Raw genomic sequence first — 54,636 nt, 5'->3', positions numbered from 1 at the left:
CCTGGCCGCCGGCGCGGCCGCGCCGGCGGGTGAACTGGTCGCGGCGGAGAAGCACCTGGGGGTCGGCCGGGACGAGGTGGAGAAGCTCTGCCTGGCCATCGAGCGCGTCGTGTCCCCGGACGAGCCGCTGGACCCGACCACGATCCGGGAGTCGGTCGGCGACGCGGTCCGCCCGCTCGGCGACGCGGGCCGGAAGCGCGGCGTCGCCACCACCCTGCCGCTCGCCCTCGGGCTGATGCAGTCGCGCGGCCGGCTCCGCCGGGTGCCCGTCAACGGCCGTCTGGACCAGCAGCGTTACGGCTACGTCGGCTGGGACCAGCCGGTCGCGGGGGACGCCGTCGACCTCGCCCGCCGCTACTTCGCCTGGGCCGGCCCGGCCACCCTCAAGCACTTCCGCTGGTTCTCCGGCTTCACCGCCGCCACCGCCCGCCGGGCCGTCGCCGAGGCGGGCGTGGTGCCGCTCGCACCCGGCTCGGAGCTCCTGTTGCCACCCGAACTCGCCGAGGAGTTCGCCGAGTTCAGGGCACCCCGCACACCGCACTACACCCTGCTGGCCGGCATCGACGGCATCCACCTGCTGCACCGCGAGCTGTCCCGGCTGCTCGACCCCGCCGACGCCGCCCGCCCGCTGCCCGCCGGCCGGGCCGGCCGCGCCTTCGGCACCGAGGCCGACCCGCAGACCCACGTCGTGCTCGACCGCGGCCGGATCGTCGGGCTCTGGGAGTACGACACCGAGCGGGCCGAGATCGTCCTGCTGCCCTTCGTCCCGCTCGACGACGCCCTGCGCGAGGCGGTGGCGCGCACCGAGGCGTTCGTCCGCGAGGAGCTCGGCGACGCCCGGGGTTTCAGCCTCGACTCGCCGAAGAGCCGGGCGCCGAAGATCGCGGCGCTGCGGGCGGCGGCGGGCGCGGCGGGCGTGGCCCGCCCAACGGCCGGGTAGCGTACGGATCATGTCGACCACCACCACCGACGGCGTCCTGCTCGTCACCGGCGCCGGCCGCGGCATCGGCGCCGCCACCGCCCTGCTGGCCGCCCGCCGCGGCTACCGGGTCTGCGTCAACTACCGTACGGACGAGGCCTCGGCGGCCGCCGTGGTGGACGCCGTCCGGGCCGAGGGCGGCACCGCCCTCGCCGTCCGCGCCGACGTCAGCCGGACCGCCGAGGTGGAGCGGCTGTTCGCCACCGTGGACGCCGAACTCGGGCCGCTCACCGGCCTGGTGAACAACGCGGGCACACTGGAGAAGCAGTGCCGGCTGGAGGAGATCGACGAGGACCGGCTGAACCGGATCTGGGCCTCCAACATCACCGGCCCGTTCCTGTGCGCGGCCCAGGCCGTCCGTCGGATGTCCACCCGGTACGGCGGGCGCGGTGGCGCCATCGTCAACGTCTCCTCGGCCGCCTCCCGGATCGGCTCGCCGAACGAGTACGTCGACTACGCGGCCGCCAAGGGCGCGGTGGACTCGATGACCCGCGGCCTCGCGCTGGAGGTCGCCGCCGAGGGGATCCGGGTCAACGCGGTGCGGCCCGGGCTGATCCACACCGACATCCACGCGCTCGGCGGCGAGCCCGGGCGGGTCGACCGGGTCGCCCCGAACCTGCCGATGCGGCGCGGCGGGCAGCCGGAGGAGGTCGCCGAGGCGATCCTCTTCCTGCTCTCCCCGGCCGCCTCGTACACCACGGGGGCCTTCCTGGAGGTCTCGGGCGGCCGCTGACCGCCGTTCCCGGGCGGCTGACGATCCCCGAGGGCCGTTCCCGGGCGGGTCGGGGACCGATTTCGGACAGCGTCGACCCGCTACCGAACGGCCCCCTCCGGTTTCCTTCCGCACGTCTGCCCCCGCCCGTACGGTGGGGGCCATGACCGACGCCTTCATCGACATCCCCGGTGTGCGCAACTTCCGTGACGCGGGCGGCATCGGCGCCCTCCGCCGGGGCGTGCTCTACCGCTCCGGCTCCTTCCACGCGCTCACCGAGGAGGGCGCCCGGCGGCTCAAGGCCCTCGGTCTGCGGACGGTGATCGACCTGCGCAGCGCGTTCGAGCTGGAGATCTGGCCGGACCAGCGGCACGGCCTCGACCACGAGGCGTTCAACCTGCCGGCCCTGCCCGCCGACCGCGGCGGCGTCGACCGGCCCTGGCCGGAGGACCAGGCCGCCCTCTACCCCTTCATGGCCGAGACGGCCGGGCCCTCACTCGCCGCCGTCATGCGCCGCCTCGCCGCACCGGATTCGCTGGCCGTCGTGGTCCACTGCGCCGTCGGCAAGGACCGCACCGGCCTCACCATCGCCGTCCTGCAGTCCCTGCTGGGCGCCTCCGAGGCCGACATCACCGCCGACTTCCTGCTCTCCAACCTCGGCCTCGGCCTGGACAAGGGCCCCGTCCCGTACGTCGACGAGACCGGCGCCGAACGCCTCTCCCGGCCGGTCGGCGCCGAGCTCCTCGCCTCCTCCCTCGCCTGGATCCGCACCCACCACGGCACGATCCCCGCCTACCTGCGCCACCACGGCGCCACCGAGGCCGAACTGGACGCCGTCCGCGCCCACCTCTCGGCCTGAGCGGCGGCCGGGCCCACCGCTACCCCCGTCGCTCGAAGCGCCACCACTGGGTCGGCTCGTCGAGGTCCTCCCACTGGTGGACGACACCGTCCGGGCTCTCCGGCGCGGTCAGCGGCTTGCCGCTGATGAAGCTGGTGACGGTGTACGTCCCGGGGGCGTCCACGTGGGCTTCCAGCAGCCATTCCTGGGCGCCGAAGGCGTTGGCGCCCCACTGCTGGACGGGGACGCCGTTGTCCGGGGAGGCGCCGGTGACGTCGAGGCGCTTGCCGCTGGCGGCGTTCTCGACGTGGAAGAGCGCGCCGCCCGGGTGGACGGCGGTGAGGTGCCAGAGCTGGGCGTCGGTGCCGTCGTCCGCGCCCAGGACGATCCGGGCGCCGCTGCGCCGGGAGGCGTCGGCGACCTGCAGCAGCAGGCCGCTGCCGACGTTGCGGAGGAGGTAGCTGCCGTCGGTGATCGCGGAGTCGGTCGCGCTGTCTGTCACGGTCGAAGTCTGCCACCGGGCACCGACAGGCCTCGTGGCCGAAGTGGCCGCGCGGCGGGCGTTTCGACCGGACCGGCTCCGCCGCCTATGCTGCGGCGAATGTCCACCGAGCAGATACCGTCGCACCGTCAGCAGCCCGCGTTCCTCGACGCCGTGGCCGAACTGGAGGCGGTGGTCGCCGCCGGGGACGACGAGCGTTTCGGCTCCACCCTCGGCCTGGTCGGCGGCCTGTTCGGCTCGGCCGACCCGGAGGAGCGGGCGGCGGCCGGCCCCCGGCTGGCCGCGCTCCTGCCGGACGCCCCGCCGTTCCCCCGTTCCCACCTGGCGATGGTGGTGGGTGCCTGCGTCGAGTACGGCGCCGACCCGGTCGCCTGTGCCGGCCCGGTGCTGGCCGGCCTGCGCGGGGCGCTGACCGGGGTGGAGCTGCTGGTGCGGCGCTGGGCCGAGACCGGCGGCGGCCCGCTGCCGGACCCGGAGGAGGACGATCCGGCCGCGGCCCACGAGCGGATCGCCGACCCGGCGCTGCTGGACGAGTGGCACGCGCACCTGGCCGTGGTCGGCTGGTGGACGCTGCACCTGTGGCAGCAGGCGTCCTGGGCGGTCTACTCGCACGCCCCGGTCCGGGCCGAGGCCCACGCCTCGGGGGTGACCGAGGCGCTCGTGGAACTGTTCGGCCGGTACGGGGGCGAGCAGCACGACCTCAGGGGCCTGGGCCACCTGGCGCTGATGCTGGACGACGAGCCGCTGCTGGTGCTCGACCGTCCGACCGGCACCGGCTACCTGCTGCGGATGAGCGGCCTGAGCGACACCTTCCAGCTGCACACCCTGCTCGCCGACGTGCTGATCGGCGGCGGCCACCTGCCCGGCGCCCCGCAGGACCCGGAGGTGGCGGCGCTGGCCCGGACGGCCTTCCTGGACGGCCGCCGGGTGACCGCGACCGGCGCCTTCAACCTGGTCGCCCCGGACGGCTCCTGGCTCTGGAACGAGGGCACCCCGAGCGACATCCCGGTGCTGGACGGCCTGCGCACCCTGGTGCTGGAGCCGCTGCCGTACGAGCGCAGCTGGTCGGCCGGGCGGTTCATCCAGGAGGTCCCGGGCGACCTGCGGCTGGAGCGGGTGCTCGACCCGGCGGAGGCGGCGCACAAGCTGGCCCGTACGGTCCCGGGGCAGTCCCCCGCGGAGGCCTTCCGGTAGCGGGCGTACCGACGAGCCGCAGGCCCCGGAGGTTCGCCGGCCCGGTCGGGTTAGGGTCGGAATCCGACACAGCCCCGAGGAGTGGAGTCGACGATGGCGAAGGTCCCGAACGTGCTCGCGGCCGCCGCGCCCGCCGCGCTGACCGCGGCGAGCGGTCTGGTCGGTGGTTACGGCGTCGCCCGCTGGACCGGCCGGCGCGAACTGGGCGGCGCGGTGCTGGCGGTGGCCGGCGCCGGGGCGGCCGCGCAGTGGCGCCGGAGCTCGGGCCCGGGCGCCGCGGCGGCGCTGACCGGCCTGTACGTGGCGGCCTTCGGCGGCTCGCACCCGCTGGCGAAGAAGATCGGCGCCTGGCCGTCCGTCTTCGCCGTCACCGGTGTGGTCGTGGCGGCCTCCACGGCCGCGACGGCGCTGTCCGCCCGCAAGCGGTAGCCGGCCCGCGGTAGCCGGCGGCCCGCCGAACGGGACGGCCCGCCCCTCCCGCTACTGCTCCCCCTTGCCGAACCGGGCCTCGAAGGCGGCCCGGTTCGCCGAGACCGGCGAGCGGTCCCAGACCGCGAACACCACCCGCTCGAAGGCCGCCCCGTACCGGGCCAGCGCGGCCTCGAAGGCCTCGGCGACCTGGGCCGGGTCGTTGCCGAACACCCCGCAGCCCCAGGCGCCGAGCACCAGCGCGCGCACCTCGTGCCGGGCCGCCGCCGCGAGCACCCGGACGGCCCGCTCGGCGAGCACGCCCCGCACGTCCGTACCGGGCGAACGCCGTTCCAGCTGCCCGGCGTTGGGCGCGGGCGAGGTCAGGAAGGTGACCGGGTACGGCTGCGCCAGCAGGTCTCCGCGCCGGTCCCGGATGACCGGCACGTCGGGCGAGACGATCACCCGGTGGCTGTACCGGAGGTCGGTGGAGGCCCGGTGCGCCTCGTAGTAGTCCGGCGCCTCCAGCAGGCAGCTGTACAGCAGCGCGCTGCGGCACACGTCCTCCTCCTGGGCGCGGGCCCCGCGCAGGTACCCGCCGCCGGGGTTGCGCGCGGAGGCGAAGTTCAGCACCCCGACCGGGCCGCCCCCGGCCTCGACCAGCCGCCGGGCGGCCTCGATGCTCCCCTCGGCCGTCACCTCGACGCTGCCGCGCGGCCCCGGGCCCGGCTCGCCCGCCGCCACCAGCGCGTCCAGCGCCTGCGGTGTGTACGACACCGTGCCGGCCTGCGCCGCCGTCAACTGCTTCCCCACCCGCACGGGTTCGCCGCCGGCCGTCCGGTAGTCCCCCCGCTCGGCGATCTCCTCGTTCACCCGTGCCACGTCCTGCAGTCTGCTGCTCATGCTCCGGACGCTACGGGACTACCGCGTCCGCGCGCCACAGGTTATTCTCACTTCCAGAACAACACCTCGGGGGGAGCATGACGAGGTGTCGGGGGGTATCGGGGGAACGCGAAGGGCCCGCTCCGGGGGACGGAGCGGGCCCTTCGTACGTTCAGCCGGGCGGGCGGTCGACTACCGCCCGTACGACGTCAGTTCTTCCAGCGCGGCTTGCGGTCGTCGCGGTTGAAACCGCCGCGGTCGGCGCCACGGTCGCGGTCGCCGAAGCCACCACGGTCACGGTTGAAGCCACCGCGGTCGGCCTGCGGACGGCCGCCGGAGCGGTGGTCGTCGCGGCGGGCGAACGGACGGCTGCTGCTGCTGCCGCCACGCTCGTCACGGCCGAAGGCCGGACGGTCACCGAAGGAACGGGCCGGACGGTCACCGAAGGAACGGCCGCCGCGGTCGTCGCCACGGTCGCGGTTGAAGCCGCCGCGGTCGCCACCGCGGTCACGGTCGCCGAAGCCACCGGAGCGACGGTCGTCGCGGTCGCGGCCGCCGAAGCCGCCACGCTCGCCACCACGGTCACGGTTGAAGCCACCGCGGTCGCCACCACGGTCACGGTCGCCGAAGCCACCGGAGCGACGGTCGTCACGGCCACCGAAGCCACCGGAGCGACGGTCGTCGCCACGGTCGCGGTTGAAGCCGCCGCGGTCGCCGCCACGGTCACGGTCGCCGAAGCCACCGGAGCGACGGTCGTCACGGTCGCGGCCGCCGAAGCCGCCACGCTCGCCACCACGGTCACGGTTGAAGCCACCGGAGCGACGGTCGTCGCCACGGTCACGGTCACGGTCGCGGTCACGACCGAAGGCCGGACGCTCGCTGCGCGCCTCGCGGTACGCCGGGGCGCGGTCCTCGGTCTTCGGCGCGGAGGCGCGGTCCTCGGCCTTCGGCGCGGAAGCGGGGGCCTCGGCGGCGGCCGGAGCGGCAGCGGCCTCGGTCGGCTCGCCGGTCTCGTCGGCGGCCGGCTCCTCGTCCTCGATGCCCAGGTCGGCCCGCTCGCGCGCCGCACGGGCGGCCAGGCGGTCGGCCTCCTCGCGCAGCTCGGTGGCGCGACGCTGCGCGCGCTCCAGCTGGCGGGTCATGTCGGCGATCTCGCGCTCGGCGGCACCGGCGATGTTGGCGGCGCTCTCCGCCTGGACCTCGGTCAGCGAACGGGCGCCGGTGATCCGGGCGACCTCCGCGTCGAAGGCGTGGTCCAGGATGTGGCGGCTGGCGTCGACGCCCGCGTCCTCCATCAGGCGGAAGATGCCGCGACGCTGGTGCGGCAGCACCAGGGTGACGACGGCGCCGGAGCGGCCGGCCCGCGCGGTGCGGCCGGAGCGGTGCAGGTAGTCCTTGTGGTCGCCGGCCGGGTCCACGTTCAGGACCAGGTCGATGCCGTCGACGTGGATGCCGCGGGCGGCGACGTCGGTGGCGACGACGACGTTGACGTAGCCGTCCTTGAAGTCGCCGAGGACACGGGTACGGGCGCCCTGGGTCATGCCGCCGTGCAGCGCGTCGGCCTTCACCCCGGCCTCGATCAGCTGCTCGGCGACCCGGTCGGCGCCCATCTGGGTGCGGACGAAGATGATCGTGCGGCCCTTGCGGGCGGCGATCGCGTTGGTGATCGGCGCCTTGTCCTTGGGCTTCACCACGAGGATGTGGTGGGTCATGGTCGTGACGGCGCCGGCCGAGGGGTCGACCTCGTGGGTGACCGGGTTCTTCAGGTAGCGCTTGACCAGGGTGTCGATCTCGTTCTCCAGGGTGGCGGAGAACAGCAGGCGCTGGCCGCCGGCCGGCACCTGGTCGAGGATCTCGGTGACCTCGGGCAGGAAGCCCATGTCCGCCATCTGGTCGGCCTCGTCGAGCACGACGGTCTGGACGTCGGCGAGCTTGGCACTGCCGCGGTTCAGCAGGTCCCGCAGGCGGCCCGGGGTGGCGACCAGGACGTCGACGCCGCGCTCCAGCGCGTAGATCTGGTTCGACATCGAGGTACCGCCGCAGACGACCTTGAGCTTGAGGCCGAGCACCGAGCCGAACGGCTCCAGGGCGTCGGCCACCTGCATGGCGAGCTCGCGGGTCGGGACCAGGATCAGGCCGCGCGGGTGCTTGGGCTTGGTGCGCTCGCCGTCGGCGAGGCGGGTCAGCAGCGGCAGGCCGAAGCTGAGGGTCTTGCCGGAGCCGGTACGACCACGGCCCAGCACGTCCTTGCCGGCCAGGGCGTCCGGGATGGTCGCGGCCTGGATCGGGAACGGGGTGGTGACGCCGCGCTTGGCGAGGGCGCGCACGACGTCGTCGTGCAGGCCCAGGTCGCCGAAGGTGAGGGTCGGCTCGGCGGCCGCCTCCTCGGTGGCCTCCACGGCCTCGGCGATCACCTCGTCCGCGGCGGTGTCGATGGTGTCGATGGTGTCGGTGACATCGGCGGCGGCCTCGTTCGCGGGCATGGCGAAGCGGGCGTCGTCAACGAGAGACATGCAAAACCTTCCGGAAGTGGCACGCGCCAAAGTCCGGGGTTCTGTTTCACAACCGCCTCTATGCGGTCAGCCACGGATCGCCGGAACGCGCCAAGGGCGCCAGATGAATTAGGGCGCCAGTCAAATGAATCAAACGAACGATCTACCACCATAGAGGACCCGGGGGGGCAGAGGCAAATGCCCTGGTTGATCCCCCAGTGCCCACCCCCAGTGCCCACCCCCGGCGCCCACCGCTAGTGCCCGGCGGCGCGCGGGCTCGGCGCCGGGGAACCGGAGCTGCCCGACGAGGGTTCCGGGCCCGGCGGGACGGTCGCGGCGGGCGAGGTGTGCTCGGGCTCGGGGGTGCTCGACGGGCGGCTGCTCGGGGTGGCCGAGGGGGAGCCCGCCGAACCGCCGGAGCGGGGCTCGCCGGTGCCGCCCGTCCCGCCGGAGCCCGTCGTGCCGCCGGAGCCGGTCGACGCGCCGCCGCCGGGGTGCGGCGCCGGGCTGGTGTCCACCGCGCCCGCCGAACCACCACCGGGCGCACCCGCCGGAGCCCCCGGCACCGGGACCACTCCGGTCACCGTGCCACTCGCCCCGGGCGCCACCTCGCCCGGCGTCGAAGCCGTGGCCCCGCCCGGCGCGTTCTCGGCCTGCGGGCCCCCCGGCCGCTCCGGGCGCCCCGACACACCGCCCGGGTGCCCGGCCCCCGGCGAGGCCGACGGCCCGCCCGTCGCCCCCGGCCGGGCCGCAGCACCGGCCTGCCCGACCGGCGCCACCCCGCCGTGCTTCTCCTCCGCCGCCGGGCCCACCGACATGCACCCGGTCAGCCCCATTCCGGCCACCGTCAGCACCGCCGCCGCCCGCACCGCCCGTGAGCGCAGCACCGCCGTGTTCCGTACCCGCACCGCCCGCACCGCCCGCGCCGCTCGCACTGCCCGAACCGCTCGTCCTGCCCGAACCGCCCGCACCGAAGCCACCGAGGTCCCTCTCTACCGCCCCACCCGGGCCGCCCACTCACGCGCGGCCGCTTTCGGTGCCCAACGCGCGCCCGGCCCGGCGGGACACGGGCAGGGCGGCAGTTCGCCCCCGGTCTCCCGCCGAGGGCGCCGCCTCAGCCCCGGAGTTTCAGCCCCGGAGCATCCGCCCCGAAGCCTCAGCCCCGAAACCTCAGCCCCAGAGCGCCGAGGCCAGCTCCGCCCCGGCGTACACCGCGGCCAGCCCGGCCACCACGCTGCCGGCCACGTTCGCCAGCGCGAACCGCCCGGCACCGGTCTCGGCCAGCCGCAGCGTCTCGTACGAGAAGGTCGAATACGTGGTCAGCGCACCGCACAGGCCCGTCCCCAGCAGCAGCTGGACCTGCGAGGACGCCGCACCCGCCGCCACCGCGCCGGTCACCGTCCCGAGGATCAGGCAGCCGACCACGTTCACCGTGAAGGTCCCCCACGGAAACACCGAGTCGTGCCGGGACTGCACCGCCCGGTCGGTCAGATACCGCATCGGCGCGCCGACCACCGCGCCCGCCACCACCAGCAGCCAGTTCACCCCGCCGACTCCCCCCGACCCGACCCCTCGCCCGACCCCCGGTCCGAACCCTCGCCCGAGCCGCCACCCGCGCCGTCACCCGAACGCCCGTCCGGGCCGCGCCCGGTGTAGGTCACGACCTCGCACCGGTCCAGCAGCACCAGGCCCTCCGCCACCAGTCCGTCCAGCTGCGGCAGGAACGCCCGCACCCGCTCCTCCTCGTCCACGATCACCACCGCCACCGGCAGGTCCTCGCTCAGCGACAGCAGCCGCGTGGTGTGCACCAGCGACGACGCCCCGAACCCCTCGATCCCCCGGAACACGCTCGCCCCGGCCAGCCCGGCCGCCCGCGCCCGGTGCACGATCTCGCTGTACAGCGGGCGGTGGTGCCACCGGTCGCTCTCGCCGACCAGCACCGTCAGCCGCAGCGCCGGCCCGCCCAGCCGGGTCACCGCGCGCCCCCGCCGGTCGCGGCGCCGCCCCGCACGGCTCCGCGGCGCACCGCGCGGTGGATCAGACGCCGGGTCAGCCCGGCCGCCGCCCACACCGCGACCAGCGCGCCCAGCAGCGTCAGCCCCAGGTACGCCAACCCCGGCCCGAGCCGGCCCGCCTCCAGCAGCCGCCGGACGTCCACCGCGTACGTCGAGAAGGTGGTGAACCCGCCCAGCACGCCGGTGCCGAAGAACGGCCGCACCAGCGGATGCGCCTGGCGCCCCTCGGTGATCACCACCAGGAACACCCCGATCACCGCGCAGCCGACCACGTTGACCAGCAGCGTCGTCCACGGGAAGGCCGTCGGCCCGGTCTGCCAGCCGAGCCCCGCCGCGTACCGGGCCACCGCCCCGATCGCCCCGCCGGCCGCGACCGCCGCCACGGCGGGCCCCTGCCCGCGCAACACCGGCGGCCGGTTCGGCACCCGGGCCGCGACCGGCGGCGGCGTCCGGGGCGGACCGTCCACCGTGCCGTCCAACGCGCCCTCCGAGGTCGTCATAGCCCCATCAAACACCGGCCTCCGCCACCTGGCACACCGTCACCCCAGACCCGACAATGATCCGGTGGAGATGACCCGGGAAGAGTTCGAGACGCTGGTCAGCGATGCGCTCGACCAGATCCCCCCGCAGCTCGCGGCCATGATGGACAACGTCGCGATCTTCGTCGAGGACGAACCCGACCCGAGCGACCCCGAACTCCTCGGCCTCTACGAAGGCACCCCGCTCACCGAACGCGGCGAGTGGTACGCCGGCGTCCTGCCCGACCGCATCCTGATCTACCGCGGCCCCACCCTCCGCCACTGCGAGACCCGCGAGCAGGTGGTCGAGGAGGTCCGCACCACCGTGATCCACGAGGTCGCCCACCACTTCGGTTTCGACGACCACGAACTCGACGAGCTCGGCTGGTCCTGACCCCCTCCGCAGCCCCGCCCCGCCCCCGCTCCACCGGCCGGCCGAAACCCGTTTTGGCGTTCCGCCCGACATCCCATATGCTTCTCGACGTCCCCGAACGCTGGAAACAGCGGGACAGGCCGCAAGCCCTCATCGTCTAGTGGCCCAGGACGCCGCCCTTTCAAGGCGGTAGCACGGGTTCGAATCCCGTTGGGGGCACGCAGTACCGTAGTAAAGTGCAGTGCCGCAAGACCTTAGTGGTTCGCCACTACCAGGTCCCGTGGAGCAGTTGGTTAGCTCGCCACCCTGTCAAGGTGGAGGTCGCGGGTTCAAGTCCCGTCGGGATCGCTCGTCTCGCAAGAGACGGTGCAGTACGGCCAGGTAGCTCAGTTGGTACGAGCGTCCGCCTGAAAAGCGGAAGGTCGCCGGTTCGACCCCGGCCCTGGCCACATAGCCTGACCAGGCACGATGCCCTCGAAGCAGATCGCTTCGGGGGCATTTTCGTGTTGTTTGACGCCAACGGCGCAGCGGACGGTCACTCCCCTCACCAGCCCAGTGAGTACGTGACGTACTTGACGTACTTCCACCGGAGGGCGACCCTGGCCCTCGGACGAGGAGGCTTCCCATGACAGCGGTCCACTATGAGAGCTATACCGAAGCCCGAGCACATCTGAAGGACCTGCTGGACGCGGCGGGGCAAGGCCGGGTCGCGACCGTTCGCCGAGACACCGGGTACGCGGCCGTGGTCGACGCGGGGCGGCTGCGCCACGCTCTCACTCTGCTGTGCCCTTCCAAGGCCGAGGTGGTCGCCGAGGGCGGCGGCTGGTCGGTGTTCTTCCCCGGCCTGCCGGTCGCCGCGGACGGCGGCACATTCGATGAGGCCATCGACGAGATGGTCGACGCGCTGCGCGAGTATGCGGAGGACTGGCAGGACCGTCTCCTGAACGCGCCGAATCACCGCGGCAATTGGGGCCTGGTCCAGCTCATCGGCCTCAGCGACGACACCCAGCTCCGCGACTGGCTACTCGGAGCCGCGAAGTGACCTGGCCTCAGCCGACACGCGAACGACACGAGCAGTTCTGCAAGATCGAAGGCTGGGGCCGCGTACGGGACGCCCGTGGCCGCGCCGGCACCCATCACGTGACCTACGAACTCGGGCTTGCCGCCGGGCGCGTCCTGCGCACCCGAGTGTCTCATCCGGTGGACCGCACCGCGTACGGCGCCGGTATGTGGGCACACATCCTCCGCGACCAGTTGGATGTGACGGAGGACGTGTTCTGGCCCTGTGTCCTGGAAGGCACGCCTCCCGGTCGAGGCGCGCCTGAGCCACCACGCGAGACACTTCCCGCAGATCTGGTCCACCTGCTGATCAGCCGCGCCGGACTCACCGAGGACCAGGTCGCCGAGCTGGACAAGGCCCAGGCGATCGCGCGACTCCAGCAGTTCTGGACCGAGGGCCACTGACACACTGCCCTCGCTGCCGGTTCAACGCGCCCGGCGTGCCGAGCTCCCACCTCGGGTCTGGGAGCTCCGAAGCGACTTCACCGCCACGGCACGACGCACATCGCCCTGCCCGAGGGCTTCGGGCGATCCCCTGGTCAGCGGTCGGCCAGCAGCGCGCTCGCCAGCGCCGATGCGGTGCTCGGCCCCTTGCCGTGGCGCGGTCGTGCTCCGGACAGTGACGGCATGCGCTTGGGACCGCGTTCCTGGCGGGCCCTCTCGATGACCGTAGTCCCGGTCTCCGCCTCCAGCACGGGGGCGTAGCCGGCGGCACGAAGCGCAGTAAGGGTCGCTTCCGGCTCGGCCGTGCTGATCAGCACGGTCGGTGCGATCCGGCGCAAACCGAGCTTGGAGAGCGCACGGGCCGCGGCGAGCTCCGACACCAGTGCCTCGTCGTCGGAGCGGATGCAGCAGGCGGAGCGCACCACTCGCATCCGGCCGTGGGTCCGCGCGGTGTCCTTGATCAGGTACTCCAGGGGCTGCGGAAGCGGCCGCCCGCCCGCGGAGACGTCGGCCAGCCGAGCCAGCAGGTCGGCGGCGTCCAGTCCGGAGTCCAGCGCCCGGCGGACCGCCGCCGGGGTGATCCGCCACACCACGGCATGGCCCTCCGACTCCCGGTCCGCACAGGCGGCCAGCAGGTCGGTCAGCTCTGGTGCGGCAGCTCCGGCGACCACGGCCGTAAGGTCCGCCTGGAACCGGGCAGTGGTCTGCGGCGCGGGCAGCAGCGCGTCCAGGGCAGTGGACAACTGCCGGACCGCCTCGTCCAGAGCAGGACGGTCGTGCAGCGCCGGCCCCGCGCCAGGAACGGCGGGGAAGTGGCGGTGCGCCCCCGCCCTCAGGAGCCCGAGCACGGCGTGCCCGAGCGGGGTCAGCGCTCCGTGGGCGACGACCCCGAGCAGCTCCGCCTCGGCCAGGGTCGCCTCGACCCGCTCAGCCTCCCACGGCCCTTGGGCGAGGGCGGTCGGGCGGAACCAGGCCGCCGTGGCGCTGAGGCCGGCGAGAGCGGTCGCCCGCGCGCGGGCGGACTTGCCGGTGGGGACTCCGCGCCCGGCCGGGAGGGTGGCCAGAGCCTCCAGCACGGCGTGGCGCAGATCGACGGCCTCGCCGTCCTCCGGCGTGACCAGCGCGACCGGGGTGTCGTTCTCGTCCGGCCAGTGGCTGAATACCTCGGGCACCACCGCCCAGGTGGCGACGAGCGGCAGCAGCCGTTGAGCCGGTGGGGCCGCCAACCACTCGTCGTACCGCTCGGTGGGCAGCATCCGGGCAGGTGGCGGGGATTCCGGCCGACGCGCGCGGCCCCGTCCTCTTGCCGGGGCCTCCGGTTCCGCGGCGCAAGGGGTGATCAGGTCCGCGTTGTTCGCCAGGTCGAGCCACAGCCGGGCCCATTCCTCCGACATGCCGACCGCCTTCGCCAGCCGACGGGTGTCCCGGACTGCGATTCCGCCCGCCTTACGCACGGCGAGTGGCTGCGCGGCAACCTGACGAAGCATCAGCTCGACCCGGGAGGCCGCCTCGGCCAAGGCCGCCTGCGCCTGGCTCTCGACTGCACCACCTGGGATCTCCACCGTGCCCTCGACCGGGGGCGGGGCAGACTGGTAGCTCAGCGCGCGATCGTGGTCGCGCAACGCGTCGGCCACCTCGCGCGGCAGTTCCGCCAGGTCCTCATCCACCGGAAGGACCAGGCCGCGGGCGGCCAGCCAGTCCGTGCCGGGATCTCCCGAGCCGCCTTCCCGGAAGGTGAACTTGCCTCCGGAGCCCGGGTAGAAGCCGCCGTACCGGGAGACGAAGCAGTGCGTACGCAGCAGTGGCGGGCCCGGGACCAGTTTGTTTAGCAGGTCCAAGGCCGCGGGCGGCGCCTCGGCGGCCATGGCGCGCACGCGCTTCGCGTCCCTGAGCACGTCCACGATCTGCCGCTGCGCCTCGTCCCGAGTCCGCGTCTTCGCGAGCCCCAGCCCCTGCGCGATGCGGTGGATCTCCGGAGCGTTGAAGGCCTCGGTGAGCAGTTGTTCGGCGGGCCGGCCGTAACCGTCGCCTTCACCCGCCTGGCGGTGGACCAGGATCGGAACGATGACCCTGCTTCCGGGCGAGGGCAGTACCAGCGCCCGCTCGGTCAGCCGGGACAGCGCGGCCCCGGCCGCAGACCGGCCCCCGCCGTCGAGTTGCAGGAATCGGAAGAGCTGGTCCCGGGGCACGGACCGGTCGGCCGGGTCGACCGCAGGCGCGTCGAGCCGTGGTGAACGGCCGCCGTAGCCCATGAACAGGTGATGAGCGGGCGGGAGGGCCGGTAGCGGACCGTGCAACCGTTCGGCCAGGGTCGCCACAGCGACCAGCAGTTGAAGATCCCCGAGGTTGATCTCGCTCAGCCCCAGGGCCGTCGAGGCATCCGTCAGCAGGTGGCCGGCCAGGTCGGTCAGGCTCGCCACCCTTGCCGCGTAGGGCAGTTCGCGCTGCTCCAGCAGTTCGGTCAGCTGCGAAGGAGTACGGTCGGCCAGCCAGATCGCGAGACTTCGTGCTGCTTTCACCGCGCCAAGCGTAGTGAATCGCCAGCGGGGATGGGGCCAGAGGTTTGAACCAGGGACCTTCCACCGTCGCTTGACGCCGACGCGAACCGAAGTGGGCTAGGGCATCCGTTGACGCCCTCTCCCCCGGCCTTCGGCCGGGAGGTACCCCGAGGTGCCCCCGGCGGACGGTGGTCCCTCGGCGAAGTGCCTGGCGTCAACCACGGAGAGCCCGGTGGTCGAGTCGGCGCAGCAGGCCGGGCAGGTGCCGGTACTCCTCGCGGAGCCATCCTCGTCTTTGACTCAACGCTGCCAACCCCGCTTCACGCCGCGTCGGCGCGCCGACGCGGCACGAAGCGCATCGTCGTCCTTCCGTCCAGCGGGGCCAGCTGGATGTCGAGGTCCGCCTCCAGCGCTTCGGCGAGCCGTGCCAGGAGGGGGAGGGTGGGGGTGGTTTCCCCCAGTTCCACGCGGGAGATGCCGGGCTGCGTCATGCCGGCCCGCCGGGCGAGTTCGGCCTGGGAGATTCCCAGTTGCCTTCGTCTCTCGCGTAGAGCGGCCGACAGCTGCTGCCCGTAGTCCATGGCTTCCCCTCAGGCAGCGCGAGCAGCGAAGCTGACTGCCGTGCCCGAGGTCGCCAGGTGGACGTCCACGGACACCTCCAGAGCCGCGGCAATCCGGAGCAGCAACTCGGAGGTGACCGGGAGGACTCCCCCAACCTCGAGGTGTTCCACCTCGTCGGCGGTGACACCGAGGCGAATCGCCAGCTCATCCTCGTTCAGGCCCAGCTGGGTGCGCCGGTCGTAGACCAGCTGACCGAGTGCCATGGCCAGACGGATCTGCTCTCGCTCGGCGACGATTGCGGGGGGCTCGAACTCCCCGTGCAGCGCGCGCTTGTCCCTAGCCAGCTGCCAGCGTGCGTGGTTCACCGCTCCTCCTCCGCCGTGCACGGTCGCGGCAGCCGGTTCGCCGCGCATGCGGCGCAGGAGTTCGGCTCCCAGCTGAGGCTCGTCCCCCAGCGCGAGGCGCAACAGGAGGTCGTCCTTCTCCTTCTCGGGAAGCGCGGCGATCAGCGGCGCCAGCTCCTTCTTCCCGGGCCTCTTCCGAGGTGCGGGGGCCGGCGGGCTGGCCTGGGCGGCGACCGCCAGCAGGTCGGCGTCGACGCGCAGGAAGTCCGCGAGCGCTCGCTGCGGGGCGGTGAGCCGGTCGAGCCCGGCCGGGACCGGGGGCTCGACCGCTTCCCGGTAGGCCTCCTCGTCGTCCTCCTGGAGCGCCCAGGCGCCGATGGCGGACAGCCATGCGAGGTACAGGGCACGGTGGTCCCCGGCGGCCAGCTCGGCCCGCACCCCGGCGATGGCACCCAGTGAGTCCTCGGCGCCCTCGTCCCAGTCTCCGCTCTCGTCCTCGCTGCGCAGGTCCAGGACGAGGTGGGTCTTGGTCGTCCATGCCTCGACGCACTCGTCGAAGCAGTACGGCTCCACCGCCCGCAGCGGGAGCTGCCCCTTGGGCAGGCGCAGGATCACCTGATGGGTGCCCCAGTTGGTCAGGTAGAGGTGGGCGTCGTAGTACTGCTCCACCATCCGCCGAGGATCGCCGCGGAAGTTGCCCCACTGATATTCGTTGGTGAAGCTGGTCGCGGTGATCCGGGCCCGGGTGGACAGCGACCGCAGTTGCCCCTGCTCGTCGCTGGTCAGCGGCCGGTCGATCGCCAGGAACTCGTAGTACTGGTACTCGCTCATCGCGGCGACCCTAGCGGGAATGCCGGTCGTCGCTCTTCTGGAGACCGGCGACGCCATCGACCCGGCCATCGGTGACAGGACATTCAAGACCAAGTCCAGCCAGGAGCTGTACCACCTGAACCTGCTGGTCGAATGGGCCAAGGCGGCCCGGCTGCTGCGGGTCCCCGGCGGCCGCCTGGTGCCCGTCAAGAAGAACGCGCGCGTGCTGGAGGACCCCGAACGCCTCCTCGACGCGCTGTTCGAGGCCGTCCCGCGCATCGGCGAGGCGGTACTCCCCTTCGGCTGGCTCGGCTCGATGCTCTCTGAGGAATACCCCGCCGGGCTGCGGGCGGTGCTGACGAGCCTCTACGCTGCGGACCTCCCGGTGCCGGAGCAGAAGCTGCGGACTGCGGTGTGTGACTACGGTTGACGCCAACGCTGACGCCAACCGCCCCGAACGATGGCGTCCGACGGCAGCCTTCCGCGGACGAGAGAATCACCCAAACTTGGGCATCTCGACGCCCCGGCTTGGCCTGAAAAGCGGAAGGTCGCCGGTTCGACCCCGGCCCTGGCCACAACCGGGAAGCCCCCGTAGCGAATTCGCTACGGGGGCTTCGTCGTTCCGCAGGCCCGGCCACGGGCTGCTACCCGGCGAGAACACCGATCTGATCCCGCCCGACGTCGGCCCTTCTCCAGCAGGCCGGACGCCACCCGCCACCACCGGCGCGAGGACATCGGCTTCGGGGAGACGCTGCGCGTCCCGGACCCCTTCGGCTTCGAGCCGGCCACCGACGGCCTGCTGCCGTACCGGCCCCGCGCCGCCCGAGATCCCCCCGCAGGGGGAGGGGGAACCACCGGCGGGACGATCCGTCGGGGTGGGGCGGGGCGGGACCGTGGGGGCATGGAGACGACGAGGGACACGGGCTGGAACCGGGTGGCGGCGGGGGCCGGGTACGTGGCGGCGGGCTGGGCGGTGGCCTTCGCGCTGGTGCACGTGTACTGGCTGGCCGACGGGCGGCTCGGGCTGCCGGAGGGCCGCTCGGTGTGGAGCAGCACGCCGCTGCTGGTGATCGACGTGATCGCGATCCCGCTGTGCGCGGTGGCTGCGGCGGTGGCGCTGGCGCCGGTGCGGCGGTGGGGCGGGCGGGTGCCGGCGCGGCTGCTGACCGGTGCGCTGTGGGGCACCACCGCGCTGCTGGTGCTGCACGCCGCGCCGTCCGTGCCCGACTGGATCGCCCTGGCCGTCGGCAGCCGGTCGGGCGCCGAGCTGGACGCGATGGCCCGGTTCGCGACCTTCGGCTACGAGCCGTTCTTCCTGGCCGGCGGCCTCCTCTTCGCCCTCACCTCGCTCGGCCGACGGGCATCCCGCCGGTCAGCCGCGCGGTCAGCCGCGCGGTGAGCCGGTCGGCGGTGGTGGCGAGCCAGTCCGGCAGGGCGGGGCCGAGCAGGTGGTTGCCGTCCGGGACGAGGAGCAGCTCGGCGTCGGGGGCGTGCTCGGCCAGGGCGGTGGCGGTGGTGACGCCCGGGATCCGGTCCTCGCCGCCCTCGACGACCAGCAGCGGCAAGGCACCCCGCCCCGCTCGACGTGCCCGGCGAGGACCTCGGGGATCCGGCTCAGCCGCTTCGGGTGGAACCCGGTGGTGTTGCCCATCGGTCGGCACCTCTCCGACCCTTGACGGCACATCAGGTCGATCGGGGCCACTGTGCCGCACGGCACCGACAATTCGGACGAGGCGGGCGGTCCGGGACGGCGGAGGGCGGCTCAGGACGTGCGGAACCAGTTGTCGTCGGTGCCGAGGACCGTGCCGTCGGCGGCGTAGAGGGTGAAGGTCCTGGCGTCCGAGCCCGGCTTCTTCGGGATGGCGAACCAGCGGGTCGTGGAGTCGCCGACGGCGACCGGCACCGCCTCGGTGGAGCCGCCGGTCTGCCAGGTGACCACGACCTTCGCGACCTCGGGCGTGACTCCGGCGACCACCACCGGCGAGGCGCCCAGCTCCCCGCCCTTGGCGCCGAGCATCGCCCCGCCGCCGGAGAAGGCGGAGGCGGGGACGGACCCGGGGGCGGACCCGGCGCCCGGCTTCGCCGGCACGACGGTCTGGTGCACGGTGTCGTCCACCTGCCGCCGGCCGTCGAGGGTGAGGTAGAGGTTCACCTCGTCCAGGTCGGCCCGCCAGTGGCGGTCGACCTCGCCGTTCGTCATCTTCGGCAGCTGTGGGATGGCGGTGTGCCGGTCCTCCCAGCGCAGTTCCTCCTGCCGGTAGGCGTCCTCCTTGGTGGGGGCAGCCGGCCACAGGGTGGCCCAGGCCTGCCAGGTGTGGCCGTTGGCGGTGCCTTCGCCGACCTTGACCCGGATCGGGGTGAACGGGTCCCGCGCGGGCTCGGTGGGGGTGGCCGCCGCGGAAGCCGGGGCCGAGCCGGACGCCGAGGCCGCCACCGCCACGGAGGAGACCGCCTGCCGGCCGCGCTCGCCGAGCACCGCCCCGCCGCCGACGACCGCCGCGACCAGCACCGCGGCCGCGCCGGCGGTCAGCAGCCGCCGGCGGCGCAGCCGGCGCCGCCCTCCGCTGAGCAGCCGGTCGTACGGCACCGTCCCGATGTCGACGCTCCCGGCCAGTTCGCCGAGGGCCCGCGCGGCCTCCGCCGCGTCGTCCCCGGCGCCCGCGGGGCCCCCGGTCATCGACTCCTTGTTCATCTTCCGCCTCCGATGGTGGTCAGTCCGCTGAGTGAGGAGGCCTGCCGGAGCTTGGCGAGCCCTCGGGCCGCCTGGCTCTTGACCGTCCCGACCGAGCAGCCCATGGCCGCCGCGGTCTGGGTCTCGGTGAGGTCCTCCCAGTAGCGCAGGACGACGGCCTGGCGCTGGCGCGGCGGCAGTGCGCCGAGCGCGGCGAGCAGCGCGGCCCGGTCGTCCGGGTCGGCCCCGGCCGGTGCGGCCCGGTCCGGGACGGCGTGCACGAGCTGTTCGACCGGTCTGCGCCGGAACCGCCGGGCGTGTTCGTTGACCAGGATCCGGCGGACGTACGCGGGCGGGTCGTCGGCCGCGCCCACTCGGCCCCAGGCGACGTACGCCCGCTCCAGGGCCTGCTGGACCAGGTCCTCGGCGCCGTGCCGGTCCCCCGCGAGCAGGTAGGCCGTCCTGAACAGCCGCGACCACGCGCTGCCGGCGAACGCCCGGAACTCCTCGTCCCGTGCGGTCTTCTGGGCTCCCATGAGCACCTCCTCAAACCCCCAGAGCCCGCAACGGCCGCGGACCGTTGCCCGCCGTTCGCGATTCGCCGTCGGCGGCTGTGACACTGGAGGGGCTCGAAAACCGAGGTGCGCTCCGCCGTGCCTCCTTGCGAACCTAGAGGGATGCCCGCAGTGAGTTCTCCCGCAGTCCAGTCCGCCCCCGTCCCCGCCGAGGGTCCCGGAATAGGTGAGCTGGCCGCCCGCCTGCCCGAGCTGACCTTGCGCGACGAGGTGCGGATCGGGCGCCGCCTGGAGGGGGCCCGCCGGGTCCGCAAGGCCGAGGCCCGGCAGAAGGTCGCGGCCGAGATCGCCGCCGACATCGACCGCGCCGAGTTGCTGGTCGAGCAGCGCCGGCGCGCCGTTCCGCCGATCACGTATCCCGCGGAGCTGCCGGTCAGCCAGAAGAAGGACGAGATCCTGGCGGCGATCCGGGACCACCAGGTGGTGATCGTCGCGGGCGAGACCGGCTCCGGCAAGACCACCCAGATCCCGAAGATCTGTCTGGAGCTCGGCCGCGGCGTGCGCGGTCTGGTCGGCCACACCCAGCCGCGCCGGATCGCCGCCCGTACGGTGGCCGAGCGGGTCGCGGAGGAGCTGAACAGCCCGCTGGGCGAGGCGGTCGGCTGGAAGGTCCGGTTCACCGACCAGGTCGGCCAGGACACCCTGGTCAAGCTGATGACGGACGGCATCCTGCTCGCGGAGATCCAGACCGACCGCGATCTACGCCAGTACGACACCCTGATCATCGACGAGGCGCACGAGCGCAGCCTCAACATCGACTTCATCCTCGGCTACCTCAAGCAGCTGCTCCCCCGGCGCCCCGACCTCAAGGTCGTGATCACCTCCGCGACCATCGACCCGGAGCGCTTCGCCCGGCACTTCGGCGACGCCCCGATCGTCGAGGTCTCGGGCCGGACGTACCCGGTGGAGGTCCGCTACCAGCCCGTCCTCGACGACGACGCCGAGGAGCCGGACGAGGCCGACCGCGACCGGGACCAGGTCCAGGCGATCTGCGACGCCGCCCAGGAGCTGCAGGCCGAGGGCCCGGGCGACATCCTGGTCTTCCTCTCCGGCGAGCGCGAGATCCGCGACACCGCCGACGCCCTCAACCGGCTGAAGCTGCGGAACACCGAGGTCCTGCCGCTGTACGCCCGGCTCAGTTCGGCCGAGCAGCACCGGGTCTTCCAGCGCTCCGGCAGCCGCCGGATCGTGCTGGCCACCAACGTGGCCGAGACCTCGCTCACCGTCCCCGGCATCAAGTACGTGATCGACCCGGGCACCGCCCGGATCTCCCGCTACAGCCACCGCACCAAGGTGCAGCGGCTCCCGATCGAGGCGATCAGCCAGGCCAGCGCCAACCAGCGCAAGGGCCGCTGCGGCCGGACGTCGGACGGCATCTGCATCCGGCTGTACTCGGAGGAGGACTTCCTCTCCCGCCCCGAGTTCACCGACGCCGAGATCCTGCGCACCAACCTGGCCTCGGTGATCCTGCAGATGACCGCGGCCGGTCTCGGCGACATCGCCGCCTTCCCGTTCCTGGACCCGCCGGACTCGCGCAACATCAAGGACGGCGTCCACCTGCTGCACGAGCTGGGCGCGCTGGACCCGGACGAGAAGGACCCGCGCAAGCGCCTCACCCAGCTCGGCCGCAAACTCGCCCAGCTCCCGGTGGACCCGCGGATGGCCCGCATGGTGCTGGAGGCGGACCGCAACGGCTGCGTCCGCGACGTCATGGTGATCGCCGCCGCGCTCTCCATCCAGGATCCGCGCGAGCGCCCCGCCGAGAAGCGCCAGGCCGCCGACGACCGGCACCGCCGGTTCACCTCGGAGACCTCGGACTTCCTCTCCTACCTGGCGATGTGGCGGTACGTCCGGGAGCAGCAGAAGGAGCTCTCCTCCTCGGCGTTCCGCCGGATGTGCAAGGCGGAGTTCCTCAACTACCTGCGGATACGGGAGTGGCAGGACATCTACACCCAGCTGCGCACGGTCGCCAAGCAGTTGGGCGTGACGATGGAGGAGCCGCATCCGGACGCCGAGCCGGACGCCGACCGGATCCACCAGTCCCTGCTGGCCGGCCTGCTCTCCCACATCGGCCTGTTCGACGTGGAGAAGCGCGAGTACGGCGGCGCGCGCGGCGCCCGCTTCGCGGTCTTCCCGGGCTCCGGCCTGTTCAAGAAGCCGCCGCGCTGGGTGATGTCGGCCGAGCTGGTGGAAACCTCCCGGCTCTGGGCCCGGATCAACGCCAAGATCGAACCGGAGTGGGTCGAGCCGCTGGCCGGCCACCTGATCAAGCGCAGCTACAGCGAGCCGCACTGGGAGAAGAAGGCCGGCGCGGTGCTGGCGTACGAGAAGGTCACCCTCTACGGGATGCCGGTCGTCGCCCAGCGCAAGGTCAACTACGGGAAGATCGACCCGGAGCTGTGCCGCGAGCTGTTCATCCGCAACGCGCTGGTCGAGGGCGACTGGGAGACCCACCACAAGTTCTTCGCGGAGAACCGCAAGCTGCTCGGCGAGGTCGAGGAGCTGGAGAACCGGGCGCGCCGCCGGGACATCCTGGTGGACGACCAGACCCTGTTCGAGTTCTACGACTCCCGGCTGCCCGACGAGATCGTCTCCACCCGGCACTTCGACTCCTGGTGGAAGAAGGCCCGGCACGAGCAGCCGGACCTGCTGAACTTCGAGAAGTCGATGCTGATCAACGACGCCGCCGACGGCGTCACCGAGGCCGACTACCCGGACCACTGGCAGCAGGGCAAGCTGCGCTTCCAGCTGACCTACCAGTTCGAGCCGGGCAGCGACGCGGACGGCGTGACGGTGCACATCCCGCTTCCGGTGCTCAACCAGGTCACCGCGGAGGGCTTCGACTGGCAGATCCCCGGTCTGCGGGAGGAGTTGGTCACCGCGTACATCAAGTCGCTGCCGAAGGCGATCCGGCGCAACTTCGTGCCCGCGCCGGACTTCGCCAAGGCGGCGCTGCGCGGGGTGAAGGACCGCCAGTCTGCAGGCACATTCGGCTCCGCCGAGGGGCTGCTCCCGGCGCTGGAGCACGCCCTGAAGCGGCTGACGGCGGTCACCGTGCCGCCGGAGGCATGGGACGACGAACGGGTGCCGGACCACCTCAAGGTGACCTTCCGGGTGGTGGACGGGCGCCGCAAGCTCGCCGAGTCCAAGGACCTGGAGGAGCTGCGGCTGAGGCTCAAGCCGAAGCTCAAGGAGACGCTGTCCTCGGCCGCGTCCGGCCAGGGCATCGAGCAGAGCGGGCTGACCGCGTGGCCGGAGTCGCTGCCGGTCCTGCAGCGCACCTTCGAGCAGCGCTCGCGCGGCCACGCGCTGCGCGCCTACCCGGCCCTGGTGGACGAGGGCAGCGCGGTCGGCATCAAGCTGTTCGACACCCCGGAGGCCCAGGCGCAGGCGATGTGGGAGGGCACCCGGCGGCTGCTGATGCTGACCACCAACTCCCCGGCCAAGTCGATCCAGGGCCGGCTGGGCAACCAGGCGAAGCTGGCGCTCTCGCACAGCCCGCACGGCTCGATCGCCGCGCTCTTCGAGGACGTCGTGTCCGCCGCGACGGACCGGCTGATGTCCCAGGCCGGCGGCCCGGCCTGGGACGAGGCGGCCTTCGGCAAGCTGCACGAGAAGGTGCGCACGGACCTGTACGAGCTGTCCGCGGACACCACGCTGAAGACGGCCACCGCGCTGATCGCCTTCCACAAGGCCTCGACCCGGCTGAAGTCGGTGAGCAGCCCGGTGCTGCTGAACGCGGTGAACGACGTGCGGCTGCACCTGGCCTCGCTGGTGCACCCGGGCTTCGTGACCGCCACCGGCTGGCAGCGGCTGCCGAACCTGAAGCGCTACCTGCTGGCGGTGGACCGCCGCCTGGAGGCGCTGCCCAACCATCCGCAGCGGGACGCCCAGCAGTTGCTGAAGGTGCAGCAGGTGCAGCAGGCGTACGGGGAGCTGCTGGCGGCGGTGCCGGCCGGGCGGCAGCCGTCCGAGGAGGTGCGGGCGATCCGCTGGATGATCGAGGAGCTGCGGGTCAGTTTCTTCGCCCAGTCGTTGGGCACGCCGAGCCCGGTCTCGGAGAAGCGGATCATGAAGGCGATGGAGGCGGCCAGGGCGACGCTCTGAGCTGCGGGTGGGCCTTCAGGAGCCAGTTCGACCTGGAGGCCCACCATGGGCTACGATCTGTCTTGTTCGCAGCGCAAGCGAGTGAACGAGATCAGAACACTCTGGTCCTGTGGAGCAGTTGGTTAGCTCGCCACCCTGTCAAGGTGGAGGTCGCGGGTTCAAGTCCCGTCAGGATCGCCGTACCGAGAGGCCCGGAACCGTCAGGTTCCGGGCCTCTTGCGTTTGACCGTCCGGTTCCCTACCCCGGCCGGGTCCGGACCTCAAGCGACAGCCCGCGTGACGGTCGTCACTCATGTTCCCCGAAGGCCGGCCCCGGGGCGGACCTATCCGAACACCACTAATTTAATATGTAAAATTGTACAGCTATTCACTGTATTTCCCCCCCGCACCATGCGCATCAAATCGTTATCCGGAGTTCAACATTCCGACCGGCCGACCGGTACCGGCCACCCGGAGCCGCACACGACAAAGGGGCCGCTTACCGGACCCGGCGGAGTCCGGTAAGCGGCCCCTTTAAAGAGCCTTTGGCCTATCAGGCCTCAGTGCGCTGAGCCGGAATCCCGGCAAGCAGGGCGCGCACCTCCGCCTCACGGTAACGGCGGTGACCGCCGAGCGTGCGAATCGACGTCAGCTTGCCCGCCTTGGCCCAGCGGGTGACCGTCTTCGGGTCCACGCGGAACATGGTGGCAACCTCTGCCGGCGTCAGCAGCGGCTCAGCATCAGGGGTACGAGCGGTCATGAGCGGCCTCCTCGGGAGAACCGAACCAGGGCGGTTCTATCCTTCAAATTCTGCACCTTGGCCCGCGATGCCCGAAATGGCATAGACGGGCCGAGTCGGTTATAGGACGAACGGCTTGTCCTGGTGTCTACAACTACACCATCCGTCCAGCCCTATCGACCAAACCGCCAAAATTGACCCCTCACGGGTTCAAGGCCGACGGATGGCAATGGACCACCCCATAACGGACAGTCACGCGACGATGACGTCCGGTTACGGAGGGGCCAGACCCTCCGTTTCCCCACAAAGCACGCATCGACTCCAGAACCACCCAAAAGTGGGCACGCTCACGTGAAGTTGGGCTGGTTGTCCCATTTTTGCACATAGGGGTAAGTTCGCGTCAACGGTGAGTAGTGTCACGTTCGACAGCTATTGACCCGAACCGGGACCTTGGTCATGGGTGGGGCGCCCCTCAGGACTCTTACAGTCATACACGGGCGGTCGGACGTCAGTTCGCGTGCCGCAGCGCCAGCACCCGGCGCCACCGCGCCGTCAGTTCCCCGTACACGCGCAGCGCCTCCGCGGTGTCCCCGGCCCGCAGCGCGCGCAGCCCCTCCTCCAGCTCCCCCGCCGAACGGTCCGCCAACAACCGGTCCGGCCCCAGCAGATGCACCAGGCCCCCGTAGTCCAGTTCCACCAGCGAGCGCGGATGGAACTCCTCCAGCCACCGCCCGATCCGCTCCGCCCCCCGCACCAGCTCCCCGTCCGGCACCGCCTCGCGCAGCGCCCGGTAGGCCCGCGCCACCCTCCGGCGCGCCTGCGCCATCGGCACCAGGTAGAACAGCGACGCCGGCCGGGCGCCCCGCTCCCCCGCGCCCCCTGCCGCGCCCGCCTCCCCCGGCAGGAAGCAGCGGTCCTCGTCCCCGAACGGCAGGAACCAGCGCACCGGCACCTCCCACCGGCTGGTGAGGATCCACGGCCGGGCGTCCGGGTGCTCGGCCCGCCAGCGCTCCCGGTCCGCCTCCGCGGCCTCCCGGGTCGCCGGCGGCAGCGCGGTGTCCAGCAGCGCCACCGGCCCGGTCCGCAACTCCTCCAGCGCCTGCCAGCTGCGCAGCCTGGTCGCCCACGGGCAGACGTACAGGACACCGTCCACCACCCGCAGGTAGGCCCGCCCGCTCTCCCGCTCGGGCAGCGCCCGGGGCGTGCGCGCGACCAGCTCCGCGAGGGCCTCCCGCTGCTCCTCCAGCACCGCCGCCGCCACCGGCTGCGCCGCCGCCCCGGCGTCCGGCCCGCGCTCCGCCGCGTAGGCCTGCCAGCGCGCCCGCTCGGGCTCCGGGTACGCGGCCAGCGGCTCGTAGACCCGCAGGTGGGCGGCGTAGGGCGGCTGTACGGAAGTACGTACGACGGTCACGTCCTGCATGGTCGCACGCGCCGCGCGGGCCCGGGAGGGCGCGACCCCGAACAGTTCGCGCCCACACCGCGCACCCCCTCCTGTCTCACCCCTCGGACAACCGGCACAAGCTCGGACAAGAGGGCGGATCGGCGGCGCCCACCCGACTACGCTTCGCCCTAGGCGCCCGCACCACAGCAGCGGGCCTTCGATACTGGAGTCACCACAGTGACCGACGTACAGACCCCCGCAACGCACCCCGCACCCGGCGTGCTCAGCAGGATCTTCCGTACCGAACAGGACGGCGCCCCCGGCGACGGCCACGAGCAGGTCGTGCTGTGCCACGACCGCAGCTCGGGCCTGAAGGCGATCATCGCCATCCACTCCACCGCCCTGGGCCCGGCCCTCGGCGGCACCCGCTTCTTCCCGTACGCCTCCGAGGAGGCGGCGCTGGAGGACGCGCTGAACCTGTCCCGCGGGATGTCCTACAAGAACGCGCTGGCCGGCCTGGACCTCGGCGGCGGCAAGGCCGTCATCATCGGCGACCCGAACAAGGACAAGAACGAGGCGATGCTCCGGGCCTACGGCCGCTTCGTCGAGTCCCTGCGCGGCCGCTACATCACCGCCTGCGACGTGGGCACCTACGTCCAGGACATGGACGTCATCGCGCGCGAGACCGAGTTCGTGACCGGCCGCTCGCCCGAGCACGGCGGCGCCGGCGACTCGTCCATCCTGACCGCCTTCGGCGTCTTCCAGGGCATGCGCGCCACCGCCCAGGCCCGCTGGGGCCAGCCGACCCTGCGCGGCAAGCGGGTCGGCGTCGCCGGCGTCGGCAAGGTCGGCCACTACCTGGTCGGCCACCTGATCGCGGACGGCGCCACCGTCGTCATCACCGACCCCTTCGAGGCCGCCGTCAACCGCGTGCGCGCCGCCCACCCGGACGTGGAGGTGGTCGCCGACACCGCCGCCCTGCTCCAGGCCAAGCTGGACGTCTACGCCCCCTGCGCCCTCGGCGGCGCCCTGACCGACGCCGTGGTCGCGGCGCTCGGCGAGGCCGGCACCGCCGTCGTCTGCGGCGCGGCCAACAACCAGCTGGCCCACGCCGGCGTCGAGAAGGACCTCGCCGACCGCGGCATCCTCTACGCGCCGGACTACCTGGTGAACTCCGGCGGCGTCATCCAGGTCGCCGACGAGATCGAGGGCTTCAACTTCGAGCGGGCCAAGAACAAGGCCACCAAGATCTTCGACACCACCCTGGAGATCTTCACCCGGGCCGCCTCCGACGGCGTCCCGCCGGCGGTCGCCGCCGACCGCCTGGCCGAGAAGCGGATGCGCGAGATCAGCGCGCTGCGCACCGTCCTGCTTCCGGGCGCCCGCCGCGGCTGATCCGGCCGCCGTCACCGGACCCCGGCTGCGCGGGGGGCTGCCACCGCGGCCCCCCGCGCATCACGATGTGGAACCGGATTCTCACTTCTCCGCCCGAACGGGTGATCCGAGGTCCCCCTAGGGGGGATAATCGGTCCTGGAACGACGGACCGAAGACACCTCTGGACAGCGCGCAAATCGCCGCAAAACCTCCCCTGACCTGGGAAGACCTGGCCTCGGGTGCGGTCGGTGCGCGCCACGTCACACCGACGACGTACCGTCCAGCGGCGGAAACAGGTACCGTTAATGCTCCAAGGGACGGTCCTCCCATTCGGGCAGACCGGTCCTGATCATGAACACGTGTCAGACTCGGGGCCGTGAGCCCCATCGTTGAGGGGGTCGACCCATGGGGCGCGGCCGGGCCAAGGCCAAGCAGACGAAGGTCGCCCGCGAGCTGAAGTACAACAGCGGCGGGTTCGACGCTAACCGTCTGTCCAACGAGCTGGGCGTATCACCGTCCACCGCTTCGATCGACCCTGAGCCGATCGAGGAGGAGGAGGAGGACGACGACCCGTACGCGGAATACGCCGCCCGCTACGCCGACCTCGACGACGAGGACGACAACGAGCCGGGTGCCGGGGCCTCGCAGGCCTCCCGCCGCTCGTAACCAGCCGGCTTCACCGGACCGGTCCAGGCGCCCAGGGCGCCGGGCCGGTCTTCGGCGTTCCCGCGCACGGGCAGGCACACCGGCCGCCCGCCGGGTGTCGCCCGAGCCGCACGGGCTTTCCGCCGAACGGTGCACGGGCCCGCTCGTCGAGCGGTGCCCGTGGAACGCGAGAGGGCCCCTCCGGTACGCCGGAGGGGCCCTCTCGTCGTCGCCGAGCCTGCTCAGGCCGGTCTTGGGCCGCTCTAGGCCCGGAAGCCCTCGTAGGCGTTGTAGAGGGCCGCGCCGCCCTCGTGCTCGTCGGTGCGCTCGACGACGTCGCCGAGCAGCCAGGCCTCGACGCCGCGGTCCTCCAGGATCGACAGCACCGCGTCCACCGAGTGCGGCGGGACGACGGCGACCATGCCGACACCCATGTTGAGCGTCTTCTCGATTTCCAGGGTGGCCACGTTGCCGACCTCGGCGACGGTCCGGAAGACCGGCAGCGGGGTCCAGGTGCCGCGGTCCAGGCGGGCGTGCAGGCCGGCCGGGATGACCCGGTCCAGGTTGGCCGCCAGGCCGCCGCCGGTGACGTGCGAGAAGGCGTGGACCTCGGTGGCGCGGGTGAGCGCCAGGCAGTCCAGCGAGTAGATCCGGGTCGGCTCCAGCAGCTCCTCGCCGAGCGTGCGGCCGAACTCCTCGACCTTGCGGTCCAGCTTCCAGCCGGCCTCGTTCAGCAGCACGTGGCGGACCAGCGAGTAGCCGTTGGAGTGCAGGCCGGAGGCGGCCATCGCGATCACCACGTCGCCGGCCCGGACCCGGTCCGCGCCGAGCAGCGCGTCGGCCTCCACGACGCCGGTGCCGGCGCCCGCCACGTCGTACTCGTCCGGGCCCAGCAGGCCCGGGTGCTCGGCGGTCTCGCCGCCGACCAGGGCGCAGCCGGCCAGCGCGCAGCCCTCGGCGATGCCCTTGACGATCGCGGCGACCCGCTCCGGGACGACCTTGCCGACGCAGATGTAGTCGGTCATGAACAGCGGCTCGGCGCCGCACACCACCAGGTCGTCCACGACCATGCCGACCAGGTCGTGGCCGATGGTGTCGTGCTTGTCCATGGCGGCGGCGATGGCCACCTTGGTCCCCACGCCGTCGGTGGCCGAGGCCAGCAGCGGCCGCTCGTAGTTCTTGAAGGCGGACGCGTCGAAGAGGCCGGCGAAGCCGCCGAGACCACCGACCACCTCGGGGCGGTTGGCCTTCTTCACCCACTGCTTCATGAGCTCGACGGCGCGGTCGCCCGCCTCGATGTCGACACCGGCGGCGGCGTAGGTGGCGCCGTTCTGGTTGCTGGTCACTGCGGTGCGGCCCTCTCGGGTCTGGGGGGTGTTCGGGAACTCTGGGGGGTGTTCGGGAACATCGGGGGCGGAACGGCGGTGGGGCCCCGGTTCGCGGGACCCCACCGTGGAACGCTTACGGGCGGCGCAGCGCGTCGGCCGCGCCCGCCCCGCCGAGCAGCGACTGGACGCCGTCCAGGTCGCTGCCGCTGGTCGGCTTGCCGCGGACGGCCGGCTGCTGCTGGCCGCCCTTGATCTCGGCCTCCAGCAGGAGCTTCCCGAGCAGCGCCGGGTCCGGCAGCTCCATCGGGTACTCGCCGTCGAAGCAGGCCCGGCAGAGCTTGTCCTTGGGCTGCTTGGTGGCCTCGATCATGCCGTCGATCGAGATGTAGGAGAGCGAGTCGGCGCCGAGCGTGCGGCCGATCTCCTCGATGGTCATGCCGTTGGCGATCAGCTCCGCGCGGGTGGCGAAGTCGATGCCGAAGAAGCAGGGCCACTTCACCGGCGGCGAGGAGATCCGGATGTGGACCTCGGCGGCGCCGGCCTCGCGCAGCATCTTCACCAGCGCGCGCTGGGTGTTGCCGCGGACGATCGAGTCGTCCACGACCACCAGGCGCTTGCCCGCGATGACCTCGCGCAGCGGGTTGAGCTTGAGGCGGATGCCGAGCTGACGGATGGTCTGGCTGGGCTGGATGAAGGTGCGGCCCACGTAGGCGTTCTTCACCAGGCCGGAGCCGTACGGGATTCCGCTGGCCTCCGCGTAGCCGATCGCGGCGGGGGTGCCGGACTCGGGCGTCGCTATCACCAGGTCGGCCTCGACCGGGGCCTCCTTGGCCAGGCGGCGGCCCATCTCCACGCGGGAGAGGTGCACGTTGCGACCGGCGATGGAGGTGTCGGGGCGGGCCAGGTAGACGTACTCGAAGACGCAGCCCTTGGGCTTGGCCTCGGCGAAGCGGGAGCTGCGCATGCCGTTCTCGTCGATGGCGATGAGCTCGCCGGGCTCGACCTCACGGATGAAGGAGGCGCCGCAGATGTCCAGCGCCGCCGTCTCGGAGGCGACCACCCAGCCGCGCTCCAGCCGGCCGAGCACCAGCGGGCGGATGCCCTGCGGGTCGCGGGCGGCGTAGAGGGTGTGCTCGTCCATGAAGACGAGCGAGAACGCGCCCTTGACCTTGGGCAGCACGACCTTGGCCGTCTCCTCGATGGAGAGGTCCGGGTGGCCGGCGAGCAGCGCCGTCACCAGGTCGGTGTCGTTGGTCGCGGCGGCCCGGCCGGAGCGCGAGACGTGCTCCTCGCCGGGCAGTTCGGCGACCATGGCCGCCAGTTCGGCGGTGTTCACCAGGTTTCCGTTGTGCCCGAGGGCCAGCGAACCGTGCACGGTCGCCCGGAAAGTCGGTTGGGCGTTCTCCCAGACCGAGGAACCGGTGGTCGAGTAGCGGGCGTGTCCGACGGCGATATGCCCGTGCAACGACCCCAGGGAGGCCTCGTCGAAGACCTGGGAGACGAGTCCCATGTCCTTGAAGACGAGAATCTGGGAGCCATTGCTCACTGCGATGCCCGCGGATTCCTGACCGCGGTGCTGCAGGGCGTAAAGGCCGAAGAACGTGAGCTTGGCGACCTCCTCGCCGGGAGCCCAGACACCGAAGACGCCGCAAGCGTCCTGGGGGCCTTTCTCACCGGGAAGAAGATCGTGGTTGAGTCTTCCGTCACCACGTGGCACGCCTTCGAGTCTAGGGCAGTTGGCGGACGCTTCCGGAACCCGGGATGCCGGGATTGTCGGACGGTCGAGGAGTAACGCGCGTAGACAAAACCCCTTACGGGGTGGGGATTTCGGTGTGCCGGAATTCCGGCGGGCGGCGGTTGGCCTTGTGGTTCGCGCCTGTTGGGGATTTCCGTGTGCGGAGCGGCGGGTGTCGGGGCACGGCCGAACGTGAGCCTGCTCACCCGCCGTTCACGCCGGCTTCACGCCGCCGGGAGCAGCAGGCCCCAGGCGCCCGGGTGCACCGTCCAGGTCCGGGCGCGGACCGGGCCGACCGGGTGGCCGTCCGCCTCGTAGCCGAAACCGCTGCCGACCACCGAGACGCTCGCCGCCCGGGCGCGCACCAGGGCGCCGGAGGCCCGGACCACGATCTCCATCTCGCCCGTCCCGTCCGAGGCGCCGGACGGCAGGGAGACCTGGACCAGCCGGACCGGTCGGTGGACGTCCGCGAGCAGCCGGCCGTCGGCCTCGACCCGGACCCGGGGGCTGTGGTCGGCGCTCTCCGGGGTGAGTGCGTTCGCCTGCTCGGCCGCAGCCAGTTTCGCCCATAGCGAACGCAAGCCACCCGTACGGCTCACCAGTCGGCGCGCGCCCCCGCCGATGATCCGCACCCCGCCCAGCGCCACCCCGCCGCCGTCGTCCACCAGCAGATCCAGCCGGCGCGGCGCACCCGACAGCACCGCCCGCGCGGCCCGTACCGGCTCCGACGGCACCCCGAGCGCACGGGCCGTCGACAGCTCCCCCGTACGACCGACCGGAACCATCCCCACCGGTTCCGTGCCCAGCTCACGCTGCCGATGCAGCGCCTGCAGCACCCGCTGCAAGGCGAGATCGGAACCGATCACCACCGGTCGCCGCCGCCCCCGGTGCGAAAGCACCCGGTCGAGTTCGGAAGGGCTCTCCGGATAGACCACCTTGACGTCCGCGCCCCCGCACAGCACGTCCTTCGCGATCCGCACCGACTCGCCGTCGGTCTGCCGGGCCACCGGGTCGAGGAGCAGCAGGAGCGGCTCGGGACCGCCGGATGCAGGCGTGGACAGGGACGACACGACCGGTCCTTCCTCAGGTAATCTCTCGGTGCAAGAGCCCCTTGCGCCATTGCGCCAGGGGCTTCGTCTATCTCGGGGCAGACTGCGGCCTACGCAGGATGCCCCAACCGGAAGGGGTGTACGCCTGTGCCGGCACTCGTGCTCGTTGGCGCTCAGTGGGGGGACGAGGGCAAGGGGAAGGCCACCGACCTCCTCGGCGGCTCCGTCGACTACGTCGTCCGCTACCAGGGCGGCAACAACGCCGGTCACACGGTGGTCATCGGCGACCAGAAGTATGCCCTGCACCTGCTTCCTTCCGGAATCCTCAGCCCGAACGTCACCCCGGTCATCGGCAACGGCGTCGTGATCGACCCGGCCGTCCTGCTCTCCGAGCTGGCCGGACTGAACGACCGCGGCATCGACACCTCCAAGCTGCTGGTCTCGGGCAACGCCCACCTGATCACGCCGTACCACCGCACCCTGGACAAGGTCACCGAGCGCTTCCTCGGCAAGCGCCGGATCGGCACCACCGGCCGCGGCATCGGCCCGACCTACGCGGACAAGATCAACCGCGTCGGAATCCGGGTCCAGGACCTGTTCGACGAGTCGATCCTGCGCCAGAAGATCGAGGCGGCGCTGCACGACAAGAACCAGATCCTGGTCAAGCTCTACAACCGCCGCACCATCCCCGCCGACCTGGTCGTCGAGGAGTACCTGGGCTACGCGGAGAAGATCAAGCCCTTCCTCGCCGACACCACCCTCGTCCTCGACGAGGCGCTGAAGGCGAACAAGGTCGTCCTGCTGGAGGGCGGCCAGGGCACCCTGCTCGACGTCGACCACGGCACGTACCCCTTCGTGACCTCGTCGAACCCGACCGCGGGCGGCGCCTGCACCGGCGCCGGCATCGGCCCCACCAAGATCGACCGGGTCATCGGCATCCTCAAGGCCTACACCACCCGCGTCGGCTCCGGCCCGTTCCCGACCGAGCTGTTCGACGCGGACGGCGAGGCGCTGCGCCGGATCGGCGGCGAGCGCGGTGTCACCACCGGCCGCGACCGCCGCTGCGGCTGGTTCGACGCGGTCATCGCGCGCTACGCGACCCGGGTCAACGGCCTCACCGACTTCTTCCTCACCAAGCTCGACGTCCTGACCGGCTGGGAGCAGATCCCGGTCTGCGTCGCGTACGAGATCGACGGCAAGCGGGTCGAGGAACTCCCCTACAACCAGTCGGACTTCCACCACGCCAAGCCGATCTACGAGACGCTGCCGGGCTGGACCGAGGACATCAGCAAGGCGAAGACCTTCGCCGACCTGCCGAAGAACGCCCAGGCGTACGTGAAGGCGCTGGAGGAGATGTCGGGCGCGCCGATCTCCGCCATCGGCGTCGGCCCGGGCCGGTACGAGACGATCGAGATCAACTCGTTCATCTGAGCCTGATCGCGTCGAGGGCCCTGCGGGACATCCGTCCCGCAGGGCCCTTTCGCTTGCCCATCCGCCGATGCATTGCACTAGTTCAAATATCTATTGCATCTAGTGCAGAGCGGCGCTACGTTCGGATCATGACCGCGAAGCTGCCCGCACCCATCACCCTCACCGGCCGCCACATCCGTCTGGAGCCGCTGGAACGCCGCCACCTCGCCGAGCTCTGGGCCGCCGTCGGCCACGACCCCGAGGTCTGGCGCTGGGTCCCCACCCACACGCCCGCCACCGAGGAGGAGCTGGGCGCGTTCCTCGACGCCCGCCTCGCGGAGGCGGCCACCGGGGAGTCGGTGTACTTCGCCGCCGTCGACCTCGCGAGCGGCAAGGCCGTCGGCGTCACCGGCTACCACGACGCCGACGCGGCGAACGAGCTGGTGGAGATCGGCGGCACCTGGTACGCCCGCTCGGTCTGGCGCACGGCGGTCAACACCGAGGCCAAGCTGCTGCTGCTCACCCACGCCTTCGAGGACCTGGGCATGGGACGCGTCTTCTGGAAGACCGACTCCCGCAACGAGCGCTCCCGCAACGCGATCCAGCGCCTCGGCGCCCGGTTCGAGGGCGTCCACCGCCGCCACCGCCACCTCCCCGACGGCACCTGGCGGGACAGCGCCTACTTCTCGATGCTCACCGACGAGTGGCCGACCGCCAAGTCCCGCCTGACGGAGCGCCTTTCGCGCGGCTGAGGAACGGCGCCGGTCCCGCCTGCCGGGCGGGGCCGGCTGTCATTTCCGTTCTCCGGTGACGGAATGGCCGGCCGCGATGCCGCGCTTCGCCGGGCGGGGTTCGCGGGGCTGGATGTTGACCAGCCAGACCAGCCAGCCGACGAATAGGACGGCGAGGAGGAGTGCGGACAATGCGACGACGAGAAGCGCATTCACCGGGATACGGAAATGCGGCGGGAAGGACGGGGATGGCGGGGAATACGGAGAGGCGAGGGAAGGGGCATGGCTGTCTCCGGTCGGTGATGTCGGGCGCCGTGACCATGCATCTGGTGTGTAATTACGGCTGATTGACGACTGTTTAGGCGACAACAAGTCAGCGAGTGACACGGACGACCCTAGGGTCAGGGTGCCAGAGTTGCTACCGAGCGGGAGAACGTTCACTCCATCGTGGGGTATCCCCCATTTCGGTAGCTAGGGCCCGGTACGCGCGGCACACTTCACCGGAAGCATCGACCGAAGCCGCGATCCGGAGAAGAGAGACATGCCACCCCGCTTGTCGCCGACCGTACGCCAGCAGCGCCTCGGGATCGAGTTGCGCAGGATGCGCGAACGCGTGGGCGTCACGCCCAAGACGCTGGCCGCCACCATCGGCACCGACCTGCCGAAGATCTCCCAGATGGAGAACGGGAAATCGGGCATCAGCGCGGACCGGCTGCGGACCTGGGCACACACCTGCGGCTGCGAGGACGGCCCGTACCTCGACGCGCTGCTCGCGATGACGCAGGACCGGCGCAAGTACTGGTGGGACAGCTACCGGGGCCGGCTGCCGAACGGGATCATCGACATCGCGGAGATGGAGCACCACGCGGCCTCCCTGTCCATCCTGAACAGCACGTTCATCCCCGGCCTGTTGCAGACCCCGGCGTACGCCGCCGCGGTGTTCGAGCGTCTCCCCCCGCAGTACCGGCAGGAGGCGGAGGTTCGGAAGGCATTCCGGATTCGGCGCCAGCAGATCTTCGTCGACCGTCCGAAGCCGTACAGCGCATTCCTGCACGAGTCCGCCCTGCGCATGCAGTTCGGCGGTCCGGAAGTACTGCGGGACCAGTTGCAGAGCCTGGCGGAGAATTCCGAGCGGCCCGGGGTGGAGATCCGGGTGATCCCGTTCAGCGTCCCCACCTACACGGGGTCCGGGGAGAGCCTGTACCTCGCCCGCGGGCCGGTCCCGGAGCTCGACACCGTCCAGATCGATCTCTCTCACGGGCCGAAGTTCGTGCACTCCGCAGAGGAATTGGACTCCTACCGCCGGATCAAGGAGAGGACCGCGATGATCGCGCTCGGGCCGGAGGAGTCCTGGGACTTCATCCGGACCTTACTGAAAGACTTCTCATGAGCAGGTGGCGCAAGGCCTCGGCCAGCGGAGAGAGCACCGACTGCGTCGAGGTCAGGGCGGCGGGCGGGCTGGTGGAGATCCGCGAGTCGGACCAGCCCGAGGTGGTCGTACGGACCACGCCGCGCAAGTGGGCCGCCTTCGTCCGCGGGGTGAAGGCCGGGGAGTTCGACCGGTACGGCGACCTCACCCGGCCCTGACCGCAGCCGTCCGGGCCGGCGCCGGCGGTAGGCTTGGCAGCCCACAGTGGACCCCTGCGCCTGGCACAGCACTCCGGGTGGGGGTGCGCGTGCGGGAGAAATCGGAGCATCCGAGGATGGCTCGGCACCTGATCACCAGCGCCCTTCCGTACATCAACGGGATCAAGCACCTGGGCAACATGGTCGGGTCCATGCTCCCGGCGGACGTCTACTCCCGCTATCTGCGCCAGCGCGGCCACGAGGTGCTGTTCATCTGCGCCACCGACGAGCACGGCACCCCCGCCGAGCTGGCCGCCCAGGAGGCCGGGCTGCCGGTCGCCGAGTTCTGCGCCCGGGCGCACGACGCGCAGAAGGCGGTGTACGACGGCTTCGGGCTCTCCTTCGACCACTTCGGCCGCAGCTCCTCGCCGCAGAACCGGGAGATCACCCAGGAGATCGCCCGCGAGCTGCAGCGCAACGGCTTCATCGAGGAGCGCTCGATCCGCCAGGTGTACTCCAACGCCGACGGACGCTTCCTGCCGGACCGCTACATCGTCGGCACCTGCCCGCACTGCGGCTACGACAAGGCGCGCGGCGACCAGTGCGAGAACTGCACCCGCGTACTGGACCCGACCGACCTGCTGGAGCCCCGCTCGGCGATCAGCGGCAGCTCCGACCTGGAGGTCCGGGAGACCAGGCACCTGTTCCTGCTCCAGTCGAAGCTGACCGAGGAGGTCGAGGACTGGGTCGGCGCCCACGGCGACACGTGGCCGGTGCTGGCCTCCTCGATCGCCCGCAAGTGGCTGACCGAGGGCCTGCAGGACCGCTCGATCACCCGCGACCTGGAGTGGGGCGTCCCGGTGCCGGCCGACGTGTGGCCCGAACTGGCTGCCGAGGGCAAGGTGTTCTACGTCTGGTTCGACGCCCCGATCGAGTACATCGGCGCCACGAAGGAATGGGCGGACGCGGCCCCGGCCGGGCAGCCGCGGGACTGGAAGTCCTGGTGGTACGAGGCCGACGCGACCGTCCGGTACACCGAGTTCATGGGCAAGGACAACGTCCCGTTCCACACGGTGATGTTCCCGGCGACGATCCTCGGCTCGCGCCGCCCGTGGAAGAAGGTCGACTACGTCAAGGCCTTCAACTGGCTGACGTACTACGGCGGGAAGTTCTCCACCAGCCAGAAGCGCGGCATCTTCAGCGACGTCGCGCTGGAGCTGCTCCCGGCCGACTACTGGCGCTACTTCATGATGGCCCACGCGCCCGAGTCGGACGACTCCAGCTTCACCTGGGACCTCTTCGCCTCGGTGGTCAACAAGGACCTCGCCGACACCCTCGGCAACTTCGTCAACCGGGTGCTGTCCTTCAGCCGCAAGCGCTTCGGCGACGACGTCCCGGGCGGCCACCCGGCGGGCGAGGCCGAGCAGCGCCTCGGCGAGCAGGTCGCCGGGCTGCTCGCCGAGTACGAGGCCCAGCTGGACGCGCTCAACTTCCGCAAGGCGGCGCAGGCCCTGCGCGCGCTGTGGAGCGCGGGCAACGCCTACCTGGACGAGAAGGCGCCCTGGCGGCAGGTGAAGACCGACCCGGACGCGGCGGCGCTCACCCTGCGCACGGCGATGAACCTGATCCACCTGTACGCGGTGGTGTCCGAGCCGTTCATCCCGACCGCGGCGGCGGCCATGCGCGGGGCCTTCGCACTGCCCGCGGACTCGCCCGCCGCCACCCGCGCCTGGGTCGGCCCGGAGGAGGCTCGGGCACTGGACCTGGTGCCGGCCGGGACGGCGTTCACGGTGCCGCCGGTGCTGTTCGCCAAGATCACGGACGAGGACCTGGCGGCCTGGACGGCGCGCTTCGGCGGCTCCGAGGGCTGAACCGGCCCAAGGGCCGAACCGGCCCCAAGGGCTGAGGACCGTACCGCGGGCCAGGGCCCGGAGGCGACCCTCCGGGCCCTGCGCGTTCCCGGAGGTCGCGCCCTGATCCGGCGCTACCCGGCCGTCTCCCCGGCCACCCAGTCCAGATAGCCGGGGCTGCCGGCCACCACCGGCACGGCGATCACCTCCGGCGTCTCGTACGTGTGCCGCTCGGCGACGAACGCGCCCAGCCGGTCGGCGAGTTCGGCCCGGGTCTTGAGGTCGATCCGCCACTCCTCGGCGTCCCGCACCTCGCCCTCCCACCAGTACACCGACCGCACCGGGTACACCTGGGCGCAGGCCGCCAGCCGCTCCCGCACCACGGCGGACGCCAGGGCCCGGGCCCGCTCCTCGCTCTCGTGGGTGGTGGTCACCACGACGAAGCGCTGCTCGCTCGCTGTCATGCCCCGACGGTATCCCGGGGGCGCCGCCCCGGCCGCACCCTCGGCCAGGCCCTCTGAGCACGGGGCCCGGGACCGGGCGGCGGCACCGCCCGGCCCCCGGACCTCAGGGCTTGCGGGCCGTGTGGACGGTCATGGCGGAGAGGTAGAAGGCGTCCGGGCGGCGGAGGATGCCGGTGGGGGCCTCCTCGTCGAGGAGGGCCTCGAGGGTGCCGCGGTCCTCCGGGAGGAGGCTGTCGGCGAGCTGGTCGTGCAGGCGGCGGAGCTGGGTGTGCAGGTACCGGCGGGTCGGGCGGTCGAGCGGGGCGGGCCGGTCGACCAGGAAGGTGCGGGTGCCGCTCGGGGTCAGCCCCGCGCGCTTCAGCATGGCCGGCCAGTCCTCGATCTCCTCGGTGCTGCCCGGCAGTTCGGCCCGCATGGCGCTGAAGCCGTCCTCGTGGACCGCGTCCAGCCGGGCCTGGAATCCGGGCCGGCCGAGGCCGAAGTCCCGGGGCAGGTAGCGCGCGGGCAGGCCGCGTTCGGCAACGGCCAGCAGGCCGCCCGGCCGCAGCACCCCGGCGAGCGAGGCGAGCGCGGCCTGCTGGTCGCCCAGGTGGTGGATCGCGTTGCCGGACCAGATCAGGTCGGCCTCGCCGAGCTTGTCGAACTCGGCGGGCAGATCGGCCTGCTGGGTGCCCAGCCGGCCGCCGGAGCGGGTCCGGGCGCGCTCCAGCAGGGCGGCCGACTGGTCGACGGCCACCACCTCGGCCGCCGGGAAGACATCCGCCAGCAGTCCGGCGATCACCCCGGGGCCGCTGCCGACGTCGAGGACCCTCCGTACGGTGCCGTCCGGCCCGGCCGTCCCGTCCGTCCCGCCCGTCCCGTTGCCGTGCAGGCCGGACAGCCACCGCCCGGCCTCGGTGACCGCGGCGGCCCGCAGGTCGGCCTCCTGCTCCAGGTGCGCGGCGAGCGCGTCCCAGTCGAAGTCGGCGGCGGGGACGTTCCCGTGGCCGTGGCCATGCCCGTGCCCGTGCCCGTGCTGCTTCTGGTGCTGCTGCTGCGAGGTCATGTCCGGTCTCTCCGTTCGTGGTTGACGAAAGCTTCCCCGCTCACGCGGGCACCGCGGCGCCGGACGCGCGGCCGTGCCGGTCCCGCAGGGTCGCGACCGCCCGTCCGGGATCCTCCTGCGCGAGGTCGCGGTCCGGCGCGAAGGCGGCCGCCACGCCCATCCGCATGGCGCTCACCTCCACCGCCAGGCTGCGACCACCCTCCCCACAACGGCAAGCTTTGTTGCCACCCCAGCAAACCGAAACACCCGGCGCCGAAGAGCGCCCCGCTCAGCCGCCGGTCCGCCGCCAGTACGAGCGGGCGGCCAGCGCCAGCGCCACTCCGTACCCGGCGAAGGCGCAGATCCCCACCCACGCCACCTGCAGCGCCTGCTCGGGCGTGGCCAGTTCGCCCTGCCGGATGCCGATCACCCCCGTACCGCACAGCGCCAGATAGCCGAGGCCGACCAGCCCGTACGGCGCCAGCGTCGCCGCGCCCAGCAGCGCCGGGGTGAGCGGCAGCCAGCGCGGGACGCGGCGGCCGCGCAGCGGAAGCGTCCAGCGCGGGAAGACCTGCCCCCACGGCCGCACCAGCCCCCACAGCAGGAACACCCCGATCGCCGCCAGCAGCACCGTGCCGTCCAGCCCCCAGGACTCCAGCGCCAGCCAGAGCCCGGAGGAGCCGTTGCGCACGTACCCGGCGTACATCTCGGCGCCGCTGACCCCCGCGAAAGTGCCGCCGAGCGCCCAGATCAGCTTCATCACCACGTACGGCACGAAGGCCAGGGTCCCCGCCCAGGCCGCGAGTTGGACGGTCGCGGGAGCCGCCGACGGGGCCGGTGCCGTCCTCCGCACGGCACCGTCGGGCCGCCGGGTACGGGCGGTGCGGGCCAGCAGCAGCGCCCCGGACGCCGCCAGCGCGCGGTGCACCGTGTCCGGGACACTGTCCACGCCCTGCCCGAACAGCAGCGTCACCACGTCCATCAGCAGGCTGAAGGCCGCCACCGCGGCCAGCCCGCACAACAGCCACAGCAGCCGCCTGAGCCCCGCCGACGGCCGCAGCCGCACCACCGCCACCCCCGCCGCGAGCGCCGCCACCCCGACCCCGGCGACCACCCACCCCAGTCCGCGCACACCGAGCAGCGCCGTCCCGGTCAGCGCACACCCCAGTCCGTAGCCCGCGTAGCCGACGCCCCAGGCCGCGACCGCCCATCCGTCATTCCTCGTCATGCCGACAGGCTCGCCCGCACCACCGGGCCCGGGCCTCCCCCCGCACGGGGATCCGGCTCCCCCGCCGGAGGGATCCCGGCGGGGACGAGAGCGCGACGCCCTTGCTTTGGAGCGCACTCCAACTCCTAGCCTCCGAGGCACCACTGACGCACCACCGACCCACCACCAGGGGGAGCACGACCACGCGCTACCGCGTCCTCGGCGGCACCGGCATCGAGGTGAGTGCCCACTGCCTCGGCACCATGATGTTCGGCCACATCGGCAACCCCGACCACGACGACTGCGCCCGGATCATCGACACCGCGATCGACCGGGGCATCAACTTCATCGACACCGCCGACATCTACTCGGCGGGCGAGTCCGAGGAGATCGTCGGCAAGGCGCTGGCCGCGCGCGGCGACCGCGACGAGATCGTGCTCGCCACCAAGGCGCACTTCCCGATGGGCGAGGGCCGCAACCGGGGCGGCAACTCGCGGCGCTGGATCGTCCGCGAGGTCGAGGAGAGCCTGCGCCGGCTGCGCACCGACTGGATCGACCTCTACCAGATCCACCGGCCGGACCACACCACCGACATCGAGGAGACCCTGTCCGTCCTGGGCGACCTCGTCCGGGCCGGCAAGATCCGCGCCTTCGGCTGCTCGACCTTCCCCGCCGAGCAGTTGGTGGACGCCCACCACATCGCCGAGCGCCGCGCCCTGCCGCGCTTCCGCACCGAGCAGCCGCCGTACTCGCTGCTCGCCCGAGGCGTCGAGCGCGACGTGCTGCCGGTGGTCCAGCGGCTCGGCATGGGCGCGCTGACCTGGGGCCCGCTCGCCGGCGGCTTCCTCACCGGCCGCTACCGCCAGGGCCGCCCGGTGGACCTCACCCAGGGCCGCGCCGCCATCAACCCGGGCCGCTTCGACCCGGCGCTGCCCACCACGGCCGCCAAGCTGGAAGCCGTCGAGGCCTTCACCGCCCTCGCCGAGGAGCTCGGCCGCACCCTGCCCGAGCTGGCCCTCGCCTTCCCCGCGGCCCACCCGGCGGTCACCTCGGTGATCATCGGCCCGCGCACCATGGAGCAGCTCGAATCCGCGCTCAAGGCCGCCGACCTGGTCCTGGACGACGCCACCCTCGACCGCATCGACGCCATCGTCCCGCCCGGCACCGACCTCTACCAGGCCGACGGCGCCTGGCAGGCCCCGTCCCTCACCACCCCCGCCCTCCGCCGCCGCCCCGCCCCCGACCGCCCGGCCGCCTGACCCGTCCCCGCGCCGCTCCGGCCCGCCCGGCCCGCCCGGCCCTCGCGGCCGGGCGGGTGAGCGGGGTCCGGCGCTATCCCCTCGGGGCGGCGAAGCAGTGGACGGTGACCGTACGGCCGGAGGGCCACTGCTGGTCGGCGCTGCCGAGGTGGGCCCAGCCCAGACGGCGGTAGAGGGCGACGGCCGCGGTGTCGGTGGCCAGGACGTCGAGGACCGGGTGCAGGCCGAGCGCCCGCGCGTGCGTCACGGCGCAGGCGAGGAGGCGGGCGCCGATGTGGTGGCCGCGCGCCCCGGGGGCGACATAGAGGCGGCCGATGACGGCGGTGAGCTCCGGGCGGCCCCCGGTGCGGTGGCTCCACCGGGCGGGGGCGAGGTCGCCCGGGGCGCTGCGGGCGAGGCCGACGTGGCCGGCGAGCCGGCCGTCCGACTCGGCGATCCAGGCGGCGAGCAGGCCGTCCGGGGTGAGCCAGGAGGCGGGGCGGTCGGGCCAGTCGGCGGGGTAGCCGTCGGCGCTGTGGACGTCGCCCAGCACCCGGACGCAGTCGGCCAGGTCGTCACCGCGGCGCGGTCGGACCAGCACCCCCGCCCCGGTCTGCCGTGAGCCGGACGCGACGACGTCGGCGCGTTCTTCAAGGTCTGCCATGCCGGTACGTTACCGGCCGGCCTTCACCGTCGCAGCAGGTCGACGACCCCGGTCAGGTCCTCCTCGCCGCTGCCGACCTCCAACCGCCGCTCCATCAACCGGAAGTACGGCTCCAACAGTTCGGCACTCACCCCCTGCTCCTCGGCGGTGCGCAGCAGCGTGCCCTTGCCCGCCACCTGCATCGCCAGACTGGACACCACGCCCTTGGTGTAGTCGCCGCTCTCCAGCTGCACCGCGGTGCCGGCGATGGTCCGGGTCATCGCGGTGACGTAGTCGCCGAGCAGCGGCGCGAGGTCGCCCGGCGCGACGGCTTCGCCGCGGAACAGCGCGAAGGCGTGCGCGACCCCGGCGAACATGCCGTACATCGCACTGAGCAGCGCCACGTCGTGCAGGGCCGCGTACCCGGCGTCCTCGCCCACGTACCGGGTGCCGGCGGGCGCGGCGAGGGCCGCCCGGTGCTCCTCGAACAGCTCCGACGAGCCGCTGTAGAAGACGTACGGCCCGGCCGCCGGGACACCGATCATCGGCGGGACGGCCATGATCCCGCCGTCCAGGTAGCGGGCACCGTGCCGTGCGGCCCAGGCGGCGCGGGTGCGGGCCTGCCCGGGGGTGCTGGTGACCAGGTTGACCAGGTCCTTGCCGGCCAGGTCGACGCCGGCCAGCGCCTCGTCCACGGACGCGTCGTCGAGCAGGCAGACGACGACCAGGCGGTTCGCCGCGACCGCCTCGGCGGCGGTGGAGGCGACCGTGGCACCGCGGCCGACGAGCGCGTCGGCGCGGGCGGCGGTGCGGTTCCAGACGGTCAGCGGATGCCCGGCGGTGAGCCAGGCGTCGGCCAGTGCGGTGCCCATGGCACCGAGGCCGAGCAGGGTGAGCGGGGTCCTGACCGCGTGCTCGGACGGATTCTCGGGGGCGGTCTCGGGAGCGTTCTCAAGGAGCTCGTTCGTCATGGGAGTCAGCCTCCGCGCCGCCCCCGGGAACGACCAAGTACGCACTTCGAAGTGGGTGGTTACCCTGAAGTGAGCATCCAGGTCGAGGGGTTCGGAAGGGGTGGGCATGGCGACCGTGCCGAGGCCGGGGGCGTACATCTGTGGGACGGACGCCGCGATGGACGTGATCGGCGGCAAGTGGAAGGTGTCGATCCTCTGGGCCCTGGGCGAACGCCCGAGCTGCCGCTTCGGCGAGCTGCGCCGGCTGCTGCCGGGGATCACCGAGAAGGTGCTGGCCGCGCACCTGCGCGAGATGGAGGCGCCACGGCATCGTGCACCGGGAGGCGTACGACGAGGTGCCGCCCCGGGTCGAGTACACGCTGACCGAGGCGGGGCGCCGCCTCAACACGGCGCTGGGGCCGCTGGGGGACTGGGGACGGGAGCACGTCCTGGGCCGGGCGCCGTACCCGGCCTGACCTGCCCCGGCCTTCCGTCCCGCGTTTTCCCGTTCCGTGTTTTCCCGTTCCGCTACGCGATCGCGGCCGACACCACCGCCGCCACCGCGATGTTGCAGCTGGCCGACACCCACACCGCCGGGTGCGGCTCCGGCTCGACCAGGACGGCGCCGAGCTTGCCGGGCGTCAGCAGGTCCACCAGCCAGAACGCGAGGGCCATCAGCACCAGCCCGAGCAGGCCGTAACAGGCCGTCGAGACCAGACCCTTGGCGAAGTCGGCGTAGGTGTACATGATCGCGGTGAAGACGATGCCGCCGATGCCGAGCAGCGCGGAGCTGAGCAGGACCGCGGCGTTGTGGTTGCGTTCGACCCAGATCTGGTGGCCGAGCTTGCCGGGCGTCAGCAGGTCCACCAGGCCGACGCCGAGGAGCAGCAGCACCACCCCGAGGGCGCCGTAGGCCGCCGCCGCGCCGAGCCCGTGCAGGATGTCGTTCATCGTGGTTCCAGCCCCCGGTCCGCCCTCGCCGTACGCCCCGACCGGCTGGTCAGGGCCCCTCGACCGGCCCGGTCAAGGGTTGGCAAAAGATACCCCACACGGGTGAGAGGCGGACCGGGGATCCGGAAAGCGGGACGGGTCAGTCCTCCTCGTGCACCAGGTGGTCGACGCAGGCCGCGATGGCCAGCAGCAGGCCGGTGTCCGCGCCGTCGGCGATCTCCACCCCGTAGGTGTCCCGGATCCGGAACCACTTGCGGCTGATCCGGGCCAGCTCGTCGCCGTGGTCGTTCTCGACCCGGTAGTCCTTGTCGATCAGGTTGCCGTGGATCTTCAGCTCGCCGCCGGAAGCCAGGTCCACCAGGTACTTGTCGCGGAACGGGGTGAACAGCTTCTCCCGGACGGTCGCGATCACCTCGCCCTCGGCGTCCTCGATCTTCATCGCGTCGCGGACGGTGAGCATCTTCTCCTTCACCACCGCGACCACCCGGCCGTGCGCGTCCTTCAGCTCGAAGGTGTGCCGCAGCCGCAGCACCTTGCCGTCCACCAGGTACGCCTTGTGGCCCTGGTCGTCCTCGATCCAGTAGTCGTCGCCGACCGCGAACAGCTTCTCCCTGACCAGATACCGCACCGCGGAACCTCCTCCGTGTTGACGTCGGCCCCATTCGACCCTGTTCCCCCGCCCGCCGAAAAGCACCGCCACGAAGCACCCGCCGGAAACCCCGTCGCACGACGGCATCCGGTCGCGTTCAATACCGCCATGCACCCCGACCCCACCGCCGCCCCGCTGCACAGCGAGCGCCTCGACCTGCTGCCGATCGCCCCGGAGCACGCCGAGGAACTGGCGGCCGCACTCGCCGACCCGGCCCTGCACGCCTTCACCGGCGGCCGCCCGGCCACCGCGGAGGAGATGCACGCCCGCTGCGCCCGGCTCGCCGCCGGCTCCCCCGACCCGGCCGAGCAGTGGGGCAACTGGGTCCTGCGGCTGCGCGCCGACGGCGCCCTCCTCGGCTACGTGCAGGCCACCGTCCGCCCCGACGAAGCCGAACTCGCCTGGGTGGTCGGCACCCCCTGGCAGCGCCGCGGCCTGGCCACCGAGGCCACCCGCGCTCTGCTCGACCACCTCACCGCCGCCGGCGTCACCACCGCCGTCGCCCACATCCACCCCGACCACCACGCCTCCGCCAGGGTCGCAACCGCCCTCGGCCTGCACCCCACCGCCCGCACCCAGGACGGCGAAACCCGCTGGCAGGCCGACCTCACCCGCCGGTGAGGTTGTGACGCAGGGGTCCGCCCGCTCCGGAATGCGGGCAGGTGCGATGCGGTTTGATGGGGTTATGGCATCTCGTGCACGTGTACGCGCCCCCGAGCTGGTCGGGGCAGGCGGTTGGCTGAACACCGGCGGCAAGGAGCTCACGCTCGCCGACTTCCGGGGCAAGATCACCGTCCTGGACTTCTGGACCTTCTGCTGCATCAACTGTCTCCATGTCCTGGACGAGCTGCGGGAGTTGGAGGAGAAGCACCGCGACACGGTGGTGATCGTCGGGGTGCACTCGCCGAAGTTCGTGCACGAGGCCGACCATCAGGCCGTGGTGGACGCCGTCGCCCGGTACGAGGTGCATCACCCGGTGCTGGACGATCCGGCGCTGGCCACCTGGAAGCAGTACGCGGTGCGGGCCTGGCCGACGCTGGTGGTGATCGACCCGGAGGGGTACGTGGTCGCCCAGCACGCCGGTGAGGGGCACGCCCACGCGATCGCCCGCCTGGTCGAGGAGCTGGAGGCCGAGCACGCCGCGAAGGGCACGCTGCGCCGTGGCGACGGCCCGTACGTGGCGCCGGAGCCGACCGCGGGGGATCTCAGGTTCCCCGGCAAGGCGGTGCGGCTGCCGAACGGGCACTTCCTGGTCGCCGACTCCGGCCATCACTCGCTGGTGGAGCTGGCCGAGGACGGCGAGACGGTGGTGCGCCGGATCGGCGACGGGCAGCGGGGCCTGGTGGACGGCAGCAGCCCCCGGTTCAGCGAGCCGCAGGGCTTGGCGCTGCTGCCGGAGGGCTCGGAGTACGACGTGGTCGTGGCCGACACCGTCAACCACGCCCTGCGCGGCCTGCGGCTGGCCGACGGCAGTGTGACCACGCTGGCCGGCACCGGCCGCCAGTGGTGGCAGGGCTCGCCCACCGAGGGCCCGGCCCGCGAGGTGGACCTCTCCTCGCCGTGGGACGTCGCCTGGTTCGACGGCCGGGTGTGGATCGCGATGGCGGGCGTGCACCAGCTGTGGGCGTACGACCCGGCGGCCGGCGAGGTCGGCGTCGCGGCCGGCACCACCAACGAGGGTCTGGTGGACGGGCCCGTCGCCGAGGCCTGGTTCGCCCAGCCATCCGGCCTCGCGGTCTCCGCGGACGGCGAGCGGCTCTGGGTCGCCGACTCCGAGACCTCGGCGCTGCGTTCGGTTTCACGTGAAACCAAGACGGTCCAAACCGCCGTCGGCACCGGCCTGTTCGACTTCGGCCACCGCGACGGCGCGGCCGACCAGGCCCTGCTCCAGCACCCGCTGGGCGTCACCGTGCTGCCGGACGGCTCGGTGGCCGTCAGCGACACCTACAACCACGCGCTGCGCCGCTACGACCCGGCGACCGGCGAGGTCAGCACGCTGGCCACCGACCTGCGCGAGCCCTCCGGGGCGGTGCTGGTGGACGGCGACATCGTGGTGGTCGAGTCGGCCCGGCACCGGCTGACCAGGCTGCGGCTGCCGGAGGAGGCGGTGCGGGTCGAGTCGGTGGCGCACCGCACCCAGCGCGCGGCCACCGAGGTCGCGCCGGGCGCCTTCCGGCTGGACGTGGTCTTCTCGGCGCCGAGCGGCCAGAAGCTGGACGAGCGTTACGGCCCGTCCACCCGGCTGCTGGTCAGCGCGACCCCGCCGGAGCTGCTGGTCTCCGGTGGGGGCGCGGACAGCGACCTCTCCCGGGAGCTGGTGCTCTCCGACGAGGTCGCCGAGGGCGTGCTGCACGTCTCGGCGATGGCGGCCTCCTGCGACGACGACCCGGAGATCGAGTACCCGGCCTGCCACGTGCACCAGCAGGACTGGGGCGTGCCGGTGAAGCTGGTCGCCGGCGGTGCCCGCCGCCTCCCGCTGGTCCTGGCAGGGATGGAGTAGCCCCCGGACGACAAGGGGCCCGGACGACCGGACGACACGGGGCCCGGCTCGCAAGCCGGGCCCCTGTCGTACCGGAGGTGCTCAGCCCTCCAGGAAGGCCTTGATCGCGCTCGCCAGCAGGTACGGGTCCTCCGCGCCGCACAGCTCGCGCGCCGAGTGCATGGAGAGCGCCGCGATGCCGCAGTCCACGGTCTTGATGCCCAGGCGCGCCGCCGTGATCGGGCCGATCGTCGTTCCGCAGGGCATCGCGTTGTTGGAGACGAAGGTCTGCCACGGCACGCCCGCCTTCTCGCAGGCGGCCGCGAACACCGCCCGGCCGACGCCGTCGGTCGCGTAGCGGTTGTTGACGTTGACCTTGAGGATCGGCCCGCCGTTGGGCATCGGGTGGTGGCCCGGCTCGTGCCGCTCGCTGTAGTTCGGGTGGACGGCGTGGCCCATGTCCGAGGAGAGGCAGACAGTGCCGGCGAGCGCCCGGACGCGGTCCTCCGGGGTGCCGCCGCGGGCGTGGATCGTGCGGTCCAGGACGTTGCCGAGCAGCGGGCTCTGCGCTCCGGTGTCGGACTCGCTGCCGGTCTCCTCGTGGTCGAAGGCGGCCATGACCGGGATGTACGGCAGCTCGGCGGCGCCGTCGGCCGTGGCGGCGGCGGCGAGCGCGGCGGTGGCGGCGTGCACCGAGAGCAGGTTGTCCAGGCGCGGGCCGGCCAGCAGTTCGCGGTCGCGGCCCAGGTAGGAGGCGGGCTGGACGTCGTGCGTCATGAGGTCCCAACCGACCACGTCGGCGGCGGCCAGGCCGGCCCGCTCGGCGACGTAGGAGATCAGGGAGCCCTCGTCGACCGGGCCGAGGCCCCAGATCGGGGTGAGGTGGCGCTGCTTGTCGAGCTTCATGCCCTCGTTGACCTGGCGGTCCAGGTGGATGGCGAGCTGCGGCACGCGCAGCAGCGGCTCGTCCAACTGGACGAGCCGGGCGGTGCCGTCCTTGAGCGCGAGTCTGCCGGAGATGCCGAGGTCCCGGTCCAGCCAGGTGTTCAGCGGGACGCCGCCGTAGATCTCCACGGCGACCTGCCGCCAGCCGGCCGAGCCGGTGTCAGGCAGCGGCTTGACCCGCAGGTTGGGCGAGTCGGTGTGGGTGCCGACGATCCGGAACGGGGTCTCGGGGCCCGTCCCTTCCGGCAGGTACCAGGCGATCAGTGCGCCGCCGCGGATCAGGTACCGCCCGCCGGCGGCGCCGTCCCAGGCGTCCGTCTCGGCGACCTGCCGGAAGCCCGCCTTCTCCAGCCGCTCCGCGGCGCTCGCGACCGCGTGGTACGGGGACGGCGAGGTGCCGAGGAACGCGATCAGATCGTCGCTGTGCGTCCGGTCGAAAAAAGCCTGGCGGGCGGCGGTCGACATACTGCTCCTGGGTTGAGGGAGGGCCGAAGCCGGATGGGGAGTCGACTTCGCACGTTGAGCATATGCCCGTACACGGACAGGGCATTCGGAAGCTCTCAACCCGGACACAACCGTGAACGACCCGCAACACGCGCCGCCCGCCGGGCGGATACTCCCTGGTCGCGTACGGTCAGCAGGCCGTGAAGCCGACGGCCACCGGGGAGGGCACCGCAGCAAAGCACCGCGGAAGAGCGCGGAGGAAAGCACCGGCGAAAAGCGCCCGGGGAAAGCGCCCGGGAAAAGGGCCGGGACACACCGAAGGGCCCGGTGGCAGCCGGGCCCTTCGGTGTGAGGGTTTTCGTCAGGCAGTCAGAAGGTGCAGGAAGGCCTTAGAAGGCCTCCTCCGCCAGCTCCATGATCTCGTTGTCGATGCCCTCGGCGATCACGCGCTGCGGCGTGACGGTCGGCAGGACGTTCTTGGCGAAGAAGCGGGCCGCCGCGACCTTGCCCTGGTAGAAGGGGATGTCCTTCTCCGAGGCGCCGGCCTCCAGCTTGGCGAGGGCCACCACGGCCTGGCGCAGCAGCAGCCAGCCGACGACGACGTCGCCGGAGACCATCAGCAGGCGGGTGGTGTTGAGGCCCACCTTGTACATGTTCTTGACGTCCTGCTCGACCGAGGTCAGGTCGGCGAGCAGCTTGCCGACGATGGCCTCCAGGTCGCCCGCGGCCTTGGCGAGCAGCTCGCGCTCGGCGGCCAGGGCGTCGCCGCCGGCGGCGGAGCCGAGGAACTTCTGGATCTGCTCGGACAGCGCGGTGAGCGCCTGGCCGCCGTCCTTGACGATCTTGCGGAAGAAGAAGTCCTGGCCCTGGATGGCGGTGGTGCCCTCGTACAGGGTGTCGATCTTGGCGTCGCGGATGTACTGCTCGATCGGGTACTCCTGCAGGTAGCCGGAGCCACCGAAGGTCTGCAGGGACTGGGCGAGCTGCTCGTAGGACTTCTCCGAGCCGTAGCCCTTGACGATCGGCAGGAGCAGGTCGTTCAGGCGCTCGGCGGCCTCGTCGTGCTCGCCGCGCAACTTGGCCGCCATCATGTCGTCCTGGGTGGACGCGGTGAACAGGACCAGCGCGCGCATGCCCTCGGCGTAGGCCTTCTGGGTGAGCAGCGAGCGGCGCACGTCCGGGTGGTGGGTGATGGTGACGCGCGGGGCGGTCTTGTCCAGGAACTGCGAGATGTCGGCGCCCTGCACGCGCTCCTTGGCGTACTCCAGCGCGTTCAGGTAGCCGGTGGAGAGGGTGGCGATGGCCTTCGTGCCGACCATCATGCGGGCGAACTCGATGATCTTGAACATCTGGCGGATGCCGTCGACCTTGTCGCCGAGCAGCCAGCCCTTGGCCGGGTGCTTGGCGCCGAAGGTCATCTCGCAGGTGTTCGAGGCCTTGAGGCCCATCTTGTGCTCGACGTTGGTGGCGTAGACGCCGTTGCGCTCGCCGAGCTCGCCGGTCTCCCAGTCGAAGTCGAACTTCGGGACGATGAAGAGGCCCAGGCCCTTGGTGCCCGGCTTACCGCCCTCGGGGCGGGCCAGCACCATGTGGATGATGTTCTCGGACATGTCGTGCTCGCCCGAGGTGATGAAGCGCTTCACACCCTCGATGTGCCAGGAGCCGTCCTCCTGCTGGATCGCCTTGGTGCGGCCGGCGCCCACGTCGGAGCCCGCGTCGGGCTCGGTGAGGACCATGGTGGAGCCCCACAGGCGGTCGGTCATCCGCTTGGCGACCTCGAGCTGCGCCTCGGTGCCCTCCTCGGCGATGACGCCGGCGAAGGCCGGGCCGGAGGAGTACATCCAGATGGCCGGGTTCGAGCCGAGGATCTGCTCGGCGAAGGCCCAGATCAGCGAGTTCGGGGTGACCTGGCCGCCGATCGACTCCGGGATGCCCAGGCGCCACCACTCGGCGTCCATGAAGGTCTGGTAGCTCTTCTTGAACGCGGCCGGGATCGGCGCGGTGTTGGTCTCCGGGTCGAAGACCGGCGGGTTGCGGTCGGTGTCGGTGAAGGACGCGGCGAGGTCGTTCTCGGCCAGGCGCGAGATCTCGCTGAGGATGTTCTTCGCGGTCTCGACGTCCATGTCCGCGAACGGTCCGGTGCCGTAGACCTGCTCGCGGCCGAACACCTCGAAGAGGTTGAACTCCACGTCACGCAGGTTGGACTTGTAGTGACCCATGGCCGTTTTCTCCGGTTCGTCGCTTCCGGGAGACCGCCGCGTTCCGGCGTCCCGTACCCACCAGTAGGCATCATGATGCTACCCAGCGGTAACTTGGGCAAGCCCTCGACGGTGAATCCGCTATGAACGTGGTCACGTCCCACAGTCCCGGCGACCACTCCTTGTCAGGATCGGCGCCAGCGCGGGCGGGTGCGCTCCCGCTAGCCTGTCCGTGTGTACGGATATGACCAGAACGCATACCCGGGCGACCCCTACCAGCAGCAGGCGGGACCGCAGCCGGGCATGAACGGCATGCCCGGACCGGACGCCTACGGCGCGCAGGCACAGACGGACCAGCAGTCGCTCTACCCCGAACCCTCCCCGCCCTCGCTGGCGGACGCGGTCCGGGCCTTCACCACCGGCTCGATGGCGGTCGAGGACTTCCAGGCGATCTTCATCACCTCGAAGGTGCACTGCCCGCGCGGCGAACGCCCCGGCTTCCTCGCACTGCACAACACCCCGACGCCGGTGATCCCGATGTTCAGCTCGCTGAAGGAGCTGCGCCGCTACGCCGGCAAGGACTCCAAGCACTTCACCGTCACCGGCGCCGAGGTCCTGGACCTGCTGCCGACCGGCTACGGCTTCGCGCTGGACATGGAGGGCGAGCACCGGATGGTGTTCGACGCCAAGGCCGTCGAGCAGATGGTCGACTTCACCATGCGCCGGATGTACGGCTAGTCCACCCTGCAAGGAAGAGGAGCCCGCGCTCCTCCGTCCCTACATAGTTCAATTTTCAACTTGCTTGTTGTTGAGAATTGAACTAACCTCGTGCACGTAGGCCGAAGAACCCCCCTCGAAGGAGGCCGACATGCCCGCCGTGACCGTCGACAACCCGCTGACCCTTCCCCGCGTCACCACGCCGGACGCTGCCGTCACGAGCGCCCGCCCGGTCCGCACCGTGGTCACCGCCCCCGAGGGCTTCGAGGGCGAGGGCTTCCCCGTCCGCCGCGCCTTCGCCAAGATCGACACCAAGTACCTCGACCCGTTCATCATGATGGACCAGATGGGCGAGGTGGACTACGCGGCCGGCGAGCCCAAAAGCTAGTCCAGTTGGGGGACTAGTCGCAAGAGGGCTCTGACCTGCTGAAACGCAAGACGAACATCGCAATCCACCCCAACTGAGGAGGCCGACATGCCTGCCGTGACCGTTGAGAACCCGCTGATCCTGCCGCGCATCGCGGCCCCCGCCGAAGGCTCCGTCGCCCGGCCCGTCCTGGCCGTCTCGACCGCCCCCGAGGGCTTCGAAGGTGAAGGCTTCCCCGTCCGCCGGGCCTTCGCCAAGATCAACCAGAAGTACCTCGACCCGTTCATCATGATGGACCAAATGGGCGAGGTGGATTATGCCGCTGGGGAGCCAAAGGGAACCCCTTGGCATCCGCACCGGGGCTTCGAGACGGTCACCTACATCATCGACGGCACCTTTATCCACCGGGACTCGCACGGCGGCGGCGGCGTCATCACCGACGGCGACACCCAGTGGATGACGGCTGGCTCCGGCCTCCTCCACATCGAGACCCCGCCGGAGTCCCTGGTCATGTCCGGCGGCCTCTTCCACGGCCTCCAGCTCTGGGTCAACCTGCCCGCCTCGGACAAGATGATCGCGCCGAAGTACCAGGACATCCGGGGTACGAACGTGAAGCTGCTCGCCTCCTCGGACGGCGGCGCGCTGGTGCGGCTGATCGCCGGTGACATCGCGGGCCACCACGGCCCCGGCGCCACCCACACGCCCATCACGATGATCCACGTGTCGGTGAACCCCGGCGCCCAGGTCACCCTGCCCTGGCGGTCCGACTTCAACGGCCTGGCGTACGGCCTGGCGGGCACGGGCTCGGCGGGCGAGGAGCGGCGCCCGTTCCACATGGGCCAGTCCGTTGTCTTCGGCGACGGCGACTCCCTCACGATCCGTGCGGACGACACCCAGGACTCGCGCCAGGCCAACTTCGAGGTCGTCCTCCTCGGCGGCCAGCCGATCCGGGAGCCCGTCGCCCACTACGGCCCGTTCGTGATGAACAGCCACCGCGAACTCCAGCAGGCCATGGAGGACTTCCACGCCGGCCGCCTCGGCACCATCCCCGCCGACGCCAACTGAGCCAAGTATCCCTATGGCGGTGGTCCCAGCTTGCCCTCACGCGTGGGGCCACCGCCGTCCTGTAGGCCCCTCATGGATCGCCACGATGGGCCCCGGCGCCCAACCGAAAGCACCGGTAGAACCACAACAAGCGCAGTCGCCACAGCCGAACTCGTGTCCATGCCCTGGCGTGGACCCAACTGGGCAGCTGGTCTGCTGAATGTCCGTTGCTCTGATTCGCTGCGGGCCGAGTTGTTCGGCGCCGTCAGCCGCCTGGCCACCGTGGTCGGCGCGGCGGCCTTCGACGCCTTCGCCCACGACGACGCCCAGCGTCTCTTCGCCTTCGCCACGTCGTGCGCGGAGGAAGTGGACAACCGGCCGTTGCGCGCCATCTCCTACAACCTCCGCTCCCGGCAGGCCATCTGGCGAGGCGATCCCGACTCCGGCCTCACTCTCGCGGAGCTCGGCCTCGCCCGCGCCGACCGCCTTTCCGCCGCCGAGCAGTCGATGCTCCACAACGCCCGCGCCCGCGCCCTGGCCAAGATGGGCCGCACCCAGCAGACGCTGGCCGCGATCGGCACGTCCGACGACTCGTTCGCCTCGATCTCCCCGGCGGACGAGGGTCCGTGGATGGCCTACTACGACGGCGCCCAGCACCACGGGGACACCGGGCACGCCCTCTTCGACCTCTCCCTCGCCGGCCACCCGCCGCAGGAGGCCCTCCGGCGGCTGCAGGCGGCGGTTGACGGCCACGGCGAGGGCTTCGCCCGCTCGCGTGCGTTCTCCCGCACCAAGCTCGCCACCCTCCAGATGGCGGCCAGTGACCCCGAGCAGGCCCTGGCCGAGGGTCGCACCGCACTCGCGGAGGTCAGCGACCTCCGTTCGCTCCGCGCCAACCACGAACTGGCCGAGCTCGCCCGGGTCGCCCACCGTCACCGCAGCCTCACCGACGTCCGGGACCTGCGGGAACAGATCGCAGCTACGGTGGCGGTGTGAACGTCCTCGATAACTCCCGTGCCCTGCTACTCAAGGCATGCTCGGAAATCGGCCTGTCCGCTACCGGAGCCGAGCCGATCCGGATCGGGGAGAACGCACTGTGGCGGCTGCCGCACGGGGTCGTGGCCCGCATCAGCCGCCCCGGCCAATCCGGCGCCGCCAGCCGCGAACTGGCAGTTGCCCGCTGGCTGCACGACTGCGGGGTACCTGCGGTGCGCCCGCTCGCGCACCTGCCGAAGCCGCTGGAGGTGGACGGCAACCCGGTGACCTTCTGGCACGAGCTCCCCCCGCACCGGCCGGGTGCGGCTGCCGACATCGCGCCGCTCCTCCGGCGTCTCCACGAACTCCCTGTTCCTGACTTCCCGTTGGGTCACCTGGCCCCGTTTGTCCGGCTGCCCGCCCGGATCGACGCCGCGACGACTCTCGACGACGACCAGCGAGATTGGTTGCGCTGCCGCCTGACCGAACTCGAAACAGCGTGGCTGGGCCTCCGGCCGAGCCTGTCGAGGAGCGTCATCCACGGGGATGCCTGGCGCGGCAACGTAGCGGT

The 54,636-nt window shown here is 72.2% G+C and carries 54 protein-coding genes, 4 tRNA genes and 2 pseudogenes (2 of these 60 only partly in view); 31 read left to right on the top strand and 29 right to left on the bottom strand.

The features are described from left to right. From ACZ52J_RS04455 to ACZ52J_RS04445, 3 genes are all read left to right on the top strand, one after another. Positions 1-940 carry the 3' portion of a DNA glycosylase AlkZ-like family protein gene (locus tag ACZ52J_RS04455; protein WP_465615743.1) on the top strand. It extends 299 nt beyond the left edge of the window, so only the last 940 of its 1,239 coding nucleotides appear in the window; its start codon lies beyond the left edge, outside the window; it ends in the stop codon at positions 938-940. Between the two features lie 10 nt (positions 941-950). Further along, on the top strand, positions 951-1,712 hold the full coding sequence (locus tag ACZ52J_RS04450; protein WP_360497858.1) for an SDR family oxidoreductase: 762 nt from the start codon (positions 951-953) through the stop codon (positions 1,710-1,712). Positions 1,713-1,854: 142 nt separating this feature from the next. Continuing rightward, positions 1,855-2,550: a tyrosine-protein phosphatase gene (locus ACZ52J_RS04445; RefSeq protein WP_465615741.1), complete on the top strand. Its 696-nt coding sequence runs from the start codon at positions 1,855-1,857 to the stop codon at positions 2,548-2,550. A 19-nt stretch (positions 2,551-2,569) separates the two neighbouring features. Here the strand turns inward: ACZ52J_RS04445 and ACZ52J_RS04440 are convergent, their stop codons facing one another. Then, complete coding sequence (locus tag ACZ52J_RS04440) at positions 2,570-3,031, bottom strand: RICIN domain-containing protein (protein ID WP_465615739.1); 462 nt, start codon at positions 3,029-3,031, stop codon at positions 2,570-2,572. Between the two features lie 99 nt (positions 3,032-3,130). Here ACZ52J_RS04440 and ACZ52J_RS04435 point away from each other — a divergent pair, with 99 nt between their 5' ends. Together ACZ52J_RS04435 and ACZ52J_RS04430 are read left to right on the top strand one after the other, a co-directional pair. After that, entirely contained in the window at positions 3,131-4,225 is a 1,095-nt protein-coding gene (locus ACZ52J_RS04435) for a hypothetical protein (protein WP_465615737.1), read from the top strand. A gap of 93 nt (positions 4,226-4,318) precedes the next feature. After that, entirely contained in the window at positions 4,319-4,654 is a 336-nt protein-coding gene (locus ACZ52J_RS04430) for a hypothetical protein (RefSeq protein WP_360497866.1), read from the top strand. A 51-nt stretch (positions 4,655-4,705) separates the two neighbouring features. Here the strand turns inward: ACZ52J_RS04430 and ACZ52J_RS04425 are convergent, their stop codons facing one another. The 6 genes from ACZ52J_RS04425 to crcB (ACZ52J_RS04400) all read right to left on the bottom strand — a co-directional run bounded on the left by ACZ52J_RS04425 (position 4,706) and on the right by crcB (ACZ52J_RS04400) (position 10,522). Next, a complete protein-coding gene (locus tag ACZ52J_RS04425) occupies positions 4,706-5,536 on the bottom strand; it encodes a TIGR02452 family protein (RefSeq protein WP_465615735.1) in 831 nt (276 codons plus the stop codon). A gap of 188 nt (positions 5,537-5,724) precedes the next feature. Continuing rightward, positions 5,725-8,028 carry a DEAD/DEAH box helicase gene (locus ACZ52J_RS04420; RefSeq protein ID WP_360497870.1) on the bottom strand — a complete coding sequence of 768 codons (2,304 nt, stop codon included), beginning with the start codon at positions 8,026-8,028 and terminating at the stop codon, positions 5,725-5,727. A 233-nt stretch (positions 8,029-8,261) separates the two neighbouring features. After that, positions 8,262-8,894, bottom strand: a complete 633-nt coding sequence (locus ACZ52J_RS04415; RefSeq protein WP_465615733.1) for a hypothetical protein — start codon at positions 8,892-8,894, stop codon at positions 8,262-8,264. Positions 8,895-9,177: 283 nt separating this feature from the next. After that, positions 9,178-9,552: a fluoride efflux transporter CrcB gene (gene crcB, locus ACZ52J_RS04410; protein WP_360497874.1), complete on the bottom strand. Its 375-nt coding sequence runs from the start codon at positions 9,550-9,552 to the stop codon at positions 9,178-9,180. Further along, complete coding sequence (locus tag ACZ52J_RS04405; protein WP_465615730.1) at positions 9,549-9,983, bottom strand: DUF190 domain-containing protein; 435 nt, start codon at positions 9,981-9,983, stop codon at positions 9,549-9,551. Before ACZ52J_RS04405 ends, crcB (ACZ52J_RS04410) begins: the two co-directional genes overlap by 4 nt. Continuing rightward, positions 9,980-10,522 carry a fluoride efflux transporter CrcB gene (crcB, locus tag ACZ52J_RS04400; RefSeq protein ID WP_465615728.1) on the bottom strand — a complete coding sequence of 181 codons (543 nt, stop codon included), beginning with the start codon at positions 10,520-10,522 and terminating at the stop codon, positions 9,980-9,982. The genes ACZ52J_RS04405 and crcB (ACZ52J_RS04400) overlap by 4 nt, the downstream gene beginning before the upstream one ends. Positions 10,523-10,592: 70 nt before the next feature. Between crcB (ACZ52J_RS04400) and ACZ52J_RS04395 the strand changes: the two genes are divergently transcribed. The 6 genes from ACZ52J_RS04395 to ACZ52J_RS04370 all read left to right on the top strand — a co-directional run bounded on the left by ACZ52J_RS04395 (position 10,593) and on the right by ACZ52J_RS04370 (position 12,377). Beyond that, on the top strand, positions 10,593-10,934 hold the full coding sequence (locus ACZ52J_RS04395; protein ID WP_316523923.1) for a metallopeptidase family protein: 342 nt from the start codon (positions 10,593-10,595) through the stop codon (positions 10,932-10,934). Positions 10,935-11,059: 125 nt separating this feature from the next. Next, a tRNA-Glu gene (locus ACZ52J_RS04390) sits at positions 11,060-11,132 on the top strand. Between the two features lie 55 nt (positions 11,133-11,187). Further along, positions 11,188-11,261 (top strand) — tRNA-Asp (locus ACZ52J_RS04385). Positions 11,262-11,288: 27 nt separating this feature from the next. Beyond that, positions 11,289-11,362, top strand: a tRNA-Phe gene (locus ACZ52J_RS04380). 176 nt (positions 11,363-11,538) lie between these two features. Beyond that, positions 11,539-11,955, top strand: a complete 417-nt coding sequence (locus ACZ52J_RS04375) for a prevent-host-death protein (protein WP_465615727.1) — start codon at positions 11,539-11,541, stop codon at positions 11,953-11,955. Then, on the top strand, positions 11,952-12,377 hold the full coding sequence (locus tag ACZ52J_RS04370; RefSeq protein ID WP_465615725.1) for a cytotoxic translational repressor of toxin-antitoxin stability system: 426 nt from the start codon (positions 11,952-11,954) through the stop codon (positions 12,375-12,377). The genes ACZ52J_RS04375 and ACZ52J_RS04370 overlap by 4 nt, the downstream gene beginning before the upstream one ends. A 134-nt stretch (positions 12,378-12,511) precedes the next feature. Here ACZ52J_RS04370 and ACZ52J_RS04365 read toward each other — a convergent pair whose 3' ends face one another. The 3 genes from ACZ52J_RS04365 to ACZ52J_RS04355 all read right to left on the bottom strand — a co-directional run bounded on the left by ACZ52J_RS04365 (position 12,512) and on the right by ACZ52J_RS04355 (position 16,650). Continuing rightward, positions 12,512-14,935, bottom strand: a complete 2,424-nt coding sequence (locus ACZ52J_RS04365; RefSeq protein WP_465615723.1) for a helicase-associated domain-containing protein — start codon at positions 14,933-14,935, stop codon at positions 12,512-12,514. 299 nt (positions 14,936-15,234) lie between these two features. Then, positions 15,235-15,495 (bottom strand): helix-turn-helix domain-containing protein, encoded by a 261-nt coding sequence (locus tag ACZ52J_RS04360; RefSeq protein WP_406113099.1) that lies wholly within the window; start codon positions 15,493-15,495, stop codon positions 15,235-15,237. 9 nt (positions 15,496-15,504) lie between these two features. Continuing rightward, the gene (locus ACZ52J_RS04355; protein ID WP_465615721.1) at positions 15,505-16,650 is read right to left on the bottom strand and encodes a helix-turn-helix domain-containing protein; all 1,146 of its coding nucleotides are present in this window, start codon (positions 16,648-16,650) and stop codon (positions 15,505-15,507) included. A gap of 19 nt (positions 16,651-16,669) precedes the next feature. On the opposite strand from ACZ52J_RS04355, the gene ACZ52J_RS04350 reads away from it, so the two are divergent. Both ACZ52J_RS04350 and ACZ52J_RS04345 read left to right on the top strand, forming a co-directional pair. After that, on the top strand, positions 16,670-17,059 hold the full coding sequence (locus tag ACZ52J_RS04350; protein ID WP_465615719.1) for a hypothetical protein: 390 nt from the start codon (positions 16,670-16,672) through the stop codon (positions 17,057-17,059). Between the two features lie 471 nt (positions 17,060-17,530). Then, positions 17,531-18,028: a DUF3995 domain-containing protein gene (locus ACZ52J_RS04345; protein ID WP_465615717.1), complete on the top strand. Its 498-nt coding sequence runs from the start codon at positions 17,531-17,533 to the stop codon at positions 18,026-18,028. On the opposite strand, the gene ACZ52J_RS04340 is transcribed toward ACZ52J_RS04345, so the two are convergent. From ACZ52J_RS04340 to ACZ52J_RS04330, 3 genes are all read right to left on the bottom strand, one after another. Beyond that, positions 17,970-18,194, bottom strand: a complete 225-nt coding sequence (locus ACZ52J_RS04340; protein WP_465615715.1) for an alpha/beta fold hydrolase — start codon at positions 18,192-18,194, stop codon at positions 17,970-17,972. The genes ACZ52J_RS04345 and ACZ52J_RS04340 overlap by 59 nt on opposite strands. Before the next feature lie 197 nt (positions 18,195-18,391). Beyond that, complete coding sequence (locus tag ACZ52J_RS04335; RefSeq protein ID WP_465615713.1) at positions 18,392-19,306, bottom strand: hypothetical protein; 915 nt, start codon at positions 19,304-19,306, stop codon at positions 18,392-18,394. Between the two features lie 11 nt (positions 19,307-19,317). Further along, positions 19,318-19,836 (bottom strand): SigE family RNA polymerase sigma factor, encoded by a 519-nt coding sequence (locus ACZ52J_RS04330; RefSeq protein ID WP_465615711.1) that lies wholly within the window; start codon positions 19,834-19,836, stop codon positions 19,318-19,320. Between the two features lie 141 nt (positions 19,837-19,977). On the opposite strand from ACZ52J_RS04330, the gene hrpA reads away from it, so the two are divergent. Next, positions 19,978-23,982 (top strand): ATP-dependent RNA helicase HrpA, encoded by a 4,005-nt coding sequence (hrpA, locus tag ACZ52J_RS04325; protein WP_465615709.1) that lies wholly within the window; start codon positions 19,978-19,980, stop codon positions 23,980-23,982. 103 nt (positions 23,983-24,085) lie between these two features. Continuing rightward, a tRNA-Asp gene (locus ACZ52J_RS04320) sits at positions 24,086-24,159 on the top strand. Positions 24,160-24,514: 355 nt separating this feature from the next. Here the strand turns inward: ACZ52J_RS04320 and bldC are convergent. Then, positions 24,515-24,721 carry a developmental transcriptional regulator BldC gene (bldC, locus tag ACZ52J_RS04315; RefSeq protein WP_014137253.1) on the bottom strand — a complete coding sequence of 69 codons (207 nt, stop codon included), beginning with the start codon at positions 24,719-24,721 and terminating at the stop codon, positions 24,515-24,517. Positions 24,722-25,208: 487 nt separating this feature from the next. After that, positions 25,209-26,111 carry a DUF8083 family protein gene (locus tag ACZ52J_RS04310; RefSeq protein ID WP_465615707.1) on the bottom strand — a complete coding sequence of 301 codons (903 nt, stop codon included), beginning with the start codon at positions 26,109-26,111 and terminating at the stop codon, positions 25,209-25,211. Between the two features lie 207 nt (positions 26,112-26,318). On the opposite strand from ACZ52J_RS04310, the gene ACZ52J_RS04305 reads away from it, so the two are divergent. Together ACZ52J_RS04305 and ACZ52J_RS04300 are read left to right on the top strand one after the other, a co-directional pair. Then, positions 26,319-27,476: a Glu/Leu/Phe/Val dehydrogenase dimerization domain-containing protein gene (locus tag ACZ52J_RS04305; RefSeq protein ID WP_465615705.1), complete on the top strand. Its 1,158-nt coding sequence runs from the start codon at positions 26,319-26,321 to the stop codon at positions 27,474-27,476. Between the two features lie 385 nt (positions 27,477-27,861). Next, complete coding sequence (locus ACZ52J_RS04300) at positions 27,862-28,122, top strand: DUF3073 domain-containing protein (protein ID WP_360497891.1); 261 nt, start codon at positions 27,862-27,864, stop codon at positions 28,120-28,122. A 242-nt stretch (positions 28,123-28,364) separates the two neighbouring features. On the opposite strand, the gene purM is transcribed toward ACZ52J_RS04300, so the two are convergent. The 3 genes from purM to ACZ52J_RS04285 all read right to left on the bottom strand — a co-directional run bounded on the left by purM (position 28,365) and on the right by ACZ52J_RS04285 (position 32,234). Next, positions 28,365-29,447: a phosphoribosylformylglycinamidine cyclo-ligase gene (gene purM / locus ACZ52J_RS04295; RefSeq protein ID WP_360497893.1), complete on the bottom strand. Its 1,083-nt coding sequence runs from the start codon at positions 29,445-29,447 to the stop codon at positions 28,365-28,367. A gap of 115 nt (positions 29,448-29,562) precedes the next feature. Continuing rightward, a complete protein-coding gene (purF, locus tag ACZ52J_RS04290; RefSeq protein ID WP_360497895.1) occupies positions 29,563-31,146 on the bottom strand; it encodes an amidophosphoribosyltransferase in 1,584 nt (527 codons plus the stop codon). Positions 31,147-31,388: 242 nt separating this feature from the next. Further along, a complete protein-coding gene (locus tag ACZ52J_RS04285; RefSeq protein WP_465615702.1) occupies positions 31,389-32,234 on the bottom strand; it encodes a diacylglycerol kinase family protein in 846 nt (281 codons plus the stop codon). 126 nt (positions 32,235-32,360) lie between these two features. On the opposite strand from ACZ52J_RS04285, the gene ACZ52J_RS04280 reads away from it, so the two are divergent. Both ACZ52J_RS04280 and ACZ52J_RS04275 read left to right on the top strand, forming a co-directional pair. Then, positions 32,361-33,644: an adenylosuccinate synthase gene (locus ACZ52J_RS04280; RefSeq protein WP_465615700.1), complete on the top strand. Its 1,284-nt coding sequence runs from the start codon at positions 32,361-32,363 to the stop codon at positions 33,642-33,644. Between the two features lie 128 nt (positions 33,645-33,772). After that, positions 33,773-34,375, top strand: coding sequence for a GNAT family N-acetyltransferase (locus tag ACZ52J_RS04275; RefSeq protein ID WP_465615698.1), 603 nt, complete (start codon positions 33,773-33,775; stop codon positions 34,373-34,375). Between the two features lie 39 nt (positions 34,376-34,414). On the opposite strand, the gene ACZ52J_RS04270 is transcribed toward ACZ52J_RS04275, so the two are convergent. Further along, positions 34,415-34,570 (bottom strand): hypothetical protein, encoded by a 156-nt coding sequence (locus ACZ52J_RS04270; RefSeq protein ID WP_360497903.1) that lies wholly within the window; start codon positions 34,568-34,570, stop codon positions 34,415-34,417. Between the two features lie 325 nt (positions 34,571-34,895). On the opposite strand from ACZ52J_RS04270, the gene ACZ52J_RS04265 reads away from it, so the two are divergent. The 3 genes from ACZ52J_RS04265 (at position 34,896) to metG (ending at position 37,791) form a co-directional block, all read left to right on the top strand. Next, positions 34,896-35,744: a helix-turn-helix domain-containing protein gene (locus ACZ52J_RS04265; protein ID WP_360497905.1), complete on the top strand. Its 849-nt coding sequence runs from the start codon at positions 34,896-34,898 to the stop codon at positions 35,742-35,744. Next, complete coding sequence (locus ACZ52J_RS04260; protein ID WP_360497907.1) at positions 35,741-35,941, top strand: DUF397 domain-containing protein; 201 nt, start codon at positions 35,741-35,743, stop codon at positions 35,939-35,941. Before ACZ52J_RS04265 ends, ACZ52J_RS04260 begins: the two co-directional genes overlap by 4 nt. Before the next feature lie 116 nt (positions 35,942-36,057). Further along, positions 36,058-37,791, top strand: coding sequence for a methionine--tRNA ligase (gene metG, locus ACZ52J_RS04255; protein ID WP_465615695.1), 1,734 nt, complete (start codon positions 36,058-36,060; stop codon positions 37,789-37,791). Positions 37,792-37,904: 113 nt separating this feature from the next. Here the strand turns inward: metG and cutA are convergent, their stop codons facing one another. The 4 genes from cutA to ACZ52J_RS04235 form a co-directional block, all read right to left on the bottom strand. Beyond that, a complete protein-coding gene (cutA, locus tag ACZ52J_RS04250) occupies positions 37,905-38,234 on the bottom strand; it encodes a divalent-cation tolerance protein CutA (RefSeq protein ID WP_360497911.1) in 330 nt (109 codons plus the stop codon). A 103-nt stretch (positions 38,235-38,337) separates the two neighbouring features. After that, entirely contained in the window at positions 38,338-39,279 is a 942-nt protein-coding gene (locus ACZ52J_RS04245) for a class I SAM-dependent methyltransferase (protein ID WP_465615693.1), read from the bottom strand. A 40-nt stretch (positions 39,280-39,319) separates the two neighbouring features. Further along, positions 39,320-39,445 (bottom strand): hypothetical protein, encoded by a 126-nt coding sequence (locus tag ACZ52J_RS04240; protein WP_465615691.1) that lies wholly within the window; start codon positions 39,443-39,445, stop codon positions 39,320-39,322. A 102-nt stretch (positions 39,446-39,547) separates the two neighbouring features. Then, entirely contained in the window at positions 39,548-40,486 is a 939-nt protein-coding gene (locus ACZ52J_RS04235) for a hypothetical protein (RefSeq protein WP_465615689.1), read from the bottom strand. A gap of 242 nt (positions 40,487-40,728) precedes the next feature. Here ACZ52J_RS04235 and ACZ52J_RS04230 point away from each other — a divergent pair, with 242 nt between their 5' ends. Continuing rightward, positions 40,729-41,724 carry an aldo/keto reductase gene (locus ACZ52J_RS04230; protein WP_465615873.1) on the top strand — a complete coding sequence of 332 codons (996 nt, stop codon included), beginning with the start codon at positions 40,729-40,731 and terminating at the stop codon, positions 41,722-41,724. A gap of 73 nt (positions 41,725-41,797) precedes the next feature. On the opposite strand, the gene ACZ52J_RS04225 is transcribed toward ACZ52J_RS04230, so the two are convergent. Both ACZ52J_RS04225 and ACZ52J_RS04220 read right to left on the bottom strand, forming a co-directional pair. Then, positions 41,798-42,367: a GNAT family N-acetyltransferase gene (locus tag ACZ52J_RS04225; protein WP_465615687.1), complete on the bottom strand. Its 570-nt coding sequence runs from the start codon at positions 42,365-42,367 to the stop codon at positions 41,798-41,800. Between the two features lie 23 nt (positions 42,368-42,390). Then, on the bottom strand, positions 42,391-43,317 hold the full coding sequence (locus ACZ52J_RS04220; protein WP_465615685.1) for an NAD(P)-dependent oxidoreductase: 927 nt from the start codon (positions 43,315-43,317) through the stop codon (positions 42,391-42,393). A 106-nt stretch (positions 43,318-43,423) separates the two neighbouring features. Between ACZ52J_RS04220 and ACZ52J_RS04215 the strand changes: the two are divergent. After that, positions 43,424-43,772 (top strand): annotated as a pseudogene (locus tag ACZ52J_RS04215) (winged helix-turn-helix transcriptional regulator). A 52-nt stretch (positions 43,773-43,824) separates the two neighbouring features. Here the strand turns inward: ACZ52J_RS04215 and ACZ52J_RS04210 are convergent. Next, the gene (locus ACZ52J_RS04210; RefSeq protein ID WP_360497925.1) at positions 43,825-44,247 is read right to left on the bottom strand and encodes a DUF350 domain-containing protein; all 423 of its coding nucleotides are present in this window, start codon (positions 44,245-44,247) and stop codon (positions 43,825-43,827) included. Positions 44,248-44,386: 139 nt separating this feature from the next. Continuing rightward, the gene (locus ACZ52J_RS04205; RefSeq protein ID WP_360497927.1) at positions 44,387-44,875 is read right to left on the bottom strand and encodes an LURP-one-related/scramblase family protein; all 489 of its coding nucleotides are present in this window, start codon (positions 44,873-44,875) and stop codon (positions 44,387-44,389) included. A 129-nt stretch (positions 44,876-45,004) separates the two neighbouring features. Between ACZ52J_RS04205 and ACZ52J_RS04200 the strand changes: the two genes are divergently transcribed. Next, positions 45,005-45,517 (top strand): GNAT family N-acetyltransferase, encoded by a 513-nt coding sequence (locus ACZ52J_RS04200; RefSeq protein WP_465615683.1) that lies wholly within the window; start codon positions 45,005-45,007, stop codon positions 45,515-45,517. 64 nt (positions 45,518-45,581) lie between these two features. Then, positions 45,582-47,396, top strand: coding sequence for an NHL domain-containing thioredoxin family protein (locus ACZ52J_RS04195; RefSeq protein ID WP_465615681.1), 1,815 nt, complete (start codon positions 45,582-45,584; stop codon positions 47,394-47,396). An 81-nt stretch (positions 47,397-47,477) separates the two neighbouring features. Here ACZ52J_RS04195 and ACZ52J_RS04190 read toward each other — a convergent pair whose 3' ends face one another. Together ACZ52J_RS04190 and ACZ52J_RS04185 are read right to left on the bottom strand one after the other, a co-directional pair. Continuing rightward, positions 47,478-48,785 carry a M18 family aminopeptidase gene (locus ACZ52J_RS04190; RefSeq protein ID WP_465615679.1) on the bottom strand — a complete coding sequence of 436 codons (1,308 nt, stop codon included), beginning with the start codon at positions 48,783-48,785 and terminating at the stop codon, positions 47,478-47,480. Between the two features lie 368 nt (positions 48,786-49,153). Then, positions 49,154-50,983: an acyl-CoA dehydrogenase gene (locus ACZ52J_RS04185; RefSeq protein WP_360497935.1), complete on the bottom strand. Its 1,830-nt coding sequence runs from the start codon at positions 50,981-50,983 to the stop codon at positions 49,154-49,156. A 213-nt stretch (positions 50,984-51,196) separates the two neighbouring features. Here ACZ52J_RS04185 and ACZ52J_RS04180 point away from each other — a divergent pair, with 213 nt between their 5' ends. The 5 genes and pseudogenes from ACZ52J_RS04180 to ACZ52J_RS04160 all read left to right on the top strand — a co-directional run. Next, entirely contained in the window at positions 51,197-51,700 is a 504-nt protein-coding gene (locus tag ACZ52J_RS04180; protein ID WP_396288965.1) for an SseB family protein, read from the top strand. Between the two features lie 130 nt (positions 51,701-51,830). Continuing rightward, a pseudogene (locus ACZ52J_RS04175) lies at positions 51,831-52,061 on the top strand (pirin family protein); the annotation flags it as partial. Positions 52,062-52,154: 93 nt separating this feature from the next. Continuing rightward, positions 52,155-53,111 (top strand): pirin family protein, encoded by a 957-nt coding sequence (locus ACZ52J_RS04170; protein WP_465615676.1) that lies wholly within the window; start codon positions 52,155-52,157, stop codon positions 53,109-53,111. A 159-nt stretch (positions 53,112-53,270) separates the two neighbouring features. Then, positions 53,271-54,086, top strand: a complete 816-nt coding sequence (locus ACZ52J_RS04165) for a hypothetical protein (RefSeq protein ID WP_465615674.1) — start codon at positions 53,271-53,273, stop codon at positions 54,084-54,086. After that, positions 54,083-54,636, top strand: the 5' portion of a protein-coding gene (locus ACZ52J_RS04160; protein ID WP_465615672.1) for a phosphotransferase enzyme family protein. 331 nt of this gene lie beyond the right edge of the window; 554 of the gene's 885 nt are visible here — the first part of the coding sequence; its start codon is at positions 54,083-54,085; its stop codon lies beyond the right edge, outside the window. The genes ACZ52J_RS04165 and ACZ52J_RS04160 overlap by 4 nt, the downstream gene beginning before the upstream one ends.

This window comes from Kitasatospora sp. NPDC034035 (assembly GCF_055575755.1).
This window is presented reverse-complemented; position numbering and strand designations above follow the sequence as displayed.

Coding starts and splice junctions, on each gene's coding strand:
- ACZ52J_RS04450 (WP_360497858.1), top strand. CDS start 951: ATGTCGACCACCACCACCGACGGCGTCCTGCTCGTCACCGGCGCCGGC.
- ACZ52J_RS04445 (WP_465615741.1), top strand. CDS start 1,855: ATGACCGACGCCTTCATCGACATCCCCGGTGTGCGCAACTTCCGTGAC.
- ACZ52J_RS04435 (WP_465615737.1), top strand. CDS start 3,131: ATGTCCACCGAGCAGATACCGTCGCACCGTCAGCAGCCCGCGTTCCTC.
- ACZ52J_RS04430 (WP_360497866.1), top strand. CDS start 4,319: ATGGCGAAGGTCCCGAACGTGCTCGCGGCCGCCGCGCCCGCCGCGCTG.
- ACZ52J_RS04425 (WP_465615735.1), bottom strand. CDS start 5,536: ATGAGCAGCAGACTGCAGGACGTGGCACGGGTGAACGAGGAGATCGCC.
- ACZ52J_RS04420 (WP_360497870.1), bottom strand. CDS start 8,028: ATGTCTCTCGTTGACGACGCCCGCTTCGCCATGCCCGCGAACGAGGCC.
- crcB (WP_465615728.1), bottom strand. CDS start 10,522: ATGACGACCTCGGAGGGCGCGTTGGACGGCACGGTGGACGGTCCGCCC.
- ACZ52J_RS04395 (WP_316523923.1), top strand. CDS start 10,593: ATGACCCGGGAAGAGTTCGAGACGCTGGTCAGCGATGCGCTCGACCAG.
- ACZ52J_RS04375 (WP_465615727.1), top strand. CDS start 11,539: ATGACAGCGGTCCACTATGAGAGCTATACCGAAGCCCGAGCACATCTG.
- ACZ52J_RS04360 (WP_406113099.1), bottom strand. CDS start 15,495: ATGGACTACGGGCAGCAGCTGTCGGCCGCTCTACGCGAGAGACGAAGG.
- ACZ52J_RS04355 (WP_465615721.1), bottom strand. CDS start 16,650: ATGAGCGAGTACCAGTACTACGAGTTCCTGGCGATCGACCGGCCGCTG.
- ACZ52J_RS04350 (WP_465615719.1), top strand. CDS start 16,670: ATGCCGGTCGTCGCTCTTCTGGAGACCGGCGACGCCATCGACCCGGCC.
- ACZ52J_RS04345 (WP_465615717.1), top strand. CDS start 17,531: ATGGAGACGACGAGGGACACGGGCTGGAACCGGGTGGCGGCGGGGGCC.
- ACZ52J_RS04335 (WP_465615713.1), bottom strand. CDS start 19,306: ATGACCGGGGGCCCCGCGGGCGCCGGGGACGACGCGGCGGAGGCCGCG.
- ACZ52J_RS04330 (WP_465615711.1), bottom strand. CDS start 19,836: ATGGGAGCCCAGAAGACCGCACGGGACGAGGAGTTCCGGGCGTTCGCC.
- hrpA (WP_465615709.1), top strand. CDS start 19,978: ATGCCCGCAGTGAGTTCTCCCGCAGTCCAGTCCGCCCCCGTCCCCGCC.
- bldC (WP_014137253.1), bottom strand. CDS start 24,721: ATGACCGCTCGTACCCCTGATGCTGAGCCGCTGCTGACGCCGGCAGAG.
- ACZ52J_RS04300 (WP_360497891.1), top strand. CDS start 27,862: ATGGGGCGCGGCCGGGCCAAGGCCAAGCAGACGAAGGTCGCCCGCGAG.
- ACZ52J_RS04275 (WP_465615698.1), top strand. CDS start 33,773: ATGACCGCGAAGCTGCCCGCACCCATCACCCTCACCGGCCGCCACATC.
- ACZ52J_RS04265 (WP_360497905.1), top strand. CDS start 34,896: ATGCCACCCCGCTTGTCGCCGACCGTACGCCAGCAGCGCCTCGGGATC.
- ACZ52J_RS04260 (WP_360497907.1), top strand. CDS start 35,741: ATGAGCAGGTGGCGCAAGGCCTCGGCCAGCGGAGAGAGCACCGACTGC.
- metG (WP_465615695.1), top strand. CDS start 36,058: ATGGCTCGGCACCTGATCACCAGCGCCCTTCCGTACATCAACGGGATC.
- cutA (WP_360497911.1), bottom strand. CDS start 38,234: ATGACAGCGAGCGAGCAGCGCTTCGTCGTGGTGACCACCACCCACGAG.
- ACZ52J_RS04245 (WP_465615693.1), bottom strand. CDS start 39,279: ATGACCTCGCAGCAGCAGCACCAGAAGCAGCACGGGCACGGGCACGGG.
- ACZ52J_RS04240 (WP_465615691.1), bottom strand. CDS start 39,445: ATGCGGATGGGCGTGGCGGCCGCCTTCGCGCCGGACCGCGACCTCGCG.
- ACZ52J_RS04235 (WP_465615689.1), bottom strand. CDS start 40,486: ATGACGAGGAATGACGGATGGGCGGTCGCGGCCTGGGGCGTCGGCTAC.
- ACZ52J_RS04230 (WP_465615873.1), top strand. CDS start 40,729: ATGATGTTCGGCCACATCGGCAACCCCGACCACGACGACTGCGCCCGG.
- ACZ52J_RS04225 (WP_465615687.1), bottom strand. CDS start 42,367: ATGGCAGACCTTGAAGAACGCGCCGACGTCGTCGCGTCCGGCTCACGG.
- ACZ52J_RS04220 (WP_465615685.1), bottom strand. CDS start 43,317: ATGACGAACGAGCTCCTTGAGAACGCTCCCGAGACCGCCCCCGAGAAT.
- ACZ52J_RS04210 (WP_360497925.1), bottom strand. CDS start 44,247: ATGAACGACATCCTGCACGGGCTCGGCGCGGCGGCGGCCTACGGCGCC.
- ACZ52J_RS04200 (WP_465615683.1), top strand. CDS start 45,005: ATGCACCCCGACCCCACCGCCGCCCCGCTGCACAGCGAGCGCCTCGAC.
- ACZ52J_RS04195 (WP_465615681.1), top strand. CDS start 45,582: ATGGCATCTCGTGCACGTGTACGCGCCCCCGAGCTGGTCGGGGCAGGC.
- ACZ52J_RS04190 (WP_465615679.1), bottom strand. CDS start 48,785: ATGTCGACCGCCGCCCGCCAGGCTTTTTTCGACCGGACGCACAGCGAC.
- ACZ52J_RS04185 (WP_360497935.1), bottom strand. CDS start 50,983: ATGGGTCACTACAAGTCCAACCTGCGTGACGTGGAGTTCAACCTCTTC.
- ACZ52J_RS04170 (WP_465615676.1), top strand. CDS start 52,155: ATGCCTGCCGTGACCGTTGAGAACCCGCTGATCCTGCCGCGCATCGCG.
- ACZ52J_RS04165 (WP_465615674.1), top strand. CDS start 53,271: ATGCCCTGGCGTGGACCCAACTGGGCAGCTGGTCTGCTGAATGTCCGT.